The sequence below is a fragment of the Mycetohabitans rhizoxinica HKI 454 genome, assembly GCF_000198775.1.
Lineage (GTDB): Bacteria > Pseudomonadota > Gammaproteobacteria > Burkholderiales > Burkholderiaceae > Mycetohabitans > Mycetohabitans rhizoxinica.
Map to the genome: position 1 here is coordinate 1 of NC_014722.1, position 57,671 is coordinate 57,671.

General features: G+C 53.1%; 42 protein-coding genes and 3 pseudogenes. 18 read left to right on the plus strand and 27 right to left on the minus strand.

The genetic code is table 11. The annotated features are described in order from the left end of the window. The first annotated feature begins 39 nt into the window (after positions 1–39). The 3 genes from dnaA to gyrB all read left to right on the plus strand — a co-directional run bounded on the left by dnaA (position 40) and on the right by gyrB (position 5,667). Positions 40–1,593: a chromosomal replication initiator protein DnaA gene (gene dnaA, locus RBRH_RS00005; RefSeq protein ID WP_041753938.1), complete on the plus strand. Its 1,554-nt coding sequence runs from the start codon at positions 40–42 to the stop codon at positions 1,591–1,593. Between the two features lie 384 nt (positions 1,594–1,977). Further along, on the plus strand, positions 1,978–3,084 hold the full coding sequence (gene dnaN, locus RBRH_RS00010; protein WP_041752897.1) for a DNA polymerase III subunit beta: 1,107 nt from the start codon (positions 1,978–1,980) through the stop codon (positions 3,082–3,084). A 99-nt stretch (positions 3,085–3,183) separates the two neighbouring features. Further along, positions 3,184–5,667, plus strand: coding sequence for a DNA topoisomerase (ATP-hydrolyzing) subunit B (gyrB, locus tag RBRH_RS00015; RefSeq protein ID WP_041752898.1), 2,484 nt, complete (start codon positions 3,184–3,186; stop codon positions 5,665–5,667). A 324-nt stretch (positions 5,668–5,991) separates the two neighbouring features. Here gyrB and RBRH_RS18475 read toward each other — a convergent pair whose 3' ends face one another. From RBRH_RS18475 to RBRH_RS21195, 4 genes are all read right to left on the minus strand, one after another. Further along, positions 5,992–6,765, minus strand: a complete 774-nt coding sequence (locus RBRH_RS18475; RefSeq protein WP_157864290.1) for a PI-PLC domain-containing protein — start codon at positions 6,763–6,765, stop codon at positions 5,992–5,994. 661 nt (positions 6,766–7,426) lie between these two features. Next, on the minus strand, positions 7,427–8,308 hold the full coding sequence (locus RBRH_RS16085) for a Pvc16 family protein (protein WP_232509303.1): 882 nt from the start codon (positions 8,306–8,308) through the stop codon (positions 7,427–7,429). A 109-nt stretch (positions 8,309–8,417) separates the two neighbouring features. After that, positions 8,418–10,583 (minus strand): ATP-binding protein, encoded by a 2,166-nt coding sequence (locus RBRH_RS00030; protein WP_232509304.1) that lies wholly within the window; start codon positions 10,581–10,583, stop codon positions 8,418–8,420. Positions 10,584–10,600: 17 nt separating this feature from the next. Next, the gene (locus tag RBRH_RS21195) at positions 10,601–10,741 is read right to left on the minus strand and encodes a contractile injection system tape measure protein (RefSeq protein ID WP_370645049.1); all 141 of its coding nucleotides are present in this window, start codon (positions 10,739–10,741) and stop codon (positions 10,601–10,603) included. A 763-nt stretch (positions 10,742–11,504) separates the two neighbouring features. Here RBRH_RS21195 and RBRH_RS00035 point away from each other — a divergent pair. The 4 genes from RBRH_RS00035 (at position 11,505) to RBRH_RS00050 (ending at position 15,407) form a co-directional block, all read left to right on the plus strand. After that, complete coding sequence (locus RBRH_RS00035) at positions 11,505–12,218, plus strand: hypothetical protein (protein ID WP_157864291.1); 714 nt, start codon at positions 11,505–11,507, stop codon at positions 12,216–12,218. Positions 12,219–12,339: 121 nt separating this feature from the next. Then, the gene (locus tag RBRH_RS00040; protein ID WP_232509305.1) at positions 12,340–13,740 is read left to right on the plus strand and encodes a hypothetical protein; all 1,401 of its coding nucleotides are present in this window, start codon (positions 12,340–12,342) and stop codon (positions 13,738–13,740) included. A 42-nt stretch (positions 13,741–13,782) separates the two neighbouring features. Further along, positions 13,783–14,586 (plus strand): hypothetical protein, encoded by an 804-nt coding sequence (locus tag RBRH_RS00045; protein ID WP_013433776.1) that lies wholly within the window; start codon positions 13,783–13,785, stop codon positions 14,584–14,586. 119 nt (positions 14,587–14,705) lie between these two features. Then, positions 14,706–15,407: a hypothetical protein gene (locus RBRH_RS00050; protein WP_013433777.1), complete on the plus strand. Its 702-nt coding sequence runs from the start codon at positions 14,706–14,708 to the stop codon at positions 15,405–15,407. A gap of 57 nt (positions 15,408–15,464) precedes the next feature. Here the strand turns inward: RBRH_RS00050 and RBRH_RS00055 are convergent, their stop codons facing one another. The 20 genes from RBRH_RS00055 to RBRH_RS00145 form a co-directional block, all read right to left on the minus strand. Further along, positions 15,465–17,816, minus strand: a complete 2,352-nt coding sequence (locus RBRH_RS00055) for a contractile injection system tape measure protein (RefSeq protein ID WP_041752902.1) — start codon at positions 17,814–17,816, stop codon at positions 15,465–15,467. A 13-nt stretch (positions 17,817–17,829) separates the two neighbouring features. Next, on the minus strand, positions 17,830–19,569 hold the full coding sequence (locus tag RBRH_RS00060) for a methyltransferase regulatory domain-containing protein (protein WP_013433779.1): 1,740 nt from the start codon (positions 19,567–19,569) through the stop codon (positions 17,830–17,832). A gap of 89 nt (positions 19,570–19,658) precedes the next feature. Further along, entirely contained in the window at positions 19,659–21,437 is a 1,779-nt protein-coding gene (locus RBRH_RS00065) for a hypothetical protein (protein WP_013433780.1), read from the minus strand. Between the two features lie 180 nt (positions 21,438–21,617). Then, entirely contained in the window at positions 21,618–22,487 is an 870-nt protein-coding gene (locus tag RBRH_RS00070; RefSeq protein ID WP_013433781.1) for a hypothetical protein, read from the minus strand. Continuing rightward, positions 22,484–24,166, minus strand: coding sequence for a hypothetical protein (locus RBRH_RS00075; protein ID WP_013433782.1), 1,683 nt, complete (start codon positions 24,164–24,166; stop codon positions 22,484–22,486). The genes RBRH_RS00070 and RBRH_RS00075 overlap by 4 nt, the downstream gene beginning before the upstream one ends. 52 nt (positions 24,167–24,218) lie before the next feature. Then, positions 24,219–25,907 carry a hypothetical protein gene (locus tag RBRH_RS00080; protein ID WP_013433783.1) on the minus strand — a complete coding sequence of 563 codons (1,689 nt, stop codon included), beginning with the start codon at positions 25,905–25,907 and terminating at the stop codon, positions 24,219–24,221. Further along, the gene (locus RBRH_RS00085) at positions 25,835–26,980 is read right to left on the minus strand and encodes a hypothetical protein (protein WP_157864292.1); all 1,146 of its coding nucleotides are present in this window, start codon (positions 26,978–26,980) and stop codon (positions 25,835–25,837) included. The genes RBRH_RS00080 and RBRH_RS00085 overlap by 73 nt, the downstream gene beginning before the upstream one ends. Positions 26,981–27,187: 207 nt before the next feature. Further along, positions 27,188–32,053 (minus strand): WD40 repeat domain-containing protein, encoded by a 4,866-nt coding sequence (locus tag RBRH_RS00090; RefSeq protein ID WP_013433785.1) that lies wholly within the window; start codon positions 32,051–32,053, stop codon positions 27,188–27,190. A gap of 51 nt (positions 32,054–32,104) precedes the next feature. Beyond that, positions 32,105–32,545: a GPW/gp25 family protein gene (locus RBRH_RS00095; protein WP_049786317.1), complete on the minus strand. Its 441-nt coding sequence runs from the start codon at positions 32,543–32,545 to the stop codon at positions 32,105–32,107. A gap of 20 nt (positions 32,546–32,565) precedes the next feature. After that, positions 32,566–34,326 carry a phage baseplate assembly protein V gene (locus RBRH_RS00100; RefSeq protein ID WP_041752905.1) on the minus strand — a complete coding sequence of 587 codons (1,761 nt, stop codon included), beginning with the start codon at positions 34,324–34,326 and terminating at the stop codon, positions 32,566–32,568. Beyond that, a complete protein-coding gene (locus RBRH_RS00105) occupies positions 34,326–35,087 on the minus strand; it encodes a CIS tube protein (protein ID WP_013433788.1) in 762 nt (253 codons plus the stop codon). The genes RBRH_RS00100 and RBRH_RS00105 overlap by 1 nt, the downstream gene beginning before the upstream one ends. 205 nt (positions 35,088–35,292) lie before the next feature. Next, on the minus strand, positions 35,293–35,835 hold the full coding sequence (locus RBRH_RS00115) for a phage tail protein (RefSeq protein WP_013433790.1): 543 nt from the start codon (positions 35,833–35,835) through the stop codon (positions 35,293–35,295). Then, positions 35,832–37,208, minus strand: a complete 1,377-nt coding sequence (locus RBRH_RS00120) for a phage tail sheath family protein (RefSeq protein WP_049786318.1) — start codon at positions 37,206–37,208, stop codon at positions 35,832–35,834. The genes RBRH_RS00115 and RBRH_RS00120 overlap by 4 nt, the downstream gene beginning before the upstream one ends. Positions 37,209–37,286: 78 nt before the next feature. After that, entirely contained in the window at positions 37,287–38,222 is a 936-nt protein-coding gene (locus RBRH_RS00125; protein WP_049786319.1) for a phage tail sheath family protein, read from the minus strand. Positions 38,223–38,335: 113 nt separating this feature from the next. Continuing rightward, positions 38,336–38,719 (minus strand): hypothetical protein, encoded by a 384-nt coding sequence (locus RBRH_RS18480; RefSeq protein WP_157864293.1) that lies wholly within the window; start codon positions 38,717–38,719, stop codon positions 38,336–38,338. Positions 38,720–38,788: 69 nt separating this feature from the next. Continuing rightward, complete coding sequence (locus RBRH_RS00130; RefSeq protein WP_013433793.1) at positions 38,789–40,000, minus strand: phage tail sheath family protein; 1,212 nt, start codon at positions 39,998–40,000, stop codon at positions 38,789–38,791. A 53-nt stretch (positions 40,001–40,053) separates the two neighbouring features. After that, positions 40,054–40,503 (minus strand): phage tail protein, encoded by a 450-nt coding sequence (locus tag RBRH_RS00135; protein ID WP_013433794.1) that lies wholly within the window; start codon positions 40,501–40,503, stop codon positions 40,054–40,056. 923 nt (positions 40,504–41,426) lie between these two features. Then, the gene (locus RBRH_RS16830; protein WP_083813402.1) at positions 41,427–41,957 is read right to left on the minus strand and encodes a transposase; all 531 of its coding nucleotides are present in this window, start codon (positions 41,955–41,957) and stop codon (positions 41,427–41,429) included. Positions 41,958–42,039: 82 nt separating this feature from the next. Further along, complete coding sequence (locus tag RBRH_RS00140) at positions 42,040–42,456, minus strand: hypothetical protein (protein ID WP_013433799.1); 417 nt, start codon at positions 42,454–42,456, stop codon at positions 42,040–42,042. An 80-nt stretch (positions 42,457–42,536) separates the two neighbouring features. Next, positions 42,537–42,746, minus strand: a complete 210-nt coding sequence (locus RBRH_RS00145) for a PIN domain-containing protein (protein WP_157864294.1) — start codon at positions 42,744–42,746, stop codon at positions 42,537–42,539. Between the two features lie 268 nt (positions 42,747–43,014). On the opposite strand from RBRH_RS00145, the pseudogene RBRH_RS00150 reads away from it, so the two are divergent. Further along, positions 43,015–43,194, plus strand: a pseudogene (locus RBRH_RS00150) (transposase); the annotation flags it as partial. Between the two features lie 418 nt (positions 43,195–43,612). On the opposite strand, the gene RBRH_RS00155 reads toward RBRH_RS00150, so the two are convergent. Genes RBRH_RS00155 through macA form a run of 3 tightly spaced genes read right to left on the minus strand, consistent with a single transcriptional unit; the run spans position 43,613 to position 48,231 of the window. Next, on the minus strand, positions 43,613–45,049 hold the full coding sequence (locus tag RBRH_RS00155; protein WP_013433803.1) for an efflux transporter outer membrane subunit: 1,437 nt from the start codon (positions 45,047–45,049) through the stop codon (positions 43,613–43,615). A 12-nt stretch (positions 45,050–45,061) separates the two neighbouring features. Then, a complete protein-coding gene (locus tag RBRH_RS00160) occupies positions 45,062–47,038 on the minus strand; it encodes a MacB family efflux pump subunit (protein ID WP_041752907.1) in 1,977 nt (658 codons plus the stop codon). Positions 47,039–47,040: 2 nt separating this feature from the next. Further along, positions 47,041–48,231, minus strand: a complete 1,191-nt coding sequence (macA, locus tag RBRH_RS00165) for a macrolide transporter subunit MacA (protein ID WP_041752909.1) — start codon at positions 48,229–48,231, stop codon at positions 47,041–47,043. Positions 48,232–49,059: 828 nt separating this feature from the next. Here macA and RBRH_RS00170 point away from each other — a divergent pair. The 10 genes and pseudogenes from RBRH_RS00170 (at position 49,060) to RBRH_RS00195 (ending at position 57,501) form a co-directional block, all read left to right on the plus strand. After that, positions 49,060–49,203, plus strand: coding sequence for a burhizin family lasso peptide (locus RBRH_RS00170; RefSeq protein WP_157864295.1), 144 nt, complete (start codon positions 49,060–49,062; stop codon positions 49,201–49,203). A gap of 697 nt (positions 49,204–49,900) precedes the next feature. Then, on the plus strand, positions 49,901–50,101 hold the full coding sequence (locus RBRH_RS21200; protein ID WP_415878041.1) for a lasso peptide biosynthesis B2 protein: 201 nt from the start codon (positions 49,901–49,903) through the stop codon (positions 50,099–50,101). Then, the gene (locus tag RBRH_RS00175) at positions 50,073–51,815 is read left to right on the plus strand and encodes an asparagine synthase-related protein (RefSeq protein WP_013433809.1); all 1,743 of its coding nucleotides are present in this window, start codon (positions 50,073–50,075) and stop codon (positions 51,813–51,815) included. Before RBRH_RS21200 ends, RBRH_RS00175 begins: the two co-directional genes overlap by 29 nt. A 16-nt stretch (positions 51,816–51,831) precedes the next feature. Continuing rightward, the gene (locus RBRH_RS20860) at positions 51,832–52,398 is read left to right on the plus strand and encodes an ABC transporter transmembrane domain-containing protein (RefSeq protein WP_013433811.1); all 567 of its coding nucleotides are present in this window, start codon (positions 51,832–51,834) and stop codon (positions 52,396–52,398) included. Beyond that, positions 52,388–53,593, plus strand: a complete 1,206-nt coding sequence (locus RBRH_RS00185) for an ABC transporter ATP-binding protein (protein ID WP_269764285.1) — start codon at positions 52,388–52,390, stop codon at positions 53,591–53,593. Before RBRH_RS20860 ends, RBRH_RS00185 begins: the two co-directional genes overlap by 11 nt. Positions 53,594–53,796: 203 nt before the next feature. After that, positions 53,797–53,934, plus strand: a pseudogene (locus RBRH_RS18485) (IS5/IS1182 family transposase); the annotation flags it as partial. Then, entirely contained in the window at positions 53,934–54,137 is a 204-nt protein-coding gene (locus RBRH_RS21205) for a hypothetical protein (protein ID WP_415878032.1), read from the plus strand. The pseudogene RBRH_RS18485 and the gene RBRH_RS21205, both read left to right, overlap by 1 nt. Then, a pseudogene (locus RBRH_RS00190) lies at positions 54,128–54,626 on the plus strand (transposase). The gene RBRH_RS21205 and the pseudogene RBRH_RS00190 overlap by 10 nt, the downstream one beginning before the upstream one ends. Positions 54,627–54,848: 222 nt before the next feature. Next, complete coding sequence (locus tag RBRH_RS18490; protein ID WP_013433816.1) at positions 54,849–56,447, plus strand: hypothetical protein; 1,599 nt, start codon at positions 54,849–54,851, stop codon at positions 56,445–56,447. A 613-nt stretch (positions 56,448–57,060) separates the two neighbouring features. Next, positions 57,061–57,501: a CesT family type III secretion system chaperone gene (locus RBRH_RS00195; protein WP_041752914.1), complete on the plus strand. Its 441-nt coding sequence runs from the start codon at positions 57,061–57,063 to the stop codon at positions 57,499–57,501. Positions 57,502–57,671 lie beyond the last annotated feature (170 nt).

Below are 57,671 nucleotides of genomic sequence, written 5' to 3' on the forward strand. Positions count from 1 at the left end.
GTGCGGCCGATACGGCGTCGCGACACCACGACAGACCACATGAACGATTTCTGGCAACACTGCTCGACACTGCTGGCGCGTGAACTGACGCCTCAGCAGTACGCGACGTGGATCAAACCGCTCACGCTGGTCGACTTCGACGCTGAAGCCAGCACGGTGCGCATTGCCGCGCCAAACCGCTTCAAGCTTGACTGGGTAAAAAGCCAATTTTCCGGGCGCATCACCGATCTGGCGCGGGACTTTTGGCAGCATCCGGTACACGTTCAGTTCGTCCTCGATCCGAAAGCCGGCATGAAGGCATCACCGGCACGGCGCGCCAGCGGCAGCCCGCTCGCCAACGCCGTGGACGCGGTCATTGCCGCGGCCTCGGGCACCTCGGCCGCCGCGCTGGCCAATGGCTCACCGCCTCAGCCGACGATGGCTCAGGCGCTGAGCACGGCCAGCGCCGCGACCGCGGACGGCAACGCGGAACTGGACTTGCCGAACCTAGACGCGAACGAAGCCGCGGCGGCGCGGCGCAACTTTCGCGCCGGGGCATCCGCGCCGTCGCCCGAGGCCGATTCCGCATACGAGCGCTCCAAGCTCAATCCGGTCCTCACGTTCGAAAACTTCGTCACCGGCAAGGCGAACCAGCTCGCGCGCGCCGCGGCGATCCAGGTCGCCGACAACCCTGGCGTATCGTATAACCCGCTGTTCCTGTACGGTGGCGTCGGGCTAGGCAAGACGCACTTGATCCACGCAATTGGCAACCAACTGCTGCAGGACAAGGCCAATGCGCGCATCCGCTACATCCATGCGGAGCAGTACGTGTCCGACGTCGTCAAGGCGTACCAACGCAAGGCGTTCGACGAGTTCAAGCGCTACTACCATTCGCTGGACCTGCTGCTAATCGACGACATCCAGTTCTTCTCCGGCAAGTCGCGCACGCAGGAGGAATTCTTCTATGCGTTCGAGGCGCTGGTCGCGAACAAGGCGCAGGTGATCATCACCAGCGATACGTATCCGAAGGAGATCTCCGGCATCGATGACCGGTTGATCTCGCGCTTTGACTCCGGCCTGACGGTGGCGATCGAGCCGCCCGAGCTGGAGATGCGCGTCGCGATCCTAATGCGCAAGGCGCAGTCCGAGGGCGTCGCGCTGAACGAGGATGTTGCGTTCTTCGTCGCGAAGCACCTGCGCTCGAACGTGCGCGAGCTTGAAGGGGCCCTGCGCAAGATTCTCGCGTACTCGAAGTTCCACGGACGCGAAATCACGATCGAGTTGACCAAAGAGGCGCTCAAGGACCTGTTGACGGTGCAAAACCGCCAGATCTCGGTCGAGAACATCCAAAAGACCGTCGCCGACTTCTATAACATCAAGGTCGCCGACATGTACTCGAAGAAGCGCCCGGCCAACATTGCGCGGCCGCGCCAGATCGCGATGTACTTGGCCAAGGAGCTTACGCAAAAGAGCCTGCCCGAGATTGGCGAGCTGTTTGGCGGTCGCGACCATACAACCGTGCTGCACGCGGTGCGCAAGATCTCCGACGAGCGCGGCAAGGATGCGCAGTTGAACCACGAGTTACACGTGCTCGAGCAAACCCTCAAGGGGTAGCCGCCCCGGCGGTCCGGAACGGCGGCCCACGATGCGCCACGGTGCCGCGTCGCGGCGCCGGCCGCCATCACCCCTATCCCGCGTGGCGGGCGGCGGCCCCCGGGGGTGCCGCGCAGCACAGAGCCCATACGCCGCCGCAGGCGCCGCCTGGGAAGCCGGCATGGTCACCCCCATATGGATCCGGTCAAATCTGGGCGTTTTTCAGGCACAATACGGGTTTATGGCCGGCGGGCCGACAGCCGGGCGCTATGCCTTGTTCAAACGCCTGTTTGATCGACCCGCCACATGCCCTGCGGCGCGGGGCCCGGGGCCGCCCCGCACCGGGCGCTATGCACGGCAATGGCGATGGGGGCGGATGAGCCGTCATATCAACGAAGGAATTCTATGCAATTGGTCAAGACCGAACGAGACACCCTGCTGCGTCCGTTACAGACGGTCAGCGGTATTGTCGAACGCCGCCACACGCTGCCGATCCTCGCCAATCTGCTGATCTCCAAAAACGGCCCGGACGTGTCGTTCCTGTCCACCGACCTCGAATTGCAGATCACCACGCGTGCCGACTTCGGCATAGGCAACGAGCAAGTCGCCACGACGGTGGCCGCGCGCAAGCTCGTCGACATCCTGCGTGCGATGCCGATCGGCGACGTCACGCTGACGTTGTCCGACAAGCGGCTGACCGTTCAGTCCGGCAAAAGCCGGTTTGCGCTGCAAACGCTGGCGGCCGACGAGTTCCCGACGCTAGCGCAGGCAAAGGACTTCGGCGCGAACCTATCGGTGCCGCAAAAGACGTTCAAGCAATTGCTTGGGATGGTCCATTTCGCGATGGCGCAGCAGGACATTCGCTATTACTTGAACGGCATGCTTCTGGTGGTCGACGGTGATCAGTTGATGGCGGTGGCGACCGACGGCCACCGCCTCGCGTTCTCATCGATGAAGACGGACGGCGCGTTCGCGCGCCAGGAAGTGATCATCCCGCGTAAGACGATCCTCGAGCTACAGCGGCTGCTGGAAGACATCGACGACCCGCTGACGATCGACATCGCGTCCACGCAGGTGAAATTCACGTTCGGCCAGGTGGAACTGGTATCCAAACTCGTCGAAGGCAAGTTCCCGGACTTTCAGCGCGTGATCCCGAAAGGCCACAAGAATACGTTCATGATTGGCCGTGACGAATTGCAGCATTCGTTGCAACGGGCGGCGATCCTGACGTCGGACAAGTTCAAGGGCGTACGGTGCATCGTCGCGCCCGGCCAGCTGAAAATCATGTCGACCAATGCCGATCAGGAAGAGGCACAGGAAGAGCTAGAGATTGCGTACCAAGGCGATACGCTGGACGTGGGCTTTAACGTCACGTACTTGCTGGACGTGCTCGCGAACCTGAAAGTCGACATGATCCAAGTCGCGTTGGGCAGCGATGCGACATCGAGCGCGTTGATCACGATCCCCGAGAACGAGCAATTCAAATACGTGGTGATGCCAATGCGGATATAACCCGCCGACCAGAACGATGACCAAGGGGCCTAGGGAACCATCCCGGCCCCTTTGATGTTTATTGGGTGTTTAAGCAGTACGCAGAACCGGAAGAAATTCATGACTGAACAGCACAATCTGCAAGCGAATTCGAGCGCGGATAACAGCTATGGCGAGTCGTCGATCCAGATCCTCGAAGGTCTCGAAGCTGTACGCAAGCGCCCAGGCATGTATATCGGGGACACCTCCGACGGCACCGGTCTGCACCATCTCGTATTTGAAGTACTCGACAACTCGATTGACGAGGCACTTGCCGGACACTGCAACGACATCCATGTGGTGATTCACGCGGACAACTCGATCTCCGTGACCGACAACGGCCGGGGGATCCCAACCGACATCAAGCGCGACGACAAGCACGAACCGAAGCGCAGCGCGGCCGAAATCGTGATGACCGAGCTGCACGCCGGCGGCAAGTTCGACCAAAACAGCTACAAGGTGTCCGGCGGGCTGCATGGCGTCGGCGTGTCGTGCGTCAACGCACTCTCCAAATGGCTGCGGCTCACCGTGCGCCGTGGCGGCAAGAAGCATTTCCTGGAATTTCATCGCGGCGTCGTGCAGGAGCGCGTGCTCGAGCAGCGCGACGGTGAACAAGTCTCGCCCATGTTGCTCATCGGGGACACCGAGAACCGCGGCACCGAAGTGCACTTCCTGGCCGACGACACGATCTTTGGCACGGTTGAGTACCACTACGACATCCTCGCCAAGCGCATGCGCGAGTTGTCGTTCCTGAACAATGGCGTACGGATCCGGCTGACCGACCAGCGCAGCGGCAAGGAAGACGATTTCGCGTTCGCGGGCGGCGTGAAGGGTTTCGTCGAATACATCAACAAAACCAAGCAGACATTGCACCAGAACATCTTCCATGTCGTCGGCGAAAAGGACGGCGTCGGCGTCGAGGTCGCGATGCAATGGAACGACAGCTTCAACGAAAATGTCCTGTGCTTCACGAACAACATTCCGCAGCGGGACGGCGGCACACACATGACCGGGCTACGCGCGGCGATGACGCGCGTGATCAACAAATACATCACCGACACCGAGATCGCGAAAAAGGCAAAGATCGAGACGACCGGCGACGACATGCGTGAAGGGCTGTCATGCGTACTCAGCGTCAAGGTACCGGAGCCCAAGTTCAGCTCGCAGACGAAGGACAAACTGGTGTCGTCGGAAGTGCGCGCGCCGGTCGAGGAGGTCGTGGCAAAAGCGCTCGAGCAATACCTGCTCGAGACGCCGAACGATGCGAAGGTCATCTGCGGCAAAATCGTCGATGCCGCGCGTGCGCGCGACGCGGCGCGCAAGGCGCGCGAGATGACGCGCCGCAAGGGTGTACTAGATGGCGTCGGGCTGCCCGGCAAACTGGCTGATTGCCAGGAAAAAGACCCAGCGAAATCGGAAATCTACATCGTCGAGGGCGACTCCGCGGGCGGTTCCGCGAAGCAGGGGCGCGACCGTAAATTCCAGGCGATCCTGCCGCTGCGCGGCAAAGTGCTGAACGTCGAGAAAGCGCGGTACGACAAGCTTCTGTCGTCCGACCAGATCGTCACATTGATTACTGCTCTTGGTTGCGGCATCGGCAAAGACGACTACAACCTCGAGAAGCTGCGCTACCACCGCATCATCATCATGACCGATGCGGACGTGGACGGCGCGCATATCCGCACGCTGCTGCTGACATTCTTCTATCGGCAAATGCCCGAGATGATCGAGCGCGGGTATGTCTACATTGCGCAACCGCCGCTATTCAAGCTGAAGGCCGGCAAGGACGAGCGCTATCTGAAGGACCAGCACGAGTTGAACCAGCACATGCTGAAGCTGGCGTTACATGGCGCGGAGTTGGTGCCATCGGAAGGCGTGGCGCCAATTGTCGGTGACGCGCTGGGCGAGCTCGCTCGCTCGTACCTGCTTGCGCAGGCAGTGGTGGACCGACTCAGCAAGCTCTATGATGAGGCTGCGCTCGAAGCAGTCATGGACGGCGTGACCATCGACCTGACGTCCGAAGACGCGACGCGGCAATCCGCGCAGGCCCTGCAGGACAAGCTGCGCGATAGCGCGCTCAAGCCGGACGTATCGGTCTTGCCGCAATATGACGCCGTGCGCGAATTGCGTTCGCTGCGCATCGAGCGGCGGCATCACGGCAATATCAAGGTCTCGATTATCGACGAAGAGTTCCTACTGACCGCGGACTTCCAGCAGCTGGCGAATACCGCGAATACATTCAAGGGGCTAATCGGCGTCGGCGCAATGATCAAGCGCGGCGAGCGGACGATGGCCGTGACGGATTTCAAGAGTGCCATGAAGTGGCTAATCGCGGATGCGGAGCGCAACGTGTCGAAGCAGCGCTACAAGGGGCTCGGCGAAATGAACCCGGAACAGCTGTGGGAGACCACGATGGACCCGGCCGTGCGTCGGTTGCTGCGAGTGCAGATCGAGGATGCGATTGCCGCCGATGGGATCTTCACGACGTTGATGGGCGACGAGGTCGAGCCGCGACGGGCGTTTATCGAGAGCAACGCGTTGCGGGCGGGGAATATTGATGTTTGAGGTTTGTCGTTTCGCAGAAAAGATGTCCTGGCTCTCAGTATGGCGTCCACGATAATTTTCTTCCGAATCACAGTCGGGAGTCGCGGGCTGAGGCCGCCTCTACGCAGGTCGCAGGCGTTGTTTGCGGCCCTGTCGCCCGTGCACTTACCCGATAAGACCTCGACCATCGTATCCCCGGTACCGATGCAGCTGCTCGGCGCGCTGACTGCGCGCGGGCGCGAACCTTACTAATCATCCATTTAACATGAGATGCAATGAATTTTAAGAGTCTCGGCCATGCCCTCAATTGAATAATTCAATAAATATTCCATTAGTTAATTTTTACTACGCATTGTTGGTGTTAGCCAATCGGCGATTTTCATCATCAACCAGTTGTCTATACAAACGCGTATCAGACCTATCATCCTTTCCTGCATAATCCATCGAAATAATGCCCGGACTGACGCCTCGCAAAACAAGATAACGAACAAAATTGGTAACCCGCTCTTTTTGATCCGCAGCCAAATTTTTAACGCTAAATAATTTCATTATATCAAAAAAATGATTAAAATCTTTTGAAACAGGATTGGCCCTCATTGGCATGTTTGTTTGTATAATGTTTAATTTATTTTCTCTATCGACATCAAGGTTGCCATGAAAATTTAGAATATGAGATCCTGTTCCTGAGCCACTGGCCTGATTGGCCCATTTCGTATTAGTATTTTTATCATAGTCCCAAAAATATTTCTTTAAAGACCCCTCCATAATACTATCTTCCGCATTTTTGACTAGCAGCAAAATATTTCTGTTTTGGCCAATCGTATTATCAATGGTCAAACTCCCAAGAGATTTTTCTGAACCTGATGCATTATTTTCAATAATACGTTGCTCGAAATCTGATAGCTGACGAATGAAGTGCCTTGCATCTCTTTTTTTGAAATGCAACTTCAGTATATATAAATTTCTTTCATCTCTGGCTGCATGACTAAGCAGCTTTTTGACCTCTTCCAGTGCATCCCCGCCTGTCGAGCCAGGGCCATGGAAAAATCGGTAAATATTACCTTCATCACGTTTTACTCGTAAATCAAAATAGCGGACTCCCGCTTCAGCTTGTCCCACCAAATCCAGGGATTGGCACTTAAAAGGGCCCGGAAATTTTTCTCCCAACCCACCGCTGCCTTGCGCTTTTTCTTTACTAAACAGATAGGTGCCTGCATCGTGTGAACCCAGCTTAATATGCTGGGTTCACCGTGTTTGAGGCGGTAGGTCTGCGTGATCTAAAGTTGGCAGATTCTCGGGTAGTCGATCCAGATTTTCAGGGTCCAGGTTACGCCGGCTGAGCGGCATAACTTGTAAGTCCATCGCGTCCTGGTCTGACGCAGCAAGCTCACCTTGATTTTTTCGTTGTTTTTTGGATTGAATATTATATGAACTTGTCTTTGGCATTGTGCACCTCATTAATAGATGGGTTTATCTATAACTTTTAATGCGTCAATGATCACTCGTTTCAGCCTCGAACTCTTAATGACGTTGGCCCGCTTGCGCCAGCGCATCAGGCTTAACGGCACCACATCATTTCATAGACAATAGGTCAATGTTAGGTTTGCATATTTAACACATCAAATTCAAAATCATCTACGTGGGAATGCCATCTCGAATTGGTATATCATTGCGGCATCTATAATGCCGTCACAGTCAAGCCAATCCTCAATTCGCCAGCAGTATCCTTCCCATACTTAAAATTCATGACACTGCGAGCACGCAAGTCAGTCTCCATTCATCAATCGGCATCGTGAACGGGAGCGTTCACTACAGTCAAATCAGTACTCACCAATAGGGAATTAGGCAAGTCCTCATCCATCTCATTCCAACGGTTGTTATACTCGTTAATCACTTCTCCTACTGCATTATTTGTCGCTTGGTCAAGTAGGCCGCTTATGTGAACCGCAGGCTGATTGGGCTCTTTATACTCACATGTTATTGCCAAACGTGCGAGCTGTGCTCGTACCTCAGGCATTGTGTTGACGTCCGACTCCTGCAGAACTTGTTTAACCAGCGCGCGCTTGAAGGGCAACGATTTATCATACTGTTCCCACTTTGACGATTCAAGTTCCGTACTGAACACGGGTGGCGCTTTTATAGGCTGATCCGGAACGATTTTAACTGGTATCGTCACTTGAAAATTCAGGCACAGGCGTGGCCGATCACCCAACGATTGCCAAAAATTCCCTAAACTTGACAAATGCTCCGTTGGTGCGATCACCCGAGAAAATGACGGCAGACCTGCCTCTCGAAGAAGCGTACCTAGCTCAGCACTGAGTAATGCATCGAGCACCGCATTCATGACTACCATCGGTTGACCGTCCGGCTTCATCCCCTCTTTCTTCAGTTGCTCCCAATACGTCACAAGATAACAACAACGTACGTTTGCTTGTCTAGCATCAAATGTCCCTGTCTTTGCGCAATACTGGCGTGATTGCCCTTGGCGTAGCTCAAGGTCTTCCTGAATGTCATAGAGAAACACACAAACGGTTGGCATATCCGGTAGCAATGTTTTGTCCGGAATATCAAAACGAATGTCGATCGACTCATCGCTGATCCGCAATAAGTATTTTTCCAACGAAAGTGCAATCGCTTTATTCAAAGTGATGATCGGCTGCATACTTTCTGACTCCTCGCCCCTATCCATGATTTAGTCTGCCATGATTGCGTCCGTCATTTAAAATTGACGTGCTTCATCAGTCCCGCCTTGCATTGGCAAAGACCTTTACTTAAAGCTGAGGCATGATCCGCCCCGTCTTGCTCAGCTCGCGGCGCACCGCGCGAGCGATATCAACCCAATTTACCGACCGATCCTGCTCGGCAGCAAGCCAGCTCGCCAGCAACGCCACGTTCCGGATTCCCGCTCCCGTCAACTCCGTGACCGCCGAGAGCCGCGTAAAGTCCACTTCCTGATCCACCGCCACCTGCTCCGGCCAGATCGCCCGCCACATGCGCTCACGCAATACGGCATTGGGTATCTCGAAGCGCGTAATAAACGTCAAGCGGCGCGTGAACGCATCATCCAAATGCGCACGGTTGTTCGTCGTCAGCACCACCAGCCCGGGGTACTGCTCCAGCCGTTGCAACAAGTACGACACTTCGATGTTCGCATGCCGGTCTTGTGCGTCCTTCACCTCACTGCGCTTGCCAAACAGCGCATCCGCCTCGTCGAACAATAATACGCCCGTGTCCGCCACCGCCAGATCGAAGATCTGCGACAGATTCTTCTCCGTCTCGCCGACATACTTGTTGACCACCGTCGACAGGTCCACCCGGATCAGATCCAGCCCTAACTCCGCGGCGAGTACCTCTGCGGCCATCGACTTGCCCGTACCGGATTCGCCATAGAACAGTGCGCTGATGCCAGTGCCATAGCCTACTTTGCGGGCGAACCCGCGCGTCAGCACCGCGTCGCGCTGCCGGATGGCCGCGAGAATCTCGTGCAGCTGCTCACGTAGGTTCTCGCTCACGATCAGGTCGTCGAGAGTGCGCTGCGGCTGCATGCGCTGTGCGAGTTGCCCAAAGTGTTGCTGGCCCCGCACGCGCAGCGCTTGGCACAGGTCAGCTTGTGCGAGCGGCGCTTGCGCCCCACGCAGTGCCCGATAGCCTTGCGCCTCCTGCAGCGTTGCAGTTAGGGTGTCCGGATTTACCCGTGTACGCTTAAGCAAGCCCGCCAGGTCCCACCCATTACTGCTAGTCCCCAGGCCAGCTTGCAGCAACCGCACATTATCCTCGTGCATGCGCGGCGGCATCGTCAGGCGCAACTTCGGCAGGCTTGCGAACGCCTCTGCTGTTCCGTGCGTAGGCAATAGGCACACAATGGGTTGACCATGCCGCGCCAGTCGTGGCTCCAGCGCCTCGAGTAGCGGCCCGTGCCGAGATACGCCTTCGGCGACGTGGTGTAATACCAATATGCCGCCGTGCAAGCGCGCCTCACGCAGCACCGCCAATAGCAGCGGCCAGGCATCCGTCGCATCGTCTGGCAACGCCCGCAGGTTGACAGTCAGGGCTGGGCGGCCTGCCTCGCTGGCTAGCTGCACGATAAGTGCCTCGCTTCCATCGCCCCCTTGCAGCAGTAATAGTGGGGTGGGCATGGCACGTGATCCACCTCCGAAACAGAACGTCGCAATCTGCTCCGCGCACGCGGCCCACGCGCCGTGACGCAGCGCGTCGCCGATGTGTGAGGTTGGGCGCCATTGTGCGAGTTCCGTCAGTGCCATGGGTAGGGACATCGTGTCCGCCCCGCTGAGATAGCGAAACACGGTCTCGTTCGCGCGCAGGTAGGCCGCATCGTCGCGCGCGCATGCGCGACCATTACGCTCGGCCGTATGCACAAGCTCATTGGGCAACAAGTTGCCTGCGCTCGAGTACAGTTGGTGGCGGTGTGCGATGCGCTCCACCGGCGTGGCGCTAAATAGCGTCAACGCGAGCTCCACGCCAGGCCAACTCGCGCCTTCATCACCTTGCAAATAAGCCATCAGTGCGTGGTAGCGTGGCTCGATGAGCGGCAATAAGCACAGCACCAGCACCTGGGTTTCAAAATGCGTCAGCCCGAATCGGTCGATAACATTGGCGAGCCGGCCGCGCGGCACGGGTGCGCACAGCGTTGTCCACGGGGGAGCGTCGCCGCTCGCTGTGCTCCAATGTGGCATGCCGCGCGGTTGCGTGCGTGTGGCTTCAAGCGCCTCCTGCGTGCACAGCAACTCCGCTATGTTAAAGCGGTCGTCTTCGCGTTGGTGCTGCCACACCAGCAGGTGCTGCAGCGCCTGATCGACGTATTCGAGCCATGACCCCAGCACCTCAAACGCATGTGCCACGCATGCATTCGCAGGCGGTGCATTGGCCAAATCAACCGTATCGGGTTGTCTAGCGCCCGATGCAAGGGCGTCTAACAAGTCAGTCGAAAGAGTTTTCATTGAAGCCACATCACGCTGATTGGGGCCGGCAGCCACGGCAGCGATACTTGCGTGAGCGGCCACGGCACTTCATTGAGTAGTATGTCGATCGCCGCGCGATCGACGCTAAACTGCAGCCTACCGTCTTCTTGCCGCAGCGTGCCCGGGCGCTATAGGAACAGCTCGCGCAGCGCTTAGCGGAATCAATCTCCTCGCTCACCGCTATCCTCGTACCCGTCTACACCTTTCAGGATTTGCAGTCCTCATGCGTCAATATGCACGTTTCTTGCAAATCTCACAACACTATTTGGCTTTACATTTAGGCAAACTAAATAACTTTGTCACGTTGTATTGTGAAGGAAACGAAATGGAATTGTGAATAAAAAAGATAAAATTCCACCGCAAAAGACGTGGATTGCATTGAATGCGTCAACATTGCAACAATGAATGTGTCAGGGAACAGCTTGTTTCCGGTTACAGAATCTCATCGCGTTTTGCACGGGCGCAGCGTTTTGACGGATCGCAAAACTGTACAGCATGGTGCCGGTAGACGCTGCTTACGCACCAGGCGCACGGCGCGCGCTCGGACTTCCGGTGAAACTTGTTTGCCCTGTTGTTCATGGCTCCATTCTCTCAAGAGTACGAGCCTCCACAGCATCCGGGGCAATTTAGTCATTGACTATTTTTAAACATAGACTAAAGTGAGTGTGAGTTCGCTGTTGGTTGGCCAGGGAACTCAAGCTGGTGGGACAGTCACCTCATCGATGACGAGTTCAGCTGCATCGGACAAGTCAGACGTATGCGGTCTTTTAGCGGCACCATTCTCAATGGATGGAAAGAAGCAGGAAGTTGAGAAAGCGTCGTGGTCCTAATAAGAAGTAGCCAACCGCTTTGCCAAAAACGCAAAATAGGGGAAAAATGATGATGTTCTTAGCTAGAGTTCTCGCTGACCCAGCCGTTCTCACCAAATTTCAGGTCGATCAGGACAATCTCACCGCAACAAGCATTCCAATTTACTATAATACTTTGGAGGGAAACCAACCGAAGACAAACAAAAATACCATTCACCTGTGGCAAACAGATGGTTGGGATACTTCCGTACAGGAGTTGAAAACATTTAAAATCGAATCCGACCAAGCCAGTGGCCCTCAGAGCTTTGACATTGATTTGGCTAATGTAAATTACTTGATAGGCTACGCGGTAGGTGAAGGAAAGGGGGCTGTCGTAACCACGCAGCGCTTAGAGACCCAAGGCGGGGGTAAATGGAATGTAATTCCGGCGCCCGATACTGAAGCACTCTCGTTTAACATGACCAATGTCAATACGACAACGGTGTCGTACAGCTTCCGCATACCGCTGGGGACGAGCGCGGAAGCCAACGGGGATTGGATCGGAGTCTGGAAAGGTTCTACGGGGTCGTACCTCTACGATAAAGAGAAACCGCCTATTAGTTTAAAGTCGATATCAATCGACGACAGCTACGGGAACGATAGGTTGACCCTTTCTAACGGCCAGCAATTCACAAGCGGCGCCAGCTACATGCTCGGCTACTTCAAGAGCGGGTACAATAGTAGTAACCCGACAGAATCCGTGCGGTCCACGCTCGCCGCCATTGTCAAATTTAAGGGTCCGTAAGCATTGAGCTGAGCCCGGGCAGATGAAGTTACCCGGGCGCCCTCTCCTGCCCCTCAGTTCAGCTGCGCGGGAAAAATCAAACATATGTCCTTTAAATAAAAAATTCAAATAGGAGGAAATGATGGTGTTGCTAGCTAAATTTCTCGCTGATCATCCTGTTCTTACCCAGTTCAATGTCGATGAGCAACACCTCACCGCAACAAGCATTCCCATTTACTATAATACTTTAGAAGGAAACCAACCGAATACATACAAAAATACTGTTTATCTGTGGCAGGTAGACGGTTGGGAAGTTCCTCCATCGATCCCAAATCTAATAAAAGAGCCTTTAATCACCGCCGACAACCCCAGCGCTTTCCAGTACTTTAACGTCGAGTTGACTCGTGCGAATTATTTAATTGCCTACGCGGTGGGCGAAGGAAGGGATGCCGTTGTGACCACGCAGCGCCTAGAGCCCTTGGGCGATGGTCAATATAAGGTCACCCCACCGCCCGAGGAGGAAGCACTCTCGTTTAAGATAACTGATGTTAATCCGACAACAGTGTCGTACAGCTTCCGCATGCCGAGTGGGACGAGCGCGAAGGACGATGGGGATTGGATCGGGGTGTGGAGGGATCCCAAGGTGTCGGACCTCTACGACAATGCACGAGAGCCTATTTACTTCTCGCCGGTAGAAGACGACGACAGCAACGGTAACGGTAGCCTGACCCTTCCCCATGCGCAGCAATTCGAAATCGGCGTCAACTATATGCTAGGCTACTTTAAGAGCGGATACAATACGCAAAACCCCTTGCGGACCACGCTCGCTGCCGTTATCTCTTTCAAAGGCCCCCCAAGGCCTAGCCTCACCCAGTTCAGTGTCGATTCTATTAACATCGACGCGACCGAAATTGATTTTCACTATAAAACGCTGGACGGGAACCAGCCAAACACATACAAAAATACCGTCTACCTCTGGCAGACAGAAGGTTGGACGGTCCCGTCAACGACGGACAAGAAGCATTCAATTACCTCTGACTCAGTCGAAGGTTCCCAGAACTTTAGCGTTGAATTGGGCCAGGCGAATTACTTGATCGCCTATGCGGTAGGTCTAACAGCAAATGCTGTTGTGACCACCCAGCGCCTAGAGTACCAGAAGGATAGCAAGCGCTACAAGATCATCCCGGCGCCCAGTGACGAGGCACTCTCGTTGAAGGTGACTCATGTCAATACGACAACGGTGTCGTACAGCTTCCGTACACCAGCTGGGACGAGCGCGAAAGCCAATGGGGATTGGATCGGAGTGTGGAAGGGTACTACGGTGTCGAAACTATACAACGATGCGGAAGAACCCCTTGGCTTAAAGCCGATATCAATCGACGACAGCCACGGGAACGATAGTTTGACCCTTCCTGACAGCCAGCAATTCGCGAGCAACACCAGCTACATGCTCGGCTATTTCAAGAGCGGATACGATCAGAACAAACCAAACGAACCCGTGCGGACCACGCTCGCCGCCATTGTCCACTTCAGGGGTCCCTAAGCACTAAGCAGCATCCGGATAGGCCTTAAACTAGGAGGCGATATGATAATAAGCCCAGGTAGGTTCCACTCTCAGCTCACTTCAATCACTGTCGAGCCGGAAGACATCAAGTCAACAATCATACCCTTTCGTTATGACACGCTGCCTGGGAACCAGCCGAAGGCAAATAAGAATATCGTTTACCTTTGGCAAACAAATGGAGAAGAGGTTCCCTTCCATGAAGACCCGCAGCGAAAATCGATGCTCATCGATTCTAATCGGGCTGATAATCTCATCAACTTCGACGAGCTCTCGCTGGCTAAAGACTCGTATTTGATGGCCTACGCGGTAGCGAATAGCGTGAACGCCGTTGTGACCACACTACTCATCAAGGGCGTGGGTGACGGCCGATTTGACGTATCCCTCCCAGAAGATAAGCTGGCGTTCTCAGTGGCCCAGGTCGGCTCGACATCATTGTGTTATCAATTTTGCGTGCCGAGAGGAATGAGTCCGAAGGACGATGGCGATTGGGTCGGACTGTGGGAAGGTTCTACGGTTTCGGAACTCTACTACAAAAAACCCCTATTCTCCTCACCGGTGTTAAGCGACATCAACAGCGGGTACGGTGGACTGACGCTGCCTGAAGGCCAAAACCTCATGAGCGGTATTGAATACATCCTTGGTTACTTCAAGAGCGGATATAAGAAAGATAAGAAAATCGATAAAGAAGGGGGCAGTAAGGAAGAAGATAAGAAGGACGAACAAGCAGTGGAAAGTAAAGAAGAGGATAAGAACAATCAAGGAGGAGGTAAGGAAGACCCCTTGCAAACCACGCTCGCCGCCGTTACCATCTTTACCGGCCCATAACCGCGGGGCAGCACCTGGGCGGATGATGAAGGGCCCGGCGAGCGCCCGCGCCTGAGTTCAGCTGCGCCAAGTCAGTCAAACGTAAGCGCTCCTTTTTCTCAAACTAAGAGGGAAAAACGATGGACGAGCCCTCCTCCCAAGCAACTTCGATCACTCAGTTCACTGTCGAAGCGGAGGACATCAAGCCGAGAATCATCCCTTTTCGCTATGACACCCTGCCGGGGAACCAGCCGAAGACAAACAAAAATACTGTCTATCTCTGGCAAACGAAAGGAGAGGACGTTCTCGTCAAAATCACGCCTTTCAGATCGCAGTCCATCAGTCGCAACGAACCTAACGCCTCGACCAACTTTACGGGGCTTTCGTTGAGTAAAGAGCCGTACTTAATGGCCTATGCGGTGGATGATAACGTCAAGGCCATTGTCGCCACGCTGCTCATCGAAGGTGTGGGCGACGGTCGATTCTCGGTATCTTTTCCCACGGATAGCCTATCGTTTTCGGTAACTCAGATTGGCCCGGCATCGTTATCGTACCGGCTCTGCGTGCCGAGAGGAATGAATCCGAAGGACGACAACGATTGGATCGGACTATGGGAAGGTTCTACGGTGTCTGAGCTGTACTACAAAAGACCTCGATGCTTCTCGCCGGTGCCAATCCACACCAACAAGGGGAACGGTGTGTTCGCCCTCCTTGAAGGTCAAAACATTGAGAATGGCATCGAATATACGCTCGGCTACTTCAAAAGCGGGTATGACGAGCAAAATCCCTTGCAAACCACGCTCGCCGCCAGTACCACCTTTAAGTGGGAAGGGAGCGAGTAGTCCGTAGTGCCTACCACGCTCATCTTCAGCACGACGAGTGCGGTAGGCACTGACTCTTCATCTGCGCCACTCCACGCAGAACGAGTCGTTACACCATGGCAGCCACACCTGCTCAAATGGCCACGGAATCGCGTGTAATAGCACGTCAGCCGCATGTGGTTCAACCTGCAGCGTCCAACGCTTATTGGGCTGACGCGTCAGTATGCCGGGACGTTGCAGGAACAATTGCCGCACATCAGTCACACCGCAGCGGTGCAACCCCGGCAGGCGAGATGGCAACGCCGCGAGCCAGCCGTTCAGTTGCGCCCTCACCGTTGGATCAGGCTGCCAATCGGGTAACATAGCGTCCAGTGCCACACCGCACAGTAGTTTATTAACCGGTGTGCGCCACTCGGCGACCGTGTCATCCCCCCAAGCCAGTTCATCAAGCCAACCCGCAGCAATCAATGGTGCGCTGGCATCGATAAAGTGATTGGTATCATCGAGCAGCGCAAGCGTGCGAAACAAGCCTGGCAACATCGGCCACAGCAGCACGAGACCCGCGCTTAAGACGGCAAGCTCGGCTAGTAAGAACGCGGTGCTCCGGTCACGGCTTCTGTTTATACGATCGGGAGTATCTGGTGGCACAGATGCATCTGGTCGAACAGTACGTTGTGCGGGCACCGCCTCTGGAGCCGACCGATTGGATCCTGCGATAGCATCCGGTAGATCTGTGGCAGATGGAATGTCTTGCGCCACACGGGCTAGGCTATCCGCTTTAGCCGGTTCGAGGTACTGAGCCTCATAAGCAGCCCAGATATCCTGTAGCGCCGGTATCGCACACAACTGCGCCAACCGGTGGCGCACTGCTGGGTGCAATACCGGGTTCACTTGTAACCACCGCTGCAGACGGGTTCGCGCGGTACGTATGGCCTTCTCGGTGACCTGCATTGCGGAGGATGTCGGCATTGCCGGATGTGACTGAAAAGACTCCAACGCAGCCCACAACAATGCGTCATCAGTATCCGCCACCGGTTTATTGCGCTCAAGCGTGCGAAACACGCCCGGCAACAGCGGCCAGAGCAGCCCAAAACCAGTGCTGAAACCAGCGGGCTCGCTCGGCATGATCGCGGGGTTTATCCGATAGGGTATATCCGGTGCGCGCACGGATGCATCTGGCCAGATGGTAGCTTGCTGCGCGGGCACTGCTTCCGGAACCGGCCGATTGGACCCTGCAATAGCGTCCGAAAAGTATGTGGTGAGCGGAATGTCTTGTACCGTACGAGGCAGGCTCTCCAGCTTAGCCGGTTCAGGGTGCTGAGCCTCATAAGCAGCCCAGATATCCTGTAACGCCGGTATCGCACACAGCTGCGCCAACCGATGACGCACTGCTGGGCGCAACACCGGCTTCGCTTGTAGCCACCGCTGCAGACGGGTTCGCGCGGTACGTATGGCTTTCTCGGTGATCTGCATTGCGGAGGATGTCGGCATTGCCGGAGGTGACTGAGAAGTCTCCAACGCAGCCCACAGCAATGCATTATCAGTATCCGCCGCCGGTTTATTGCGTTCAAGCGCACGAAACACGCCCGGCAACAACGGCCAGAGCAGCCCAAAACCAGCGCTGAAGCCAGCGGGTTCGTTCGGCACAATCGCGGGGTTCATCCGATAGGCCATATCCGGTGCGCGCATGGAGGCATCTGGCCAGAGGTTACCTTGCTGCACGGGCACCGCCTCCGGAGCCGGCCGATTGGACCCTGCAATAGCGTCCGGGGAGTATGTGGTGAGCGGAATGCCTTGTACCGCACGGGCCAGGCTATCCAGCTTAGCCGGTTCGGGGTGCTGAGCCTCATAGGCAACCCAAATATCCTGTAGCGCCGGTATCGCACACAGCTGCGCCAACCGGTGACGCACTGCTGGGTGCAATACCGGGTTCGCTTGCAACCATTGTTGCAGCCGAGTTCGTACAGTGCGCATAGCGCTCTCGGTGAGCTGCGTCACAGGTGCTGCCGGCATCGCTGGATGTGCCTGAAGATTCATCATCGCGGAAAGAGACGGTGCATCTGGCGCCGTCCCAACGCCCGTGTGCAGCCAGCGAATCCACGCCTGAAACCCATCATGCGGTGTTGTCGAATCTTCATTGGCCCTGCCCTGCTCAGCACGTGCCAATTCCTCGATAAGCGCCTGCTCCACTCGCTGCAGCAAGCGCGTTCGCCATTGCTCTTTCCAGTCGGACGCATCCAACACACCCAGATCAATCACCAGCCGTTTGATGAGTCTGGGACGGGAGGCTCGCTTCGCTAAACGATGGATGAGCTGATCGAGATCAGCAAGCACACGCTGGTGAAACAACTGGCTGCATTCACGCAGCAACGCGTGACCATCAAATTGCTCAGCCTTGAACGATAAGCGCAGTCGGTCAATCTTGGACACGGCTGCTCTCCAGTCAATTTTCTGGCGGACTGAACGAGACAATCGCTTCATTAATCGATTGCCCAGCTGTACTTGACGCCTCCCCTGATAAGGTCATCGCTCGCACCTGGCCGTGCTCGGCATCCTGCCAGTGGCCGCCTGGTTCGTCGTTTGCCTGTGCGACCAGCAATGCCGCCCGCGCATAATGCCGCAAACGTGCGATGAGCAGTTCACGCAGCGACACATCACCGTGCTCAGCAAACGTAAGCAGCCCTTCTTCCACAGCACCCGACAGTGCTGTGAGTAGCGCAGCGATCGACATGTCCCCCGTCAAGCGGGGTAACAGAAGGATATCAATGGCTGTAAGCTGCACAGGCCGGTGAAGCAGGTTCGCCGTGGCCCGCGCGCCGGCTGCGGCATCGCTGCGCGCCAGTGCACTGGCACAGCAAAATGTCCTATCCAGTTTATCCTCCAGCGCCGCGCATTCCAGTGTGCTCGCAGATTGTGCGCACACCGGTTCCGTGCGCGCGATCGCGAGCCCGCCCACCACGAGGTAAAACAGCGCGTCACGTATCGCCGCTCGAACGGGCTCTGAAATGCCAGGTCCCACCGCAGCCGCGCTCAATTCATCCAACGTACTCGAAGCCGGATACCGTAAGATAAGCGTCTTCAAAGCCGCCTGCACAATAGGATCGGACGTCCGGTATTGACCTTGAGGAGCATGCAACACCCAAGCGTCATTCTCCTGCTCGAACCGGTAAGACCCGCACAAAACGACGTGCAGCTTATCCATATGCGTAGCCCGCAATGTGCGCTCAATCGTCCGATGATCATGCACGAGCAAGCTTTCGCGAAACGGGCGACCCGAGACGAGATCACTCATCTGCTCATTCGCAAGTAAGCGATCGCCCGTCCACGCTCGGATCGCGGCCGCCCGCTCGGGAGCGCTCAACTCCGGCAGCATAGTGGTTAAGCGCGCCTCGCACAGGAACACCAGCCCTTTGGCTGCCTGCACGAATTCGCTGAATAAGCACGGTGCGTTGGTGGCAGCCAGATATTCATGCATCAAATACGGATCTGAGCGCTGCGCCAAATCGTCGATGATGGCACATACTGCCGAGCCATACATCGAATCAGACGACGCATGCGTTCGTAAAAAACTCAGCATTGCACGCAACTGCTCGAGCTGCTGGGCTGGCTCCGCGTCCGCTGAAATGTGCCACAATAACGCATCCCGAATCGCCTGCCGCTGCCGCCAACCCGGCAGCACGTTATAGCTAACGTACGCGATTCCGTCGGGTGCCAAATGCTGTTGACAAATTTGCATAATCGCCGCGCGTACCGCGGGCGGCACCCAGCTGTAGACACCGTGACAAATAATGTAATCGAATAGGCCCAATGTGCCAGGAAGCTCGAGCAAGTCGCGGCGCTCGAGGCGTACATTGCGCAGCCCCGAGTGGACAATGCGTTGTTGCCCATCCTCAATTTGGACCGGCGACAAATCGATACCCACACACACCGACTCAGGAAATTCAGCGGCGAGCGGAATCAAATTTCCGCCAGCCGCGCAACCCAGCTCCAGAATCCGCGCGGTACGCACTGGCGGCGCGGCAAGTCCAAACAGTCCTGCCAGCGCAGCCAGTGCTCCTGGGTGTGTCTGCTCGAACGGATACGAAGTGTACGGCAAGCGGTCATACGTCGAGACAAAGGGCGCAAGCGCTGTTGCCGCGGTGTCTTGAACGGCCTCATCAGTTTGTAGTTGAGTTTCTAACATAAGCCTCTCGAGAAGTGGGACAGTTTGCCATTCAGCCAGCTCATACGGCCCCCTTTCAGGTGCATGACCTAATCATCGAACGGATGACGTCATACGATGACCGACCCTTTGAAAACCATCCCCAAAGGCGAGGACTCGTCATTGGCTGCTTTGATTGCAACAAGGTACTGTTCTTTTTTTTCTTCCAAATTCTCGATTACTTTCATCGAGATGGACCGCGCGGAATAATTAAGCGTTTGCACTTTATCAATAGACTGAATAGCAGAATTTCCCCGTTTAATTCGATAAATTCCAATGGTATTTTCCTCTATCGCGGCGAAGTAATCTGCATTTTCACCGATGGCTAGCCCAGAATGAGGCAACTCACATTCGTGCTCCTCTTTAGTCCAATTCTTTCCGCTTTCCTCTTTGAAGAAATATATTTTCTCTTTATCTCCCACCGCTGCAAATTTTCCATTTCCACTTAACGTCACACAAGTTGGAACAACAGAGGGAGGAAGACCATCATTAGAAGAAAAATCGTTACTTTTTTCGTATTCTTTCTTTACGTCACCATCACCTTCATTATCGCCACCACCATCATCATCAGCAGCATCACTAAAATAATATACACTGACATCTTTTTTGTCGCCATCCAAAAAAATTACTCGACTCCCATCCGAACTAAAGCACAATGGCCCACGAAAACAAGTTTCTGGACAAGATTTCGGTTCAAGTTTAATTTTTTCATCCCTATAGCGTGTAGTACTGATATCTACACTGTAAAACACAGGTTCTTCTTCGCATACGCCAATACCAACCAATTTATTATCCAAAACAACAATCGAATTCCCCACAATTTCCCCAATATCCTTTCTTTCCTCCTGATCCAAAAACATTAACGAATTTTTTTTGCTATCCTCATTACGAGTCAAAACAGAAAACCAACCGACATTCGAGCGATAATTATCGTAACGACCACAAACGGCATCCGCCCATAAAAAATCTTTAACTTTAGACCCAAAAGGCACACCATTTTCATCAAAAACAGAACGAAGTAAATTGTATATTTTTTTTAACGACTCCTTTCCGAGATCCTCAAAAACCTCTTTTGAAAATATATCGCTTTGCTTTAAACAAAGCCCTTTCGAAATGTCTTCAAAATGACTCTCGGCATCGAGATTCAGACTTAATCCGCCATTAAATTTTACGCCCCTTATCTTATCAAGCTGGACACTGAATTTATTTTGATTATTTCCCTCATCCGGGATGACCAGCCCCTTTCCTTCAAATATATCTAGTTGCAAGGTAGAATCGAGCTTGAACCCACTATTCTCCTTGCACTTCAATCCCAGCCCTTCTTTTTTATCCAAGACTAATGCGTCTTTGCTCTTGATTTTTAGTTGGACTCTTTTATTATCACCACCCACACTAACCTTTGTCACCTCAATTCCATAGCCCGCCTGCAAAGCAAGCATCGTCACACCGCTTTTATTTTTTTCGCCCTTCAACTCGTCTTTAAAAATACATTTTAAACCTTTATCATTCGAGCCGATTCTCCGATTTTGGTCTACCTTGACAGCCACACTACCTGTCTTGCTGGTCATTGACCGTTTTTCATCCAAGTACACAGATAATTGATAGTTATCGTTGGGCAATTTATTCAAATATAACCCATTCTCCGGCAACTCTGGCTTTCCCTCTGAATCGATACCAATGGCCTTAAAACATTTCGACAGTCCATCCAAAATGGCATCGAAGTGCTCCTGTCGTGGAACATGTTTGGCTTCAAAGCACGATTTCAGCTTTGGCAGCGACCATGGATCCTCTACAGCGGAGCCCTCTTCATTGACCTCTTTTTCCGCATCAGGGTTTTTATTCGATTCCATTACTCACCATTCGATCGAGTCCCGCTGATTCCACGCTTTGATACGAAGATTCTACTCCGCTATCTAAATTTAACGTTTTCATCAACTTTCATCGAATCGCCCTATTTTTCCGTTAAGAATTGAAAGTAGCACTTTACCGCCTTTTCCACTACGTGCAGCGCTCTTGTTTATCCGGATTTATCATGTATCGTCCTGTGCAGCTTTGCATAAAAGCTGATAAATATCCTTTAGGATCAGGCGACCTTCTGTATCCTTATCAAGTTTTCTAAATGTGTCAACATCACAAAGCAACGTATCTTTCTTTACACGCAGAGTATTTTGGCCATTCTCTTCTATCTTCTCTATCACGTTATCTTCTTCTGGATTAATCAGCAAATCGACAGCATTGTCACCATTAAAAATCAAACCACTATCTTTTGCCAGATTGAGTTCGAGATTTTTATCTTGATCATTCCACTGCAATCCTTCACCCAGCACAACCTCAAGTGGCCCATTATCGATCTTGATGGCAGGCCCGCAATGGATCAGCACGCTGTCTCCGTTTGTGCTGTCAAACCTCAAACCTTTATCCTCTTGCAACTTCATCGCAAGAGTTTCTTTGCCCATGCTCCTCATAATCTCCAGTCCTGGCCCCGTTTGGATCTGAAGCAAACCTTCTCCCTCCAACTCCGAACTGAAAACAAGCTGAAGCTTTCCATCATCAGAAACCTGTAACGCGCCGTCCGGGTTCGTTTTCAGTTTCAGTGCCTTTGACCCCTCTTGCTCGGCGCCTAGCTCAGTTGTCCGGCCGTCACACTTGACGCTCAGCTTCAACGGACCGTCCAAGTTTGTCGACGGCGGGGACAGCTGCAAACCCGCTCCCGGATTACGATCCACTGCCCCAACTGCTTGACAGGCTTCTTGCAACAGGTCTAATAGTTCGGAAAAGTCAGCTTCAGTCGGGACCTGCCCCGCTTGAAAATAGCCTTTCAGCTCTGCAATCCGGTCTCTCAGCGGGCTATTCCGAACGAGCGTATTCTGCGGCATACCGTTTTCATCGTCTGAATTCATGTCAACTCATCCTCTTTTTCTTGACCTGCTCTCACTAAAATCCGCCATATTTCTTGACGCTGGGCGAGCGGCATTTTTTCAAACGTTTCAACCGAGACCAAAGCGCCCGGATCGAACGTCAATTGACCGCTGCCGTTCAGTCGCAGCGCGTTGCCTTCGGCTGTATGCACATGGAGTCCGCTTTCATCGAGCGCCAACGCTGTGTCCTGAGCCAGCGCGACGTGCAGCCCGTCCTGAACATTCACACCGCCACCGCAAACCACTGCCAGCCCCCCGCGGGCCGTAAGCCCGCTAGCCACCGCCACCGTTAAACCCTGCGCCGTGGCTTGAAGACCACCCACAGGTTGATTCTTGCTTTGCCAATTGCTTGGCACCACTTTTTCGGCACCGCCCACCTTTTCTACCGTCACGCCGCGCCCCGTTTGCACAGCCAGGCAGCCTTGGCCATCATGGAGCACGGGGTGGCACTTCACATCGATCCCTTTGTCATCAGCCACTAAGCATGTGCTGTCGTCAAGATGGACCGTCAGGCATGATTTTTGATCGATACTCAACCCGCTTTTCTTATCCAGATTCAGCGCAAGACGGTCTTGTTCCAATCGCAGTCCATCACCTGGTACGACTTTCGTTAAATCCTGTGTCATGCCCAGCGCGTCAAACAACGCTTCGAGCACATTGAACCATGACACGTAATGTTCGGGACACGGTAACTTTTCTGTCTGAAATGCCTCCTTGAGTTGCACAATGACCGATGCCAAATCACCCGTGACTGCCTGAACCGGTTGCTCTGAAGCAGCTGGCACAAAATAAACTTTGGCCAGTTCAATTTTTTCCTGATCATTGAGAATGCCATTCAAATGCACATCTTCAGACTGGCTCAAAATACGCAGTTTACCGATCGCAGCGGGTTGAGCGGTCGCTTCTAAAAGCTTCCATATCTCTTGACGCTCGGCGAATGACATCTTTTCAAAAGTACTCACTGAGACTTTTGGATTAAGCGTCAATTGACCGTTCTCGTCAATCTGCAGCGCATTGCCTTTGCCTGTACACACACGCAGACCATCGGCATCGAGCGCTAACGCTGTACTCTTAGCCAGCACGATCTGCAGCCCCTGCTCGGCGCTCATGCCTTTGCCGCACATCAACGCCAGCCCCTCTTCGATAGTAAGCCCGCTACCGGCTGCCTCCACCCTTAAGCCGTCCTCCGTAGCCCGAATACCGCCCACGGGTTGATTCACGCCTTGCGGCACCACTTTTTCGACACCACCGACCGTTTCGACTCTCACGCCAAACCCCGCCTGCACAGACAGGGAACCTTCGCCATCATGAAGCACGGGGCGGCATTTAACATAGATACCGTTGTCATCGGCCGCTAAACATGTGCCACCGTCGAAATCGGCAAACAGATACGGCGCAGATGCGTTGATTTTCAACCCGCCCTGCGCCTCCAGATTCAGCGCAAGACGGTCTTGTTCCAACCGCAGCCCATTACCCGGCACAACTTTCGTCAGATCTTGCGCCATGTCCAGCGCATCACACAATGCCTCGAGCACGTTGAACAAGAGGACATAATCGCCTTCGCTCGGTTTTCTACCGGTCCCGAAGCGCTTTTTCAAATCGGCAATTTTAACTTCCAAACGGGCGTCCAATATTCGGCGCATGGCTTCTTGCAGCGTCATAAGCTCCTCGCCGGTAATATCAGCAGCGTCGCGCTCAAATATCGCATGGTGTCTAGTACTGTTTATCCGTTAAAATATACATCACTTCATTTTTCTTAATGGCCTCTTCGTCTTGATAAGTCCCATCAGGATTAAGATGCACATCTCCATCTGTTTTATAGAGAGAGAGCGTGCCAATGCCAGCCGGTTGATCCGGCAAGCGGCTCAGTGACAAGAGCTCTAGCAGCTGGTACGCCTCATTGCCAAACGGACAACCGCTATTTTGCCAACCATTGTACGCATGTCCAAAGGAACGGAACGCGCTACGGTTCAACCAGTGGACAGTCGATTGGATATGACACGGAACTTCATCCCGCACAACCTGCTCGACCCACTCAATAACGTCGCTGGGTTTAGAAGACGGAGAGAACCAATCGTTATCGCGATTCAACACGACGCCGATGCTAAACGAAAACTGGTCTGTCAAGGGTAACGAACGCTCGACGTAGCAGCGCCGAAGTGTTTTGCCATCTCCGTTGGTTCCTGGCCACTGGGCGCCATTGCCGCATTTCGCTACAAAGGTGCCCTGCGATATGTTCACCTGCTCAACAACCACTTTGATTGAATCACCGGGAATGTTTGGATTAGATGGAATAGCGATCGTGTCTCCGATCTGTATCGCTGTAGCGCTGGAGGCAATTTGGCAACGCTTTCGCTGATTATCGAGTAAACCAGATTGATCAGCAGCATAGACGAGTGGATAGTCTACGCCCCACATCCATTCGCTCAATGTCTCGCAAGACAACTGCCACGCTTTATTGGATACACCATCCAAAATGTATTCGGCATCGACATACAGCTGGTTATTGTGCTGCAGATCGAACGATAGCGTAATAGACCCTCCGTCATCCTTTACATTCGAAACAACCGCCCAAGGATAAGCACTAACGTCGGGCGGTGGAGAACCGCCTGCCACAGTCATTTTGAAAATTTGTCCGATTTCGGGAACATCTGCTCCCTTTATAAAGCTCAGAGCTAGTGCTTTTTTCTCCGTTTCCTGTTCGTCTAAAAATTCAATGACTGCGTTAGACGCAGGTCCCAACTGAATGGATTTTCTGGTTTGCGGCGGTAACAATAGCCAATATTCGATCAAGTAAAACGGCAGATTGTTCAGCTTGTCGCCGCGAGTCAGCGCAAAGAGTTCCGCGCCGATGCCCAATCGAGCGGCAATTCGCTTTTGAAGATCGGAGATCTGACCGATCTGGACATTGGCACGATTGTAGGTCAGCGTACAAAAATGTTCGAGGTAACCTTGCTGAAGCTGAATAAATTCACGAAACCGCGCCTTATCGCGCAACACGCCTAAACCTTGCTGAACCCCAAAATACCCCAGCAGATAGTCGATAATCGCGAGTTCTTTGGCCCCATCCTCCGAACGCTCAACCATACAATCGGTTAGGTCCTTTTTCCAGTGATCGAACAAGTCATTCAAGCGAGAATCCGGCAAATAGGGCCACTGATATCCCCATACGTTCCCTGGCGAAGCTTGCTTCAAGGTGTACCGGTCGAATGCCAATAATTTGGCAACATTGGCCGCTTGCGCTATGCCGTTTGCGATCCACTGCTCGAATGGCAAAAAGAATTGGTATTGGCGCTGCAGACGATTTTTTTCATCCAACCCCTTGGTGCTTAATATCCATCCTGCAAACCGTAGCATGGCGGGATGCGGTTGCTCGCCGGTGCGTAAGTATTGCCACGCCAACGGCCAATCGGCACACCCGTCGGTGTGTCCGTGACGATGGAGGGCTGCGCATCTTGGATCGCTTGTTTGAGAGCGTCTGGGTCAATAGTTTGTAGTTCGCCTCGCTTAAATAAGCGGACTTTAGGTGACTCACCGGTATTACCGGTTAACGAAGCAATCGGATCGTCCCCCCAGGCGACCGGATAACATGCCGGGTCAATCATCATTGTCCAGGACGGTATATCGCCGATTTGCAGCTTCATCATCCTATCGACCCCGGCAAGCGCCAGTAATGACTGAGCAAGTCCACTAATATCGACGACACGGGACTGTGTGTAGTCAACGGGAACGGGTATTGAGGTGATCCAACCGTTCTGTAATCGTGGGCCATCGTAGACAGCCTCCGCCGGAATGCCTTGCTCGATGAGCTGCCGCGCCCCCGTGCGCATCGTCGGTGAACTGATGCAAGCATCGACCTGTTGATAAAGGGCGGCCATTGTCTTGACCGGATCCTGCCACTCATCGTCGAGTTCGATATCGATTTGCACGTCCACATCTTGGGGCTCGAGCCAGATGATCCTGCGCACCTGCTCACACAGATTACGATTGTTTTTCAGACACGTTTGCAAGGCCTCCTTCGCTTCTTCTTCATCGATGCCGCGCTGCTTCGCCACATACAAGTGGTATCCGCCTAACAAACAGAATTGATTGGTCTCCAGTTGCGAATGATTGRAAGGCAGATTGAAATCGAATCGGAAACGGCGATTGTTTTCATCGTACCGATAGCTATATATTTGTTTGAGATCGAAAGGCTCTCGTACCAACTGCGCATCCATAAAATAAAAGCCCTGCGATAGGGCTTCGGCCTGCGTTGCCTCATCCGAGCGCAAATCCAGAATCGCGCGCCGATAGTCGTTTTCCGTGACCGGTGAGCATGTTAGTGCCCAATCTGGACCGAACGTCAATGGAAAAATTCGCTTCCGATTTTTTTCTTCACGCCGTTGCACATCCGCGGGATTGAGCGTCAGCAGATCCTTGAGCGGATGCGTGTGCCGATAGGCTAGATCGGCCACGTTATAGGTGAGCGCCTGCAAGAACGTTACACCTGGATCGTGCTCGCCAAACTCGGTCCATTGTTGACCGGCGAGCGTACGCAACGTGTCCAATGCCGTGGCCCACAGGCTATCAAAGTGAATCGCGTCGTATTCCTGTTCAGCGTCATCCATGCGATAAGCCCCAGCCGATAAAAGTGCCTGTTCCCTGGCGCGTAGACGGTGTGTGCCGTCGAATCAACAGCGGGCTCATATTGACTCTGCTGTCCGGCGATACAATAGGATCGAGTCTTGCTCGCCGCCCATCGCAAGCATTAAGCCATTGCCACTTAAGCTCACACTTGTGCCGAATCCTGTTTCCGCCTCAAGCGTTTGCAACAAGGTAGGATCGGGACCATTCACACCGATCCAAATTTCAACCTGCTTACCATCAGCAGTGCCGGCGGCCAGAACATAGCCAGTATCGCTCAGACTCACGCTGGTCACCGGCTGGGCCAATGAGATGCCCTTACCGGCACGTTGCCAGATGCCGTTTTGTATCTGATTAATAGTGATATCCGTTTGATACGCGCACGCGATCACCTGCGCGTTCCGGCTGAGAGTGGATACAGTACTTGAAGCACTTTCCAGTGGGACAAGCTTGTCAGGATGATGGATCACGTCCGAGTACACATAAACGACCGTATCATCCTTGTAGTTTGCGACTAAGGGAAGCGTTCCGCCGCCATTGAGATCAATCGGGCGACCGTTCCCATCCGGCAGCGTTACCGGGCTCCTCTGTCCTTCCTGATATGTATTGTTATTGAGTGTCCAGAAACGAAGACACCCTTCTTCCTGAGCCACAGCGATGAACTGCCCGTTGCCCTCAACGCTAAGATCCGTCACGGTGCCTTTTTCTATGCCCACCTCGAAGCTTGGGCCAATGCCAAACGGCTGGTTATTGAGCAGATCAAACTGCACGGCGGTACCGCGAAGATACGCAATTCCAGGACAGGCATGCGGCCCAGTCAACTCAAATATGACCGTCTGACCAGCAACTAGGTCAATGTGGCGCCATTGGCTGTCTGGTCCATAAATGGCAATGGCCGGCGTGTCAGGCGACTTAGTCACATCGACCGCCAGATACTGACCGTCATGGCTAACGCGTACGCGATTGCCAACCAGAGTATAGTCTGCCGGGAGCTTCACCTGCTGCGGTTGACCAAAAAGCGTTGACGTACGTTCGCCAAACGTGAGTACCAGCGCCTCTAGACCGTTTGCCTCAACGGTTCGCGCTTGCCCATCGAGCAATAGGCTTTTTACCCGCATCACAATCGGCAAACGTTCGATGAAAGCAAGCATCGCATAGTAGTCGAGTGTTACGCCTGTACGAACTTCACCCGGACTGGAGCCGTTGGCCCAAGGCATATACTGGGCGCTGAGCGCCTGTGCCACTTGCCGATAGCCCTGATCAGGATTCGTGCTCGCAGTAAAGTCGATTGTATAGGCGACCGGGACATCGCGATAAGCTGGATTGCCGATTTCAAGGTTAAGCCATAGCGTCGCTCTGTCGAGAATAAATTGCTTCATCTGCTTCAGCCGCGACGCATTGAATGCAGGACGCAACCGGTCACCGCTATCGGATTGATCAGGCGTTGGAATGACGACCAGGCGCTGAATTAAAGGATGAGCGTTCGGATCATCTTTGTCTTGCACGCGGGGGGCAGCCTCTCGTACGTCATGAATTTCCGTATAACGCTCCGTGAGCAATTGCCGGATATCGCCCCATGTCAATGCACGGCCGCGGTGATGCAGGCACTGGGCAATTCGTTGATAAAATCTCCCTGTTTCTTCCACGGGTTGGCCGCCCTCGGAAGGCCAGGGTTGTGTGATAGTTTGCAGACCTTCGATGGGCTCGACACTGCGCGTGACCGTATCAGCAGGCAGGGGCGTGGTCAGATGATCTGCGGCAATATGCTCAACATTGACAAGCGTAGCCGTCATGCAATTGACGTTCAGGCCTAACAGCCACGGAAAATCAGAAGGTCGCACCGCATCGTCACTGACCGCAAAACCACCCTGCTCCCCATCGTGCTCATGTTGGGCAGGCGGCTTGAACTGTGCGCGTACCCAATAGCGCCCTGCGGGCATGGCCGGGTCTTGGTGGCTCGCATCGTGCGGCAACGTTGTCCGCCATAAGCCGGACATTGACAATTTTCCTGTTTTATCATGCACCTGCATGTCCAGCGTTTGCCAGCAGCTCTTCTTATCCTTGTCCTGGGAAAGATAGTCCCAAGACAACAGCACATCGGGATTGGCCGCTCGTACTTTCCAGTACAGCGCCAAATCTTGCCCCGGCTGTATCCCCGAGAAGCCCAGCATTAATTGACGCGCTGGCTGGCCCAACTCGCGGGCCATTGGCGCATCGTCCGCACAATGACCAAATGGCGTAAGTCGGTATTGGGTGTCGAGTGCAGCCGTCGATAGTTTGTACGACACGGACAACGAGGCCCACTGCGGCGTATACGGGGGATGAAGCCGGATAATCGTAGGCGTCTTCTTATAGAGCGGTGCATTCTGAGAACTTTGATAGACGGCATGCTCAAAGTCTTGGCCTGTCAGTTTGAAACGAAGGTACTGGTCCCAATGGCGCGGATCGGTATCCCCGATGATCGTGGCGGTCAGCGCATCAATCGCGTTAAAGGCTAACGAAGCGCCGATCGGTGGCGAAGCGTTTCCCGGGGATTTGTCTTCAAATAGCGGAAGTCTACCGTCATCTGATAAATTGCTCGTCATTGCCGGTTGACGGCTCGCCACGGTCATTTCGACCGTGAAAACCTGATTATTCTCGGGTACGCGACCGCCATAAATGGCATAGCCAAACTTCTCATCTTGACCATCAACGCTGTCCCATTCATACCAACTCTGGAAACTCTGCGTAGGCAATCCCATCCAACTTGGATTTAGCGTGATTGTCAGCTTACAATCCGGCTTGTTGCACCAGTCCGGCGACATCAAATAAAAGCTGCTGTCCAATACAGGGGAATCACCGAATGGCTTGTTTTCTTTATCTATTTCCGTCACACCGCCATCGGTCGCCATGAGCACGTGGGGAGAATTGAGCACGGTTACGTTGATCTGCGTAACGCCTGGAATCCCAGCCGACGAATGCATCATCTTGAGCAACGGCATAGAATCATTAAAGCCATCCAACCCTGCGGGCAACGCTATTGCGCCTTGACTGGCCTGTAATACAAACGAAGCCTTTTTATCATCATCGATCTCCTCAGAGTTCTGCAAGGGAATCCAACTTCTGTTCTCTCCGCTCACCCATGCACTCAGGCCCTCTCTTGCTCCGATAGAGGCATCAAACATCACTTCGATCATACGCTGCCCGCCCGCAACGGCCAGCACCGGCGAAGCAATGGCGCAACCCGATTCAGACGGAGGCGAGAGCGAGTGCCGGGTAGGCTGGCTTGTTGTCGATAACTCATACAACACGAATAACGATGTCCACCGAGGCGTATACGGAGGATGGAGTTCGATAATCGTAGGCGTCTTCTTATATTGCGGCGCGACGAGTGAATTCTGATAAGCGGCATGCCCAAAGTCCTGGCCCGTCAATTCGAAACGAAGATACTGTTTCCAGTCGTGCGGATCGGTACTTTCAATGATGGGGGCGGTGAGTGTCTCAATCTCGTTAAAGGTTAACAAGGCGCCTATCGGCGGCGGAGCGTCTCCCGACGATTGATTGTCGTATAACGGGACCGTTTCACCGTCTGATTGACCATTTGCCACCGTCATTTTGACCGTGAACGCCTGATTATTCGCGGGTACGCCACCGCCGTAAATGGCGTAACCAGACTCTCCATTCTGGCCGCCCACGCTGTCCCATTGGTACCAATCGTGGAAGTTCTGCGTGGGCAATCCCGTCCACGCCGGATTCAGTGTGATGGTTAGCGTACAATCCGGCTTGTTGCACCAGTCAGGCGACATCAAATACAAGCTACTGCCCAATGAGGGAAATTCCCCGAATGGCGTGCTCTTTTTACCTGTTTCTGCCACACTGTCATCGGTCGCCATCATCACCTGGGTGGAGTTGTGCACCGTAACGTTAATCTGCTTAACACGTGGAATATCAGCCAATGGACACGTTATCTTGAGCAACGGCACGGGATCGTTAAAACCATCCAACCCCGCGGGCACCGCTATGGCGCCCTGATCGGCCTGTAATACAAACACCGCCTTCCAGGCATCAGGCGGCATACCGATGATGGGAAGCCTCTTTAGGGGAACCCAACCTTTCTCCCCGCTCATCCATGCACTGAGATTCTGGTCTCCTTCCATCAGGCCACCGACACCATCAAACATCACCTCAATCTCGCGCTCCCCTTGCGCGACAGCCAGCACCGGCGAAGCAACCACGCGCCCGCGCACCACGGTCTGGTCCCTTTGAGGATCGTAACTAAATAGCCGCACCCCTTCGTTTGGCCACACCGTGGCAGACTGACCAAGCGTATCAAGCACCACCCGCTTCGTGGCAGGATGTTGGATTTGAGGGTTATCGTTATGGTTTTCCGACTGATACCAGCACACGTCCGTGAGCATCGCCTGATTCACCCACACATCCTCATCCAGCCGATATTCCAATGGTGTTCCTGCACTATCCTGGCCCGCACTGAACCGTTCACCGGCCGGCAACATCAAGCTTGGCTGGCTTGGCGTAAATGACAGCATCACCTGATCCGGCACAGCAGGCTTTTCCCGCACACTAAGCTCGTCCCGGTAATAAAGCGCGCGATGCCGAGCCGGTATCGTGTTAAACAGGTCTCGCGGCACGTTGAGCGAGGCTAAAAATGCGACCAGAAAGGCTTGCTGGGAAGGCAGCAAACCATTGGGCTGAGCTACCGCCTTAAGTAAGGCCGCGACGGGGTCGACTGAATCACCGGCTTCATCGGACGGGAAAAAAAACTTCTTCCACGACTCATCGTCTTTCTCAAAGCTGCCCGGCTTGGCAAACGGATCATCAAATGGCAGCAAAGCTGCATAGTCTCGCCAAGTCTCTAAGTGCCATGCCAAATCGCGTTGATCCAGTATGAACGACTCTTGAGGCGATAATGTCTTCTTCGCTGCCATAATAAATTTTTTTATGCTGATCGTAAGAGAACGTTCTATTTATCCGGCTGCTCATTGTGCAAGCCACCCTCCCTGTGGACTGCCGAAATTCAGCCTACCACCGACATGCTGCACCGTATTGTTCAAGGGAATCCGGTAAGCAATGTCGATATTGAGCGTCCACGGCGAATTGCTGTCCGGTCTGAAATCAATTGAGACCAGCGTGCCCCGGGGCTCGTAGGTTTGAACCGCGTCACTGATCATCTGGCGAATTTCGGTGCGTAGCCCATCGCTGATGTTCTCAAACACAAAGGCTTGTAAATCACACCCATAGCCTGCGCGCATGACCCGTTCGTAGGGCTGCGTACTAAACAGTACCTGCAAACTTTCTTTGATATTGTCCGCATCGCGTGACATCATCACTTGCGCTGCTTTTGGCTTACCGGAGACACATTCGAACTGCACCGGAAACTTCCAGCCGCATCCAAGCTGATTCTGAGGTCCGTTCGCCATCCTGTCCTCCATTCATACGATTAACCCAAGTTGACCTGGCCGCCTTTGAGGTCAGCCTTGGCTGAGCCCTGCAGCGAAAGCGTTTGCGATTTGGCGCTTAGGGAAGTCCCGCCCATCTTCATTTCAGATTGACCATTTTTAAGGGTGAGACCTTCTTTGGCTTCTACCGTGATTTTTTTCGCATCAAGCGCGAACGCTTCTTCGCCATGCAAGCGCAGGCTTGCCTTAGACAGTACCAATGCCGTCTTCTGCGCTTCCAACGTAAGCGTGCCACCGTCCTTGATGTCAAAAAGCCATTGGAATTGTGTCTTGCCGTCTTTCGCCAACACCAAGCCCTTCTGCTCGTTTTTCTCGCTCGGCTCGAACGGCGCCTTGTTTTTCGGGTTATGCACAGCGCTGACGATCACTGGAAAACGCGGATCGTCACTCAGAAACGCCAGCATCACCTCGTCATCAGCTTCCGGATACAAGCATAAGCCACTGCCTTTGCTGGCATAGGCCATGCCGGGCCGCACCCAGACCGGTGGCTCCTGTCCTGGTGTGCCTCCCAGGCCCGGCACACGCACCGCCATACACCCCCAACCAGTCGGGTCCTTTTCACGACCAGGCTTCACAACCACACCGGGTGCCATACCTTGGACCCTTGGCATCAAGGGCGCATCGATCTCAGGTACTTGAAGGCCGATCACGGCGTTAGGCCGGCCCGTCGTCACGATCGTCTTACCTTGGCCAGCACCGATCCATTGGTGCCGCACTTCGGCAATCAGCCCCTTGCCATCGAAAGTGCCATAGCCTGACAATTCTAAGGTTTGTCCAGGTGCCAGTTTAGCCGTTGCTTCACTCCAATCCACCGTGAACTCCGCCTGGGTACCCGCCAGTTGGCAACCTAACAAGCGGGCATCCGCGAAAGATTGCGCTTCCGTCTCGCTAAGCGGCAAGCCTGCGTTCAGTGTCCAGTGCATCGCATCGGACGCAGCATAGGTGAGCGGCTTGAATACGCCCGATCCGACTGCCGGAGATTTCGCCTTCACAGACCGGCTTTTCTGCTGCGCGACATCCCAATAATTCACGCTCAATTGGCTCGGTAGTCTTCGGCTATCACGCCGGTACTTCATGTCACGTAACTCGATCCCGGCATTCTGCTTCGCCGCTTTTAAGACGAGGCCTTGGGGCGCTTGCCCAATATCCGGTTTGAGGATCGACACCGATTGTTCTGGAGCACCGATCAACCAGACCGGATACGCGCTAATCCGGCTCATCAACCAGGCCCAGTCCGAGCAAGACCATTGGATCAGCTGTGCGTGCGAAACTGTCATGCCATCGACTTTTTTCACCTTGATGCCGTGCTCCTTGAACAGCTTTTGCAGAGCCTGGGCATCGGTGAGCTTTTCGCCTTTTTGAGTCAACACTTGACTGCGGTGGCTGTTGGCCATTTTCTGCAACTCATGGACCACCTCGAGCTGGCACGTTAGTTGCCGTTGCACATAGCTTGGGTTCAGTGGCCTGGCAACCATCCCATCAAAAATCGGAACGCGCGTGCCCGTTTCATCCGTGTAGCTGATCTTGACGGCATGGGCTGGCCGCCATGCTTTGTCTATCTGGCTTAACGATGCCCAGCTGTTAGCTGGATCTTCTATATCCACTCGGCACGTTAACCGGGCCATTGGGATCCGGTTGACCGTATACTGAACTTCCGCTTCAATCACCGTTAAACCAAGCTTGGACAGCGGCTGGCCTTGCACCTGGATGTCAAATTTTTTACTCGCAAAGGGCAGCGCCATCACGCCCCCCTAGAGCCAGGCACACGCAAAAATTGGCCGGGTGTCAAAGCCTCCAGGCTATCCAAATCATTTTCACGGGCGTACGATAGATAATCGCTCGCCGTCGTTTGGCTCGGCACAGACCACGCTCCCTCGGCAATATGAGCCAATGTGGCACCATCTGGAACGGGCCCGCCCTCGTACAACATACTGACTTGCCCCGTACTACCACTGCTACCGCCTTGGCCGCCCCCCTGCGACACATTGCCGCCGCTGCCACCCTTGCTTCCCATATCCAACTCCAACTCTTCAAGAAACTGGACCGAGAGGTTGGCACGTTGAGGCGCGCCACTGCGGTCAAAGAGCGAGCATGTCACCGTCATGTTCGTCATCCAGCCGGTAAACTTCATTTGCCCCGCCCAGCCAAAATTGCCCCATTCGACCTTAACAATGTTGGGCGTACGCACCGCACCGTTGATCCTAAAAAACGTGATGTACAGACTAGACAACTGCTCATCGACGCTTGTTTTGCTGTCTGGCAAACTGCTGTCTAGGATCAACTCCACCGCCAGCGTGCTGGGTGTCACCGCGCCAAATTTGACACGGGTATTGGAGCTATCGGCCAGCGACTCTTCCCGAAAATTCGCACCATACCCAATCGTCAATGACTCGGGGTTATACAAAACTTCGAAAGGCCCTGCCAAGTTCTTGAGCGCTCCCCCCTTGTCCAGCAAATAGGGCGTCATTTTCAATTTCTTCAGTGACTGATCGCTCCCGCTCATACGCTACCTCCGTGAACATCACTGCGCCATTCATCACGCAATCGTTCAATGACCTGCCGCACAATCGCATCCACCCAGCGCGCCTCACACGGCGCTGCTTCCCGAGGAGGTATGGGCGACGCAGCCGTACCCAATGCGGTCACCGGCACACTCCGTGTCCCTGGCGTACCGATGCGCGCCTCGATGATTAATTCATGAATCTCGATCATGCCACCAACCCCATCCACTGCACATCCCGGCAAGCAAGCTCCATCGTATTAAGCAAGACGGTGTTGCTATTGGCATCGAGTTCACCCCATTGCAGCTTCACGGGCAACGCGTCCATGCAAATCCAACTACACAGCGGCAACGACGATGAATCGAGCAACAAGATGGCCACCACTAGGTACCGACTTTTGAATTGACGCATCGTGTCGATGAACATTGTCGTCAACGGCGATAATGTCGTGACCCCGCGCTCCAAAACAATATTCTCCTGTGTGAGTTCCTTTGGTAAGTGAATCTGGTTAATAGGATCACCACCTTGATGATACATCTGTGTTTGGATTGTCCGGCCCAGTCCGCTAATGCGTTGAAAACGAAAATCAACGACCGTTGGTAGTACATTGAGTGCTTGAAGATTACCCGTGAATCGCCAATTCGTCTTAGCAAAGACTTGGACTAAAAACCGGTGGCTATGCATATAAAAATCACCGGTAATCGGCGCCTTAGCCATCGCCTCGGCAGTTGATAATATTGCACTGCTCATGATGTCGCTTTCTCCGTCGATTCCGTTAGCACAGCATCGCTGCTCGTTTGAAACAACACGCGCAGCTCGATAAATTCTGCCGGATATTGCATCGCAAGCTTCGCGATCAGAATTAACCGGCCCGATCGAATATCTTCTGTCGTCATGCTCTCTCCAAGTCCTAACAAGACCTGGAACGCATCGCTTTCTTGTGCCCCAGCCAGTCCGCCCGCGAGCCATAGATCGCGTAGCCAGGCACGCGCCAAGCTTTTAAGCGTCGTCCACGTAATCGGGGTATTCGGCTCGAACATCGTATAACGGCCAATGTTCGTTAATGTGGTCTCGATATAGGTCAGCGTGCGCCTTACCTGGACGTAGCGCCACCGGTCCGGAAACGGTGGGGCAACCAACGTGCGGCAGCCCCATACACGCACTCTGCGCCCAACAAAGCTTCGAATCAGATTAATGCTGATTTTATTTTCATCGAATAACGGCGGCTCAGAGAGCAACACATCACGCCAGTTCCGATAGTTAGGCCGGATTACTTGGGTTAATTCAATATTGGCCGGTGCTTTCCAAATACCACGATCGCGGTCGATTTTACCAATCGCCGCCACCACAGCGCCTGAGGGTGGAACGACGATTTGGCGTCGAATCCCCTGATGTCCGTCATCGTAATCAACGTAATAGTTCGTTTGCAGACGCGGCCAATACACCGCACCGCGCGCCCGCTGTGCCTCATCCATTGAAGCCAGTCCATTCAAACACTGGCGCACAAGCTTCGGATTGTCCGGCGCATCGAGCACGACAAAAACTTGCCGATGGGATTGGGTTGTGCTTAATAACTTTTGCCACACCGACATCCAACGGTCTACATCTTCCGACTGTTCCTCTTGATTGCTCAACCGGCCGCTGTCGCTTGCCTGATAGTACCGGGGTGCCGATAGCATCACCATATCGGGCACCGCTAGTAGCGTTGCATCTAGCGCCTGCTCAAGAAGATGATTCCAGTCAATTCTGGTGATGCAATCAGCAATTTCTTGCCGTGCGTAATAGTCGTCTCCTTCTGGCAAATCCGTATAGCTTCCCAATGAAACACCATAGCATGCACTACCACCGTTATCAAAATAATGCCTCACGGTGTAATAGAAAGCGGCTTCCTGTGTCAACGGAACCAATGGATTGCCAGATAACGGAAAACCACCAAAAACCTGCGTAAAGTCTTCAAATGTATTTAGCAGAACAGGTGATTTTGGACACTTAAATTCTGGATCCTGTGACTCCGGATCTTTTTTCGTATAGCCAGCAAACAATGGCACCGTCGTATCGGCCGGTGTCGTCGTACGGGCTTCCTCTTGAAAATTGAAACTGACACCAGGTTGTTCGTGATGCACTGTTCGAACTCCAAAATTCGTAAAACTCAACGCATCTCAACGCCTCCAAACGACACTTGGTGTGCCAAACTCAAGCGCTCACTCGTCTTGCTGTTTCTGCGAGAACTGCAAGATAATAAATTCGGCCGGACGCGCCGCAGCGATCCCAACTTTAACGATCATTTTGCCCGCGCGAATATCGGCATCGGTCATCGTCACATTCTTGCCTACCTGCACGAAATACGCCTCTTCCGGTTTCGCGCCCTGCAAGCCGCCCTTGCCCCATATCGCGTACAGGTAAGTATCAATCGCCGCACGAACTTTTTCCCATGTCGGCTGACTGTTCGGCTCGAACACCACTTGCCTCATCGCGGCCTTGATATCCCGTTCAGCCGCATTAAATAAGCGCCGCACGGGGATATACCGCCAACGCTTATCAGGATTGTCGTCGGTACCATTCTGCGTCCGGGCTCCCCAAACCACATAAGCTTGTTGATTCGTAAAATATCGGATTGCATTGATACCTACTGGATTCAGTTTCTCCTGATCCTCATCGGTCACCTTCACCGGCTGGGGTGCTTTCTGGAGTACTTGCTGGGGTGTTGGGCAAGGCCACACCGTCCCTTTTACCGATGACAAGGTCACATTCGCCGGGGCCTTCCATACGCCACGCAATGCATCGGTACGCGCATAGACGCCCGCCATGACCCCACTTGCACGAAGAGGAATGGCTGACAACGACCTAATCTTTCCAATCAGTTCTTCTTTATCCCTCTGTTCCGCGTCATTTTTTGGCTTGTGATCAATCAGCGATTCAAGTGTTTGCGGCAAGGGTGATCCGGCAGATGAAAAACTTTTAAAATTTCCACTTAATGCAATCTGTCTATCATCAGGTATTGTCATCTGGTACTTCATCTGCAATGCTGGATAGTAAATCGCAACCTGTTCCTTATTGCCGAAATCGACATTCTTTACATTGTCAAGATTACTGTCCGTCAGCACAAAATAGCCGAGGTTTTTCTGCGGATCGATCAAGCTTCTAAAGACAGTTTTAACGTTATTTGGCTCTGACAATGCATTTCCACAATAGCACAGTAGTGAAATGTCGGGATAGGCTAGAATTGCACTTTCAATATCGGATGACGGTGTTACTGTCTGTCCGTTATTAATTGACAAAATATAGCACGGCCCACCACCATTTTCGAATACGCCTGTACCGATACGGCACTGGCGGAGTCGGGCACAACATCCCACGTACCTGTAATGGCATCGTTAGTCACTTTGAGCACGGCAGACTTTAAATCAAGCGTGCTAACAAACTGCTTAGTAAATTCAGCCCAGTTATTCACTCTGACGCAGGCTACAGGGTCTGCGCCCTCTGGTATTGAAATTGGAGGATCCTCTTTATTTTTCCCGGGTTTAAAAAACTGCCCAACAAACACTGGAATGGCCGTTGCACCAGACAGCACACTCAGCGACAACGAATGGTCTTCTTCGATGTATACGCCAGGAACTTTATAAGGTCCGCCCATGACTATCCTCACTATTTCTATATTTCTTAATTTTCTAGTACATCCTATCCGCTCGATCAAGCATTCACATTACGCGGCGTGCATATCCTGAGTGAAGCGCAAAATAATAAACTCCGCAGGGAATACGGGCGCCATGCCAACTTGAACAATCATTTTGCCTTCGTTGATCTCGGCCTGTGTCATCGTCACCCCCAGCCCTAACCGCACAAAGTACGCCTCCTCCGGCTTCGTGCCCATGAGTCCGCCCGCCTTCCAAATACCATACAGATATGCGTCGATTGCCGCCCGCACCTTCTCCCACGTCGGCTGGTTATTCGGTTCAAATACCGCAAACGCCATCGCCCGTTTAATATCTTTTTCCGCCGCACCGAATAGCCGCCGCACCGGCACGTATCGCCAACGCTCCTTCTCGCTGTCGTCCGCCAGCGTGCGCGCACCCCACACCAATGGCACGCCTGTCTGAAAGCAGCGAATGATGTTCAAGGGTTTGGTATATTGATTGTAGATTCCCTGGATTGCATCGGATACGACAAACTTAGGCACGACCCTGCCTTGTAACTGAACATTGGCTGGCGCCTTCCACACGCCCCGGTCACGATCAACAGAACAATATGCGCCGGCAACCGCCGCGCTCACCGGGATATCCAGTGTTACCGGCACCTTCGCATTCTTATCCTCCTTGACGTACGTTGCCCACTCTGCCCTCAAAGGAGGATAGTACGCAGCAGCATATGACGTATTAGTATATGTGTCCATGTCCTTAGCGTCCCCTTTAAGCGGCTCTAGGGGGCCATCCAGAATTGCAAAGCGCGATTTGCCTTCTGCGCATAGACCTGTACCTGGCGTAAAAACCTTTTCCGACAACTTAGCTCCCGCTTGAACAATTAACGTCACGTCATCCAGCTCGGGTACGGTCTTAAATAAAGTATCTTTATCATTACCTTCTCCGTTCGTCGGACACACATAGCAATAGCCACCGCCATTGTCAAAATAGGTTTTTAAAGCGATATAAAGCGGGCAATCAAGCAGACGCTTCTTAGGAGGATTTTCTGCCTCAGCATTTGCTACGGTCTGAACACCGGGTAAATTCATGAACGCCATCCACGAATCGATACGGGCCGGCGCCGAAATTAGGTCTTTATTAACCGCCTTATCTTTATCTTTATTAGTTGAACCGTCAGGGTCATACGCAATCACCGGCACCGCGGTCGCCCCACTAGTGATCGCCAAAGACAAACCCCGCTCTTCTTCGACATAGACACCCGGCCAATCGTAAGCCATGTTCTCACCTCAATTAAGATAGGCACTGGCGGCATGTGCCGCTGATCGCGCTTTCAGTGGAATGTCATCGTCAATCGGTCAGCTACGAGCGTCAACTCTTCGATCGATACCTCATTGCTTGTCGCATCAAAGCTTGGCCCCGACAATTTGCTCGGAAATGCATTTGTCACATTCCACGTCACCAGCAACGCGGTGCCCGCCTCGTCGGTTAGGCTAATCGAGAGGTCCCGCTTGTCGATCAGATTCTTCGATATTTTGCTAATCCAGTCATACAGCTCGTTTTTACCCTTGATCACGCCCCGCCGCAACGTGATATTTAACTCACTGCTCTGCCCGGGCATCCGGTACACATGTCCCGCTCCATCCTTATAGGTAATCGTCTCAAATCCCAAATCCAGCCCCGAGACATTGCTAAACGCCATCTCGTCTTTGCCAAGCGTCACTTTGAACCGGTAAACCGGAATCGGGTAATCTGTTGCGATTTGATCTGCCGTGGTTGCCATAACCTCTCCTTTATTGTTTATTAGGAAACCTTGCGTCCCGATTGCATCATGAGCCTGTGCCGTTTGACTGGCGCGTATTGCGTATTAGTGGAAACGACATACCGTGCCGCTCAGCGATATCTTGATCCGCTGACAGACGCGCCCAGCTCATCGGCGGTAATACGTCGCTTCATTGAGAGAATGGATTGACCGGCTAAGCAAGTCGAGCTTCAACGCTTCGAATATCGGCACCCGCCCGCGGCTGAGCAAACGATAAAGGCCAATTTAGTATTGTCATCTTCGTATCCTTTTTATGCTTCGTGGTTTTGACAATTCACCCGGTTCGCGCTGGACCCTCACCTCTGACTCGGTTCCTGCGCCAGCACCGCCCGAGTGATGCTTCGTTCGCAGTCTCGACAGTGTATCGCCGTGGCTAAAAGCTTAGTTCAGTGCGAAAAATAGTTTAGTACAATTTATTCTTGTAATAGACGAGGGAAGTGGCCTCGGTTGTTCGGACATTTTTCTGTAATTTTTCGCCACCCTCGTTCGACAACACATTGTCGCGCCAACTTTTTTGCTCTGCATTGACACTCGGATGCCCCGGCCTAGCACGGCCTCGATGAACGCGTTCGCTGTCAACTGGCTGCCTTGGTTCGTGTTTACGATTTCGGATTGCTCGTAGCGTGCAAACGCTTCCTCGAGCGCTTCGACAGCGTGCGCACGCGTCATCGACCAATCTCATGGCCTTCCCAGCGCAGCAGGCATGTAAGCGGCGGGTAAAACGAAGGTGGTAACGGCCACCACCCGGAAGGTTGCGGTGCTGCTCTACAGCGCGATGCGTTTCGGCAGGACGTACGCGGTTCCCGGCGCAGATCCATTACGAACAGCGCTACAGGGAGCGGGCCATCCAACGATTACATCGGCAAGCGGCGGAATTCGTCTTCTCATTCAACCTGTACAAGGCGTTTCTTAGAAATCGTCTTATCTTCTTGCTCATTTCCTCGAAGCCTGTCCGATTGAGTAAGGCTACTTCTGGGCGATTTTAGCGAGCTTCGGTCAAAGGCCGGGCCATCTTGTTCTTCTTCTAGTCCGCCACATTCATAGTAATAAAGGGTGCGCGACATCCCCACTAAGCGGCATACACGCGCCAGACTCACGGTGAGATGCTGTCTTAGGTGATCGATTAACTTGCGACGCTTGTGTGTGCTGAGACTCTGCGCTCGAAGCGCCTCGCTTAGCACTTCACTATCGCGTTCGAGTGATTTCACACGCTGGCGCAACCGTGCGTTTTCCCGCGTCAGTGTGGTAATACGCTCAAATACAGGCACACTCAGGCCGTCATAACTTCTTTTTAGTTGATAAAGCGTCGTCGCACTGATACCCCATCGGCAACAAACTTGAGGCACCGTCTCACCCTCACGGAGTGCTTGTAACACCTCTATGATTTCAGTTGGATTGAGCTTATGGTTTCTCACGTCATGTTATTCCTATCATTGAACAGCATGAGAAAATGGTATGAGAATACAGTGGTTTTTAAATAGGTGGGCAACCTATGCCCTAGTTCGCTATCACATTGATATTGGGATTGGCCATCACGGTAGCCTTGCCCGAAACGGGTGGATGGGGTTGTGGAACGGGGGGCGTACCCGGTATTTGTGCCGGAACTGTGATGGTACATAGAATATCCCAACTGGGCGCGATAATGACAGGCAGCGGGCTCTTTGTTCGCTTGGCGGTTTCGGCCTGGGTGACCGTTAGAATAGCGACGCCTGGAATGGAGGCCGATGCCGTCTGATAGCTAGCTGTCACGATGATTTTCTTTTCATCGCCAAGCTGACAAACCGGCCGCCCCTTGACCTTGGCAAAACCGCTTCCCGACAGGGGTCGTGGAGGAATCGGGGGCACGAATAGTACATCCTGAATTTGAACCGGAAAAACCAGCATAGCGCCCGTCACGACGATCGGCTTGCCCATCGATGATCTCCATTACCTTCAGCTAAAAGTCGACCACTCCATTACCACGTCCCGCGAAATCTAAAATAGGATTCTTTTCCCTATAAGGGAATCACAAAATCAGTGTATTTCAATAAATAGCCATCGGATATCAATAAGTGCAACGGTTCAAACAACGCCTGTGCAACAAGAAGCCAATCGAACGGGTCATGATGGATAGCCGGTAGATGGCGGGCCATTGCAGCGTAAGTTGCCCGCACCGACAATTCTGACAAGCCGCCAGCGTCGATTTCCGACAAGAGCAGACTCACGTTAGCATCAAGCTTGTCCAGACTGGCCGCGAATACTCGCGCTGCTGACAAAACACTGTCTGCGTCGAGCCTCGCTGAAAGTACATAACACGCTCTTAATTCATACTAGTCCATCCTAACTCGCCCAGTCAACGCTTTTCAAAAGCTGGCTCTTCCACATATCGTGTGAAGTTTCGAGTCTCAAGTTAGCCGAGGTGGCCTTGCAAAATCGGACATCCTGGTAAGTGGAATGTCCGGGGCTTGAGCCGGCGATAATGCTGGCAAAGGAATCCAGGAAACGACGAAGAGAACGAGATGGCAGCACTCATCGGCGGTCAAAGCAAAGATGGCACTGGGGGCGGTCAAGGGTGAGCGAACGCTGGTGGAATTGGCGCACCCATTCAATGTGCACCCGAATCAGTTCACGGAATGGAAGCGGCAATTGCAAGAGCGTGCGGCCGATGTGTTCAGCAACGTCGCCAGCGCGTGCCCGAGAATCAGTGGGTGAATAATCTACCACTGCGCCCTGCGTAATATTGCGCAATGTCGATTTATGGTATCTTGGTGCGGAGCATACCGCCCTTAACAAGATCAACCTGGAGATTCGTCATCGAGAAATTGTTGCCGAGGCTGACATCACGCGACTGATACTCAAACTCTCTGAATAAAGAACCGCCGTTATTGTTAGCCATCGACTCGCATTGACCCGATTTGTCGAGCGCAATCTTCGTATTAAACTAAGGGCGACTCATTGAGGAAGGATCTCATGATGACCTCATAAGACAAAGTGGAAAATATGCACGGATGTTCCATAGCCAAGCTATGTTTTACCAAGATAGCACTCGAGATTCGGGGACTTTTGTAAGACAGTGGTCCGAGAACTGGGGTTAAAATGCGTCATCACCACCCCCCAGTGCCTTGTATAGATTCATTTGGTTGTTAAGCTGGTTCAGGCGATTCAGCGCGGACGTACTTTGCGCGTCGCGCAGCCGCTGCTGCTCGTCGAGCCACGGCTGCACACTGGTTGCACCGGCTACGAAGCGGGCCCGCGCGAGTGCTTCCGCGCGCTGTGCTTGCAGGAGCGACAGCGTGCGCTGTTCGCCTTCACGTTCAAGCTGAACGCGTGCGGACAATGCGTTCTCGACCTCTCCGAGCGCGGTGTACAACTGCTGGCGAAAGTTGACGACGGCTTCCTCGTATTGTGTCCGCGACACCTTGATCTGCAGCTGCATCGTGTTCCACTGGATAAACGGCAGCGCGAGTTCAAGGCTAAGCGCCGCGACAGGATTCGACAGCACACGCTCCAGGCTCGCGCTTGACGTGCCGACCGAGCCCGTTAGCGTGAACGACGGATAGAAACGGGTACGCGCGACGTCAACGTTCGCGAGCGACTCGCGTAGCCGGCACTCGGCCGCGCGCAGGTCTGGACGCCGCCTAAGCAAGTCGGCGGGCAGACCCGCTGGCACCACCGGCAGCACCCGGTGAGGCAGCGCGGCCGGTTCGGCGGCCCTTGCCTGCGGCGGGCGATCAAACAAGATCGCGAGCGCATGACGGTTCTCGGTACGCTGCTGAATCAGTTGCATTTGGGCCGCACGCTGCACGGACAAGCTCTGCTCGGCCTGCGCGACGTCAAGGCCGGATACCGCGCCCGCCGCGTGGCGCGTACGTACCAGCGCGAGCGTGCGCTGTGCATACGCGATGTTCGCGTTGCCAAGCGCGATCTGTTGGTTCAGATAGCCAATCTGCCAGTACAGCGCAGCGATCGTGCCGATCAGCGAGAGCCGCGCCGCGTCGTGGTCGGCCTGCGTCGCGGCGGCTTTCCAACGCGCCACGTCGCGCTGCGCGGCAAGCTTACCCCACAGGTCAAGCTCGTAGCTAAGCGAGCCGTACAGATTGCTCGCGTGCGATGTCTGGCGCGAATCGGGCGTGCGCGATACGCGGCCGTTGCCGCCAAGCGTCGCGGTGGGGGCCAAGTTGGTGGCGACGAGACCTGCTTGCAGTTGTGCGCGATAGACACGGATCGCGGCGGCGGCGAGGTCGTTGTTTACGGCAAGCGCGTCGTCGATCAACCGATCGAGCACGGGGTCCCCGAAGCCGCGCCACCAGTCGGTCGGAATCAGCGCAGTTGCGCAAGGCTCGGATGTGTCAGAGACGGCGGAGCAAGGCGTCTTTGTCGTCGCACCGGCCGCGTCGTACGCGCTCCAATGTGCGGGCAGCTTCACGGCGGGCAGTGACTGGCGACGCGCGTTCACGCAGCCAGCGAGCAGCACAGCGGCACATACGAGCGAGAGCAGGTGGCGGGGGACGGTCGGAATGTGGATCATGAGAGCGTCGCCTTAATCGCGCGCGAGCGCATCGATCGGATCAAGCCGCGCTGCATTGCGTGCGGGTATGAAGCCGAACACAACGCCGATCAGTGTCGAACACAAGAATGCGGTGACGATCGAGCCGATGGAAAACACCATTTTCCATTGGGTGACAAACAAAGCGAATACGAAACGTGTGCCGAATGACAGTACAATGCCCATTGCGCCGCCAATCAGGCACACCATCACAGCTTCTATGAGGAACTGCTGCATGATGTCGCTTTGCCGGGCGCCGATGGCCATCCGGATGCCAATTTCGCGCGTTCGCTCGGTGACCGATACGAGCATGATGTTCATCACACCAATCCCGCCGATAATAAGCGAAATCATCGCAATCAGCGATAGCAAGAGCGTCAGCGTCTGACCGGTCTTCTCAGCCGTCTTGACCACATTGTTCACGTTGTAAGTGAAAAAATCTTTGCGACCATGGCGCTGCATCAACAGCTTCACGAGGCTATTCTCGGCCGTCGTGCTCGGCTGACCGTCGCGTACCCGTACCGTGAGGCTATCGAAATGGCGCTGGCCGAACAACCGACCACTTGCCGTCGTGTAGGGCACCCATACGTTTAGGCTCTTCACGTCGCCAAATGCACTCTTCTTGTCCGCCGTCACACCGATCACGACGCACGGTAGATTGTCAACAAGAATAACTTCGCCAAGTGGATTCGAGTCTGCGCCGAACAACTTGCGACGCGTGTTTGGGTCAATCACCACAACTTGTGCCTGACGGCGTACGCCGTCAGGGCCGAAACCGACACCTTGCGTGAGTTTTATCCCGCGCACCTGAAAGTAATGTTCGCTGACGCCGTTCACGAGTGCGTTGACGTCGATGTTTCGGTAGCGTAGCAGCAGACTGCGCGACGTCTCGGGCGTCACGCTGTCGACGTAGTATTGTTCAGCAAGCGCAGTCACGTCGGCGGGCATGAGCGTCTGGATCGTGTGTGCCTGATTGTCGCCCCAGTCACGGCCCGGGTAGAAGCTGATTGTGTTCGTGCCAAGGCTCGCAATCTCAGCGAGCATGTAGCGCTTCGCGCCTTCGCCGATCGCGACGATTGATACGACCGACGTAATGCCGATGATAATGCCGAGCGTTGTCAGGATCGTGCGCAGTCGGTGCGATGCGAGCGCGAGCCATGCCATCCGAAATGCCTCGGCAAAGCGACCGGCGCTTGCCGACCAGCTGCGCGTGGGCGGTGGGGGTGAGATGGCCCGCGCATCCACGGTGGCGCATACCGGCCCTAACGCGCCATCCGTGACAGGCGTGTTCGGCCGGTCCGCGACAATTTCGCCGTCGCGGATTTCGATGATCCGGCGTGCGTGCGCGGCGATATGCTCATCGTGCGTGACAATGATGACCGTATGGCCGAGCGCGTTTAGCTCTTGCAAAATCCGGATCACGTCTTGACCGCTTTTCGAATCGAGCGCGCCCGTCGGCTCGTCGGCGAGAATGACTTCACCGCCGTTCATCAACGCGCGTGCGATGCTGACGCGCTGCTGTTGTCCGCCAGATAGCTGGCTTGGCCGGTGCCCGGCGCGCTGAGCCAATCCAAGACGCGCAAGCAACCGCTTAGCGCGTGCATGCCGCGCAGCGGGCACGCTGCCCGCATAGACAGCCGGCATTTCGACATTCGCCGCTGCACTCAGGTGTGGCAGCAGGTGGTAGCGCTGAAAGATAAAGCCGAAGCGCTCGCGACGCAAGCGCGCGAGTTCATCGCTGTCCAGTTCGTGCGTCTCGCATCCATCGACCCGGTAGCTGCCCTCGCTTGGATGATCGAGGCAGCCGAGGATGTTCATCAGCGTCGACTTGCCGGAGCCCGACGCGCCAACAATCGCAACAAACTCACCCGCGTTGAGCGTCAAACTTACGTTTTTTAATACGACCACGTCGCGATCGCCGGCCGGAAAGCGTCGGGTAACGCCAACGAGTTGCAGCAGTGGCCAGGTCATCGTCACACTCCCACGTCCGACGCAGTGTTACCCGTGTCGGACGCATCGCCGATCACAACACGCTCACCGGCTTTTAAGCCGGCTAGCACCTCGACTTTCACATTGTTGTTGATGCCGATGCGGATCTTGCGAGTCTCAAGTTTGTCGCCTGCGCCCAACACGCGGACTGTGTACAGACCATCCTTGTCTTTTGCGCCGAGCGCGGCGACCGGGATGATGAGCGCGTTGCGCGCGGTGCCGAGCAGCACGCTGACCTGCGCGGTCATTGCGATGCGCAGCCGATGCCCGGGATTGGGCACCTCAAACAACGCGTTATAGAACACGGCGGTATTCGGCTTGGACGCGCCGCCGCCCATCACACCGAATGTCCCTTGCGTGTCGAGAAAGTTTTGCGGCGCGGGCTCGATCGCGCGCAGCTTACCGTAGTAGCGCTTGTCAGGCTCGCCAAGGATCGTGAAGTACGTGTTCTGGCCCGGGTACACACGCACCACATCGGCTTCAGATACCTGAGCCTTCACAGTCATCGTGTCGAGATCGGCAAGCTTCAGGATCACCGGTGCCTGCTGCTGTGCGATTACGGTCTGACCTTCCTGCGTGACAATGGCAACGACCTCACCGTCCATCGGCGCGATGATCCGCGTATAGCCGAGGTTGACCTGTGCGGTCTCGGTGTGGATGCGGGCCGAGCGGATCTGCGCGTCGAGCGATGCGAGATTCGCGCGCTGCACTTCGAGCGCCGATTTCGCGGCTTCGTAATCTTGCCGAGAGGTCGCGTCTTCCGGCAGCATCTGCTGTTGGCGACGGAATGCAAGCTCGGCCTGCATCAGTTGAGCGGCCATCGCGCGTTTCTGCGCGGCAAGGTTCTGCTCGTTGGCTTGCGCTTGGCGCAGCGCATTGTAAGAGAGCACCGGGTCGATCTCCGCGAGCCATTGTCCTTGCGTAACCTTGTCGCCAAGCTTGACCTTTAGCGATTTCAATTGTCCCGACACCTGCGCGCCGACGTCGACCTGCTTGAATGCCTGCAGCGTGCCCGTCGCGAGCACCGCGTTCTCTAGGTCGCCGCGTTCGACTTTCGCGCTCAGGTATTGCGCATGCTTGTCCCGCGCAAAAAAATGCAGTGACAGCGCGGCAACCAGAACGATGGCGACAACACCAACTACCGCGGCACGCCCATGGCGAAAATTTTTCTTCATGTATGGCGGAATTTTCAAGCAAATCCGAGCATGTGAATGCAATACGATACGGACTATGATACCGAAAGGTACTGGCCACATCGTTCTCACCTACTGCTTCATAAAATCTCGGACGCGAGGCACAGCAGAAGGAGCATTGCTGGAGCTGTCTGAGCTTGGTCGCTCTCATTGGGCACGCCGGTCTGCTGCCGCCTGGTCGAGTCATTGGTCCATTCGGATGGCAGATAAAGCTAGTAAGCTTTACTGACTGCTTGTCCTTCCTCGCAAAACCCGTTTCATTATTCAGTTAGACCATGGCAACCTTGACACAAAGTGATGCAGCATTTTATGCTGCACGACCACGCGCTGTGGTTCTAGGTGTGACACCAGCGGGTTAACATCGTTGCGCTGGATTAGCAGCATTCGGCCCCGGCAATAGCTGATCAACCTGCAGCGACGATCGCTATGCCGCACTGCTTCGCTCGAATGTCCCAGATACTCTTCAAATGGAGTTTTCCAACCCATCACTTCTCCAGGCAAAAACAAAGAAGCTTTTATCACGGCTTAATTCTTAAGGTATCTTAAATTTAGCCAGTGTTGTACTAGTACTCAGCCACGACATGCGGCATCCCTTGGTGTGATGCATGCGGTGTTTCCTTCAATTTTCATGCTTGCATTTCACACTTTAGGTCTGGCGTCAACGAGGTTTGCAAAAAAAACAACGCTCAACCTTTGCAGTATTCTATTTCTTTATTAAGCTGTCTACACCTATGCCGTTTAAACGACATAGGCTTGGAAGCCACTTATATACATGGGTGGCGCTTTCTTAGCTACGGAAAGGAGATTCTCATGGATCAGCACCAAAGTATGCATCAGGAAGCAKTGGACCTCTTGTTGGATGATGAGTCGCTGATGGAGCTGTGTGCTTCCGAATCGACTCTAGGCGGTTCAGGGAAATATAAGGAAGCTGGCGTTGGCCGCTTCCTAGATTAGTAGCTTGAAAGACTACGCTAAGCAATACTCCGAGCACCAGTCTATGTGGACTTAGCATTCATTGTGAGTGGTGTGAGGGTTTGCTTAGCGTATCCTGGTAGCCACATTATGAAATAATAATATAAAATGCCGCATCATTTAATGCCCAATGTATTTGGAACTTGTTTTTCCAAACAAATCATTTTGCTCGATGTGGTGCGGGATCGATACGCTGTCTTGTCCGATACACAGTCCGCAGCACTGGCACCGCACCTCGGTCTCGATGATAAACTTTTTGCGCAGACTGATAGCATTCAGAGCACTGCCATTCTGGAAAAATTAAAGCGTGCTAACTGGATTAGCACCAATTTATTCCCAGTCATTGACGCTAAGTTAAACGCGCTTAGCCCGTCTCCGAAAACGGGGGGAATGTCTGCCAATGGCTGGAAGCTGCCGGATGAGGCGTTCGCGCATCGCCCCGCTTGGGCAAGTATTGCCAAAGCCACACTCATCTTGCGATCCGTGCACAAATGCGCCGCACAGCATGGACTCGCCGGGCTGCTGCGACTTTGCGACCAAGCTCACCATGAGGCTGCAGAGCACCTGCGTTTTGGCCAGCCAGAAGAGTATGCACCGTTCGTGAACACGCTCAATTGGGCATGCCCTGTTTTATCCTCGGTCAACCAAGTGTTTGGAATGGTCCGTCGCGCTGACGTTGTTGTGCGCGCGTGCCAGTTTGGCATTAAAATTAGTTATTGGCGTCCAGTCCTTTCCCTTTTATGCGCATGCATGGTCGGAAGCCGCAGATGTAGTGATTGGCGACAGCGCGCTTAGAAGAAAAGAACTTTCCGTCATTTTGGAATTTCCTCATCCCCTGTTAGATCTTTCCCATGGCTCTTCTCGGCATCGCCTATCCTAATACGCAGGATTTTTTGGCACAGAACCGGGACTGGATGCTTGTACACGATCAATCCAACCGGATTGCAGGCGCACTTTGGCATCAACAAGATAGTGCTGGCCAGCGTGTCATACGCGGGCAATTGGGTACGTACTTCTACTGCTTCTATGGCGCAGCTTTTTCGAAGCTAAACCATAGTGAAATCCAGGAAGATGATCTAAAAAAGATTGCGGCAGAAGGCCCTGCACGGTTAATGGCCCATTTCTGGGGAAAATATTTATTTATCTGCTTTGACCAGGCTGCCAGGAAATTCATCTGCTGCAGCGATCCAAGTAGTCAGTGGACTCTATATTGGTCGTGGTCCAGCCGTCATGGTTTGCTGTTTTCAGATACAATCACGTGTTTGCATCAAGCACTCGTGGAAAATGGCGAGCGACCAGCATGGAATAAAGCGTTTTTTACAACATGGTTGCGGACAGGTTCCGTACAAAATGGTGAGCTGCCTTTTGATCGTATCAATGAAATTCCGGTAGGATGCGCTGTTTCCTATACCGATGGCGGTAAGCCGCAACTCTTGACGGTCTGGGACCCACTCAAACATGCAATAAAGGGTCACGGCGAGACCCCATTTGACATTTTAAAAAACTATCTTAACAAGTTTGTCTCATTGGCCGAGCGGCCCGTTTTAGAACTCTCCGGGGGGCTGGAATCCAGTGCCGTGCTGCTCGCGCTGCGAGCGTTATCGTCCGCTGAACAGCCGCTATTTTGCGCGCATTATTACCACGCCGATGTGGCTTCATCCAACGAGCTTGAACATGCGCGTGCTGTTGCGCAAAGTACGCGGGCTTGCCTTCATGAGGTGGATGCAAAGATCTTATCATTTGCTCCCGTTCAATCCGTTCCGCGTGTCGCCAAACCGCATATCAGATATTGCTTGCTCGCGTTTAATCAATATTTTGCAAACCAACTTGAAAAGCGGGAAAACACCCAACTTATCAGCGGGCATGGAGGAGATTCCCTCTTTCTATCCCCTCCGCCTTTCGGTGCACTTGCCGATGCGGCACTGGCATGGCAATGGCGGCGACTCGTCCGTGTTGCGATGGACTTGGCACTTATTCGCAGAGCCTCCTTGGTTGAAGTGGTCACAAGCGCGGCTCGATCGCTGTTTTCTGCGGATCCTTCTGAAAATATCAGCGGTACATTCGACCTGCTGTCCACAGATGCGCAACACGAACCGTTCGATCGCCGAACCCCTCTCCACCCGTTCCTTCAGCAAACGAAGATTCGTTTGCCCGGCAAACTATACCAGTTGTTTTTGGCTTTTTTGTCGCTTGACGATATCCGAGCGCCATCCTATCCATTTACCTCCCGAACGCACTACCCATTCCTCTGTCAACCGATGGTGGAGTTTGCGCTGTCAACGCCAAGCTACGATCATTTCGAAGGGGCGCATAACCGCATCGTTCTGAGGAAGTCCGTCTCAGCTGCCACAGGTTACCCGAACCTGTGGCGGCGAAACAAAGGCGAAACATCGGGTATCGATTTACTGGGCATACGCGACCATAAAAACCACCTGATGGCGCTTTGCCTCGAGGGATTTCTAGCCAAAGAAGGTTATCTCGATTTAAAGCGCACACGTGCCGCAATTGACAATAGCAGCAAAGGCCATAGTAATTATTTTATGGACCTTCTTCATCTATACGCCGTCGAGCTTTTTATCCAAGGATGGCAATAACAGCGGTTAAAATGACATGCGGCACGACGCCTTCAAAACGATCCTTTTCTTACTGCGCTGTTTGTGGACGCCTGAGTGGCATGCACGGCTTCAGACAATCGCAGCCATTGTCTGTACCGGATGCTCGATTGGGCTCACCGTTATCGCGCCAATGCTGCTTAAGTGGCTCATTGACGGGTTTTCCGATGCGTCACTTTCGGCGGTGAACGTCTACCTTTTGTGTGTTGCCTACGGTGGGGCATGGTTTCTATCACAAGTAATGCGCCGCTGCGAGCAGTACTTGTTTGTGTTGATTCATGAGCGTATCAAACGCACGATTACGCTCAATTACGTCAGCCAAGTGCTCGCTCAGCCCGCTGCGTCGCTGAGCGATCATCAAACCGGGGCATCTGTAAGCGAGGTCTCGCGTGCGCAAGACAGTGTGCTGCGCGCCCTTATCGGAATCTTTTGGAGCATCGTACCACTTTGTGTCGAAATCGTGGTTGCCGACATCATCGTATTTTCGCTTTTTGGTCCTATCTATGCGGCCGTCTTGCCTTGGTTTTTTAGCAATTTATCTTTATTCAACTGTGTTGACGGCTAAACGCTGCGAGTTACTGCAACGCAAGAAAAACCGGGCGTCGGATAGGGCATCTGCTCGTTTGGTCGATACGTTAACGCATGCGGACACGGCTAAATCCTTTTCAAATGAAGCCAATGAATTGTTCCAACTTGATCGTGTCCTCAAAGTACGCGAAAAAGCGAGCCTTCATATCACGCGTAAAATGGAGATGTTTGGCGCACTCCAATTACTAATCGTTGGTATCGGACTGACCACGCTTACCTGTTTGGCGGGCAGCGATATCCTTGCGCACCAGCTGACGATTGGTGATTTTGTGCTATTAAACAGCTACTTACTGCAATTTACCTTGCCACTGAGCACGTTCGGCTATGCGGTACGAGAAGCCCAAATCGGGTTATTCAATTTGTCGGAGTTACTGCACGCACTGAGTGTTAGACGGCGCTTTGAACCGATCACTCAAAACCTTTTCAAGGGTGCGCCCTCCATTGAATTTCGCAACGCCAGCTTTCGTCACCCGTCCGGTAAACATGTATTACACCACGCGAGTTTTTCGGTTCCCGCCGGTGCCTTCGTTGCGCTTGTCGGATCGAGCGGTGCTGGGAAGTCTACGCTCATAAAATTGCTATTGCGTCTGTACAAGCTTGACGAAGGGCAAATTTTCATCGATGGCCAGCCAATCGAGTCCTTTTCCGAATCGCAGCTGCGTCAGTCGATTAGCTATGTGACGCAGGATGCCCATTTGCTGGATCGCTCAATACGCGAAAACATTTGTTTTGCCTGTCCGCAAGCCTCCGATGTGGAACTCGAACAAGCTATCCGTTGTTCTGCGCTTACACCTGTTATTGCCGCGGCGAGTCATGGCCTCAACACGCCAATTGGCGAGCGAGGTAACAAATTGTCCGGTGGTGAACGACAACGTGTGGCATTGGCCCGTGCTTTCTTGCGGAACAGCCATTTACTACTTCTTGATGAGCCGACCACGGCACTTGATGCACACACCGAGGCTGATATTTTTAAGCATCTTTACGAACGCTACCATCAAACCACCCGGCTCGTTGTCGCACATCGGCTTTCCGCTATCCAGCATGCTGACTTAATTTTAGTCTTACAAGAGGGTTCCATTGTGGAAGCTGGCACGCATAGTAGTTTATTGGCGCAACATGGTGTCTATGCCAGTCTTTGGCGTAAGCAAACTAGTTTATTGGCAACAGAATAAAGGTCATAAAAGCCGGCCGAAATTAGCCAATATTCGTAGCCTCACAAATTTTCCAATGCCCACCTTTCCTAAATTTTATTATCTGGTCCCAAATAATCCGCAGACGCTGGTGCAGTAAGGCTCTGAGGCCAGAATGGTGTTGTGGGATTTGCAAGAGGCAGGCATATTGAGGCGAGATTCCTGCAAATTTCGACGAGGTTCGGATGGGTCCGAAGACGCCGGTGCCAGAGGGAGATTTGTTTCGCCAACCGCTGCGCGAGCAGATCAACTTGAAGCATCCGTTGGTTCGTCTGGCTGATCTGATCGACTGGGACCGATTGAGCACTGCGATGAGCGCGAGTTGTGCAACGCGCTGCGTTGGCTGGCTCGTGCAGGCGCTGCGTGGCGCATGCTGCCGGCGAACTTTCCGCCATGGAAGGCGTGGTGTATCAGCAAACTCAACGCTGGCTGTGAGCGGGCTGCTTCGAAGCGATGGTTCAAGATTTGCGTTCGGTGCTGCGTGTTGCGTAGGGCCGGCAAGCTCAGCCCAGTGCGGTGGTTCTGAACGAGCGTACGTTGCACTCGAGCTGCGAGAGTGGCCCACGCGCAGGCTACGACGGCGACAAGCGCAAACGGGCAAGCACGGTGCATAGGGCCGTCGATACGCTCGGGCATTGGCTGGCGGTTCATGTCACGCCGGCCAATGAGCAAGCGCGCGCGCAGGTTCCGGTGTTGGCACAAGAGGGACAACTTGTGAGCGGGCAGAGCGTAAAGCTTGCCTTTGCCGACCAAGGTTATATAGGAGAAGAGCCTGCGCAAGCCGCGCAAGATGAAGGCATCGAAGTGCAGGTTATCAAACTGCCAGAGGCAAAGAAGAGCTTTATCCCTGCTGCCGCGCCGATGGGTCGTCGAGCGCAGTTTCGGATGGCTCAATCGCTTTCGAAGGCTCGCTCGCGACGACGAGCGTTTGCCTGAAACGCTCGTCGGCTTGCATTTCGTCGTCTTTGCCATGCTCATGCTCGTTCATGCCGCGCCTATCTTGCAAAGTGCATAACACGCTCCTGATATTTTAGGCTTATCAGACATAATCTAGCCGATCGCCGCCAAAATAAATAGAGATCACCCAAATTATTCTACCCTGAAGATTTGACCGTTGGCTGACAGTCCAAATGCTTTGTGCATTACGTAGAAAAATACGCCAATAAAAAAGGAATTTTTTGAGAATTGGAAATATAATTATACCTCAATTTTAATTAATCAAAATAGCAGAAAAATTATGTATAAACAAAAAAATTCAAAGCATAGCTCTACAAATTCTTCTAGGCCGCCCAGATCGTCGGAGACACAAACTTCTGTTTCGAAAGATCGCCAGAGCCCATTAAAAAGTTCAAAACCTCATTTCTCTAGATTCAACATTATTGGAGATCGTAGCGCTCCTGATATAAAAAATAATTCTGGCACTGCGCCTACAGGGAAACCTGCAATTAAAATAAATCTAAACGCCAACTGGGCCAATAAAGAAACACGACCAAAATGCAAATATGCTCCCGTCAACGTATCAGGCGATAAAAATAAAAATTTTGAATACATGAAAGAAGTGTTAGAAAAAAGAATTGCCACATGTAAGGAGCTTGCTTATCAAGGTGATTCAGTTGGCTGGTTCTCATTCAGGAAAAGAGAGGGTACACAAGAACATAAATGGCAAGAACATGATCTGCAGTCAAATGAAGTGCCAATTATTGTTATAAGCGGCGGGAGCGCAAATAAAATTGCAGGTGACCTTAAAAGCAAAACAGGCGGCAGCCTCGCATGGCATCCAAAATATATGCGAGATGAATCAATTTATTTGCTTGTTCATGAGACAGAGTTCAAATGCTATGAGGCTGCTCTTAACGAAATGATGGAGCAATATAAAAATTTGCACCTTGTCGGGTGGTACGGCGGTAGCTTGACCGGTTTCGGCGCTGCGCGCGCTGCAGCCTTGGCGTTTGCAGATACACTGCCATATCGTCCTCAGCAAATTATAATGATGGATCAGGACGTTGCTTTAACCGAAAATACTAGACACACCAACCCTGGTATAAAAACCCAATTAAACAATAAACATAAAAATACTCAAAAATCCATCATTGGACTTGGAGTTGGTTATCCTACACGTGAAGCTCCTCCGAAACACTTTGGATTCGAAAAAAATGAATATTCCCCCAAAAAACCAAAAACGGCAAACGAGCGATCAGTTCTATCGCCAGCACAACAATACGTTTCTATAAAATCTCCATTTCGCAAAAAAGGGGAAGATGGAATCTATGCTGCGTATATGGTTGCAGGCGGAGAAGACATGCTTATGGGAATACAGCAAGGCTTAATCCAAAAATTTAAACAAGAAGGCGGTCGAAATATTTTAAAAAATATCGCCTTAATGGAAGGAAAAATTGTGAAGAAGGAACTCAAGGGCCAGGAGGATGAACTCAATCACTATTGGAAAAAAATGCGCCCCGAAACCCTTAAGAAGCTTTTTGAAGCGGAAAAGGATACCCAAGTTGAATTTGATGGGAAAACCATGAGTTTAAATGAACTCATGGAGCATTTTAAAAAGCAAGGATATATTGAGCAACACCCAAGCCCAGAATCACACAACGTCGCAGCATGTATTATAGAGCGCATTATATTAGATTATCATAAACAAAAATCTTCCGATAATCAATCTAATACAATTTTTAACACTTGGACCAAGAGCCCCCTTGAAGGAGCGACTTCAGTCAAAGCTCTATCAGCAGTTTCAACGGTGTCCGACCCAATTGGTTCACCACTATCGGCTCTTCAACAATCCGGGCGCCTCCGCGTTTCTGGACGCTCTCGCTATTATTCGGAATAAACAATGATTTGACTAATTTTAAATTGCATTTTCAGCGCGCATAATTCAAAAAAACATTTTTGGATTAGAGCAAAATACCCCCAACCGCATTAAACTTGCCAAAAGGTTTCGATTGCAACAGGAAAATACAAAAACTCATATTTAACATGAAATTAATTATAGGATAAAATGCATAAACAAATGGAGCCGCACGGGTGTAAGTGGGCAACCGAGAGAATGCACATCGAAATTGATGCCGTAAACCATCTGGATTTTTATTTTTAACAAAATATTTGAGCAATATTTTTTACAAAAATGTCGGCTATTAATCAGCGCAGCCGGATGCCAATAAAATTCACACATTTTCCGCTTTGCTATTCTGAGCGGCATAGAAATAATGCACATGATCACCGATTAATCCATGGAAATGAAATTAACGCCCACATGCCGCGAAATTAATTTTTTTCAAAAAATATTTAATACAAACAAGCCTTTCGACATAAACCATCTGTCTTGATAGAATTTTCGCAAATTATGGCCAAATGCCTAGAAAAAAGTTTTTTTAGATTTTCAAAACAGCGCTTCACTTTTTGAGCGGTCATGTGCTATTGCATCTATTGGCAGTAAAAATATTATGAATCATTTTTTTGCAGTCATGCACTTTCAAGCTAAAGAACGCGTGCGTAGGTGTCTTGAAGCACTTGGTCAACGTCACCGCATCGCCGGCTTGACACTGGATGCCAATGACGAGGCAGGGATCGAGCTAGCGTGGGGGGAGCGTTTGTACCTAAGGTTCAATGCTGAATCAAACAAACTGTATATATACGCACCCTTTGCGCCGTTGAATGATGCTCAGGATGGGCAAGTTCTTGCCGATATGTTGCGTTTGAATTGTTTGGAAGTAGGCACGCGTGGCGGTGTGATTTCAGTTTCTGAGCCGATGGACGCATTCGTCTATCATCTCGGTTTGCCTGTCGAGACGCTTAAGCCTGATGCGCTTGAGCAAGCAATCGAAAAATTTATCGAAGAACGCCAGCGCCTAGCTCAACGGTTTCGACAAATCCGGCAACTTTGACGTCCTTTGAAAGCTTGAGCAGCGCTGCGTGTGAACGATGCTTTACCCTATCGGCGAACTCAAGCAACAATCGTTGGAGCACTGAGATGTGCGGATTTCGCTCGGCAGTTTTGAACAAAGCGCTGGACACGCCGCTTATCATCGTCGGTAAGCGCGGCCATTCCTCGACC

Coding starts and splice junctions, on each gene's coding strand:
- dnaA (WP_041753938.1), top strand. CDS start 40: ATGAACGATTTCTGGCAACACTGCTCGACACTGCTGGCGCGTGAACTG.
- dnaN (WP_041752897.1), top strand. CDS start 1,978: ATGCAATTGGTCAAGACCGAACGAGACACCCTGCTGCGTCCGTTACAG.
- gyrB (WP_041752898.1), top strand. CDS start 3,184: ATGACTGAACAGCACAATCTGCAAGCGAATTCGAGCGCGGATAACAGC.
- RBRH_RS16085 (WP_232509303.1), bottom strand. CDS start 8,308: ATGCAGCCGATCATCACTTTGAATAAAGCGATTGCACTTTCGTTGGAA.
- RBRH_RS00035 (WP_157864291.1), top strand. CDS start 11,505: ATGATGTTCTTAGCTAGAGTTCTCGCTGACCCAGCCGTTCTCACCAAA.
- RBRH_RS00040 (WP_232509305.1), top strand. CDS start 12,340: ATGGTGTTGCTAGCTAAATTTCTCGCTGATCATCCTGTTCTTACCCAG.
- RBRH_RS00045 (WP_013433776.1), top strand. CDS start 13,783: ATGATAATAAGCCCAGGTAGGTTCCACTCTCAGCTCACTTCAATCACT.
- RBRH_RS00050 (WP_013433777.1), top strand. CDS start 14,706: ATGGACGAGCCCTCCTCCCAAGCAACTTCGATCACTCAGTTCACTGTC.
- RBRH_RS00060 (WP_013433779.1), bottom strand. CDS start 19,569: ATGTTAGAAACTCAACTACAAACTGATGAGGCCGTTCAAGACACCGCG.
- RBRH_RS00065 (WP_013433780.1), bottom strand. CDS start 21,437: ATGGAATCGAATAAAAACCCTGATGCGGAAAAAGAGGTCAATGAAGAG.
- RBRH_RS00070 (WP_013433781.1), bottom strand. CDS start 22,487: ATGAATTCAGACGATGAAAACGGTATGCCGCAGAATACGCTCGTTCGG.
- RBRH_RS00075 (WP_013433782.1), bottom strand. CDS start 24,166: ATGACGCTGCAAGAAGCCATGCGCCGAATATTGGACGCCCGTTTGGAA.
- RBRH_RS00090 (WP_013433785.1), bottom strand. CDS start 32,053: ATGGCAGCGAAGAAGACATTATCGCCTCAAGAGTCGTTCATACTGGAT.
- RBRH_RS00095 (WP_049786317.1), bottom strand. CDS start 32,545: ATGGCGAACGGACCTCAGAATCAGCTTGGATGCGGCTGGAAGTTTCCG.
- RBRH_RS00100 (WP_041752905.1), bottom strand. CDS start 34,326: ATGGCGCTGCCCTTTGCGAGTAAAAAATTTGACATCCAGGTGCAAGGC.
- RBRH_RS00105 (WP_013433788.1), bottom strand. CDS start 35,087: ATGAGCGGGAGCGATCAGTCACTGAAGAAATTGAAAATGACGCCCTAT.
- RBRH_RS00115 (WP_013433790.1), bottom strand. CDS start 35,835: ATGAGCAGTGCAATATTATCAACTGCCGAGGCGATGGCTAAGGCGCCG.
- RBRH_RS18480 (WP_157864293.1), bottom strand. CDS start 38,719: ATGGGCGGACCTTATAAAGTTCCTGGCGTATACATCGAAGAAGACCAT.
- RBRH_RS00130 (WP_013433793.1), bottom strand. CDS start 40,000: ATGGCTTACGATTGGCCGGGTGTCTATGTCGAAGAAGAGCGGGGTTTG.
- RBRH_RS00135 (WP_013433794.1), bottom strand. CDS start 40,503: ATGGCAACCACGGCAGATCAAATCGCAACAGATTACCCGATTCCGGTT.
- RBRH_RS00140 (WP_013433799.1), bottom strand. CDS start 42,456: ATGGGCAAGCCGATCGTCGTGACGGGCGCTATGCTGGTTTTTCCGGTT.
- RBRH_RS00155 (WP_013433803.1), bottom strand. CDS start 45,049: ATGATCCACATTCCGACCGTCCCCCGCCACCTGCTCTCGCTCGTATGT.
- RBRH_RS00160 (WP_041752907.1), bottom strand. CDS start 47,038: ATGACCTGGCCACTGCTGCAACTCGTTGGCGTTACCCGACGCTTTCCG.
- macA (WP_041752909.1), bottom strand. CDS start 48,231: ATGAAGAAAAATTTTCGCCATGGGCGTGCCGCGGTAGTTGGTGTTGTC.
- RBRH_RS00175 (WP_013433809.1), top strand. CDS start 50,073: ATGGCTCTTCTCGGCATCGCCTATCCTAATACGCAGGATTTTTTGGCA.
- RBRH_RS20860 (WP_013433811.1), top strand. CDS start 51,832: ATGCGGCACGACGCCTTCAAAACGATCCTTTTCTTACTGCGCTGTTTG.
- RBRH_RS18490 (WP_013433816.1), top strand. CDS start 54,849: ATGTATAAACAAAAAAATTCAAAGCATAGCTCTACAAATTCTTCTAGG.
- RBRH_RS00195 (WP_041752914.1), top strand. CDS start 57,061: ATGAATCATTTTTTTGCAGTCATGCACTTTCAAGCTAAAGAACGCGTG.